The organism is Raoultella sp., from assembly GCF_039594335.1.
Lineage (GTDB): Bacteria > Pseudomonadota > Gammaproteobacteria > Enterobacterales > Enterobacteriaceae > Klebsiella.
Genome location: NZ_JBCNNS010000029.1, coordinates 1 through 42345 on the forward strand (window position 1 = coordinate 1; position 42345 = coordinate 42345).

The 42345-nt window shown below is 55.2% G+C and carries 35 protein-coding genes and 2 pseudogenes; 19 read left to right on the plus strand and 18 right to left on the minus strand.

Annotated features, from left to right (window positions below):
• Positions 1-103: 103 nt before the first annotated feature.
• The 4 genes from map (at position 104) to ACZAHD_RS07340 (ending at position 5120) form a co-directional block, all read left to right on the plus strand.
• Positions 104-898 (plus strand): type I methionyl aminopeptidase, encoded by a 795-nt coding sequence (map, locus tag ACZAHD_RS07325; protein WP_100682500.1) that lies wholly within the window; start codon positions 104-106, stop codon positions 896-898.
• 204 nt (positions 899-1102) lie between these two features.
• Positions 1103-3766 carry a bifunctional uridylyltransferase/uridylyl-removing protein GlnD gene (glnD, locus tag ACZAHD_RS07330; RefSeq protein WP_462456191.1) on the plus strand — a complete coding sequence of 888 codons (2664 nt, stop codon included), beginning with the start codon at positions 1103-1105 and terminating at the stop codon, positions 3764-3766.
• A 35-nt stretch (positions 3767-3801) separates the two neighbouring features.
• Complete coding sequence (dapD, locus tag ACZAHD_RS07335) at positions 3802-4626, plus strand: 2,3,4,5-tetrahydropyridine-2,6-dicarboxylate N-succinyltransferase (protein WP_004858103.1); 825 nt, start codon at positions 3802-3804, stop codon at positions 4624-4626.
• 107 nt (positions 4627-4733) lie between these two features.
• Positions 4734-5120, plus strand: coding sequence for a DUF3461 family protein (locus ACZAHD_RS07340; RefSeq protein ID WP_100682502.1), 387 nt, complete (start codon positions 4734-4736; stop codon positions 5118-5120).
• Between the two features lie 70 nt (positions 5121-5190).
• Here the strand turns inward: ACZAHD_RS07340 and ACZAHD_RS07345 are convergent, their stop codons facing one another.
• From ACZAHD_RS07345 to dgt, 3 genes are all read right to left on the minus strand, one after another.
• Entirely contained in the window at positions 5191-6348 is a 1158-nt protein-coding gene (locus ACZAHD_RS07345) for a CdaR family transcriptional regulator (RefSeq protein ID WP_462456192.1), read from the minus strand.
• 190 nt (positions 6349-6538) lie between these two features.
• On the minus strand, positions 6539-7978 hold the full coding sequence (gene degP / locus ACZAHD_RS07350; RefSeq protein ID WP_462456217.1) for a serine endoprotease DegP: 1440 nt from the start codon (positions 7976-7978) through the stop codon (positions 6539-6541).
• Between the two features lie 135 nt (positions 7979-8113).
• A complete protein-coding gene (gene dgt / locus ACZAHD_RS07355) occupies positions 8114-9628 on the minus strand; it encodes a dGTPase (RefSeq protein WP_462456193.1) in 1515 nt (504 codons plus the stop codon).
• 84 nt (positions 9629-9712) lie between these two features.
• Here dgt and mtnN point away from each other — a divergent pair, with 84 nt between their 5' ends.
• The 3 genes from mtnN (at position 9713) to ACZAHD_RS07370 (ending at position 11975) form a co-directional block, all read left to right on the plus strand.
• A complete protein-coding gene (mtnN, locus tag ACZAHD_RS07360; RefSeq protein WP_462456194.1) occupies positions 9713-10411 on the plus strand; it encodes a 5'-methylthioadenosine/S-adenosylhomocysteine nucleosidase in 699 nt (232 codons plus the stop codon).
• Positions 10404-11204 (plus strand): vitamin B12 ABC transporter substrate-binding protein BtuF, encoded by an 801-nt coding sequence (btuF, locus tag ACZAHD_RS07365; RefSeq protein ID WP_462456195.1) that lies wholly within the window; start codon positions 10404-10406, stop codon positions 11202-11204. Before mtnN ends, btuF begins: the two co-directional genes overlap by 8 nt.
• Before the next feature lie 147 nt (positions 11205-11351).
• Positions 11352-11975 (plus strand): TRIC cation channel family protein, encoded by a 624-nt coding sequence (locus tag ACZAHD_RS07370; protein ID WP_462456196.1) that lies wholly within the window; start codon positions 11352-11354, stop codon positions 11973-11975.
• A gap of 57 nt (positions 11976-12032) precedes the next feature.
• On the opposite strand, the gene erpA is transcribed toward ACZAHD_RS07370, so the two are convergent.
• Positions 12033-12377 carry an iron-sulfur cluster insertion protein ErpA gene (gene erpA / locus ACZAHD_RS07375; RefSeq protein WP_004858085.1) on the minus strand — a complete coding sequence of 115 codons (345 nt, stop codon included), beginning with the start codon at positions 12375-12377 and terminating at the stop codon, positions 12033-12035.
• Between the two features lie 81 nt (positions 12378-12458).
• A complete protein-coding gene (gene clcA / locus ACZAHD_RS07380) occupies positions 12459-13877 on the minus strand; it encodes a H(+)/Cl(-) exchange transporter ClcA (protein ID WP_049267597.1) in 1419 nt (472 codons plus the stop codon).
• A 178-nt stretch (positions 13878-14055) separates the two neighbouring features.
• On the opposite strand from clcA, the gene hemL reads away from it, so the two are divergent.
• Positions 14056-15336, plus strand: a complete 1281-nt coding sequence (hemL, locus tag ACZAHD_RS07385) for a glutamate-1-semialdehyde 2,1-aminomutase (RefSeq protein ID WP_462456197.1) — start codon at positions 14056-14058, stop codon at positions 15334-15336.
• Positions 15337-15411: 75 nt separating this feature from the next.
• On the opposite strand, the gene fhuB is transcribed toward hemL, so the two are convergent.
• From fhuB to hrpB, 6 genes are all read right to left on the minus strand, one after another.
• A complete protein-coding gene (gene fhuB / locus ACZAHD_RS07390; protein WP_462456198.1) occupies positions 15412-17394 on the minus strand; it encodes a Fe(3+)-hydroxamate ABC transporter permease FhuB in 1983 nt (660 codons plus the stop codon).
• On the minus strand, positions 17391-18281 hold the full coding sequence (fhuD, locus tag ACZAHD_RS07395) for a Fe(3+)-hydroxamate ABC transporter substrate-binding protein FhuD (protein ID WP_462456199.1): 891 nt from the start codon (positions 18279-18281) through the stop codon (positions 17391-17393). The genes fhuB and fhuD overlap by 4 nt, the downstream gene beginning before the upstream one ends.
• Positions 18281-19078 carry a Fe3+-hydroxamate ABC transporter ATP-binding protein FhuC gene (gene fhuC, locus ACZAHD_RS07400; protein WP_462456200.1) on the minus strand — a complete coding sequence of 266 codons (798 nt, stop codon included), beginning with the start codon at positions 19076-19078 and terminating at the stop codon, positions 18281-18283. The genes fhuD and fhuC overlap by 1 nt, the downstream gene beginning before the upstream one ends.
• Positions 19079-19124: 46 nt before the next feature.
• Positions 19125-21338 carry a ferrichrome porin FhuA gene (fhuA, locus tag ACZAHD_RS07405; RefSeq protein WP_462456201.1) on the minus strand — a complete coding sequence of 738 codons (2214 nt, stop codon included), beginning with the start codon at positions 21336-21338 and terminating at the stop codon, positions 19125-19127.
• A 229-nt stretch (positions 21339-21567) separates the two neighbouring features.
• Entirely contained in the window at positions 21568-24120 is a 2553-nt protein-coding gene (gene mrcB, locus ACZAHD_RS07410; protein WP_462456202.1) for a bifunctional glycosyl transferase/transpeptidase, read from the minus strand.
• Between the two features lie 1201 nt (positions 24121-25321).
• Positions 25322-27751 (minus strand): ATP-dependent helicase HrpB, encoded by a 2430-nt coding sequence (gene hrpB, locus ACZAHD_RS07415; protein ID WP_462456203.1) that lies wholly within the window; start codon positions 27749-27751, stop codon positions 25322-25324.
• A 72-nt stretch (positions 27752-27823) separates the two neighbouring features.
• Here hrpB and thpR point away from each other — a divergent pair, with 72 nt between their 5' ends.
• The 9 genes from thpR to panD all read left to right on the plus strand — a co-directional run bounded on the left by thpR (position 27824) and on the right by panD (position 35052).
• Positions 27824-28360 carry an RNA 2',3'-cyclic phosphodiesterase gene (gene thpR, locus ACZAHD_RS07420; protein WP_462456204.1) on the plus strand — a complete coding sequence of 179 codons (537 nt, stop codon included), beginning with the start codon at positions 27824-27826 and terminating at the stop codon, positions 28358-28360.
• The gene (gene sfsA, locus ACZAHD_RS07425) at positions 28360-29076 is read left to right on the plus strand and encodes a DNA/RNA nuclease SfsA (RefSeq protein WP_462456205.1); all 717 of its coding nucleotides are present in this window, start codon (positions 28360-28362) and stop codon (positions 29074-29076) included. The genes thpR and sfsA overlap by 1 nt, the downstream gene beginning before the upstream one ends.
• A 164-nt stretch (positions 29077-29240) precedes the next feature.
• Positions 29241-29696 (plus strand): RNA polymerase-binding protein DksA, encoded by a 456-nt coding sequence (dksA, locus tag ACZAHD_RS07430; protein WP_462456206.1) that lies wholly within the window; start codon positions 29241-29243, stop codon positions 29694-29696.
• A 63-nt stretch (positions 29697-29759) separates the two neighbouring features.
• On the plus strand, positions 29760-30641 hold the full coding sequence (gene gluQRS, locus ACZAHD_RS07435; RefSeq protein ID WP_462456207.1) for a tRNA glutamyl-Q(34) synthetase GluQRS: 882 nt from the start codon (positions 29760-29762) through the stop codon (positions 30639-30641).
• A gap of 176 nt (positions 30642-30817) precedes the next feature.
• The gene (gene pcnB, locus ACZAHD_RS07440; protein WP_462456218.1) at positions 30818-32212 is read left to right on the plus strand and encodes a polynucleotide adenylyltransferase PcnB; all 1395 of its coding nucleotides are present in this window, start codon (positions 30818-30820) and stop codon (positions 32210-32212) included.
• A complete protein-coding gene (gene folK, locus ACZAHD_RS07445) occupies positions 32209-32688 on the plus strand; it encodes a 2-amino-4-hydroxy-6-hydroxymethyldihydropteridine diphosphokinase (RefSeq protein ID WP_462456208.1) in 480 nt (159 codons plus the stop codon). The genes pcnB and folK overlap by 4 nt, the downstream gene beginning before the upstream one ends.
• A 122-nt stretch (positions 32689-32810) precedes the next feature.
• Complete coding sequence (panB, locus tag ACZAHD_RS07450; RefSeq protein WP_462456209.1) at positions 32811-33602, plus strand: 3-methyl-2-oxobutanoate hydroxymethyltransferase; 792 nt, start codon at positions 32811-32813, stop codon at positions 33600-33602.
• Positions 33603-33613: 11 nt separating this feature from the next.
• The gene (gene panC / locus ACZAHD_RS07455) at positions 33614-34468 is read left to right on the plus strand and encodes a pantoate--beta-alanine ligase (protein WP_462456210.1); all 855 of its coding nucleotides are present in this window, start codon (positions 33614-33616) and stop codon (positions 34466-34468) included.
• Positions 34469-34671: 203 nt separating this feature from the next.
• Entirely contained in the window at positions 34672-35052 is a 381-nt protein-coding gene (panD, locus tag ACZAHD_RS07460; protein WP_004858002.1) for an aspartate 1-decarboxylase, read from the plus strand.
• Positions 35053-35660: 608 nt separating this feature from the next.
• Here panD and ACZAHD_RS07465 read toward each other — a convergent pair.
• The 6 genes and pseudogenes from ACZAHD_RS07465 to ACZAHD_RS07490 form a co-directional block, all read right to left on the minus strand.
• Positions 35661-36137, minus strand: a complete 477-nt coding sequence (locus ACZAHD_RS07465; protein ID WP_462456211.1) for a DUF2778 domain-containing protein — start codon at positions 36135-36137, stop codon at positions 35661-35663.
• Positions 36134-36616, minus strand: a pseudogene (locus ACZAHD_RS07470) (Hcp family type VI secretion system effector). Before ACZAHD_RS07470 ends, ACZAHD_RS07465 begins: the two are co-directional and overlap by 4 nt.
• 276 nt (positions 36617-36892) lie before the next feature.
• Positions 36893-38140 (minus strand): polysaccharide deacetylase family protein, encoded by a 1248-nt coding sequence (locus tag ACZAHD_RS07475; RefSeq protein ID WP_462456212.1) that lies wholly within the window; start codon positions 38138-38140, stop codon positions 36893-36895.
• 62 nt (positions 38141-38202) lie between these two features.
• Positions 38203-38643, minus strand: coding sequence for a PTS sugar transporter subunit IIA (locus ACZAHD_RS07480; protein ID WP_462456213.1), 441 nt, complete (start codon positions 38641-38643; stop codon positions 38203-38205).
• Between the two features lie 119 nt (positions 38644-38762).
• Positions 38763-39533, minus strand: a complete 771-nt coding sequence (locus tag ACZAHD_RS07485; RefSeq protein WP_462456214.1) for an ABC transporter permease — start codon at positions 39531-39533, stop codon at positions 38763-38765.
• Positions 39530-40456 (minus strand): ABC transporter ATP-binding protein, encoded by a 927-nt coding sequence (locus ACZAHD_RS07490; protein WP_462456215.1) that lies wholly within the window; start codon positions 40454-40456, stop codon positions 39530-39532. The genes ACZAHD_RS07485 and ACZAHD_RS07490 overlap by 4 nt, the downstream gene beginning before the upstream one ends.
• 106 nt (positions 40457-40562) lie before the next feature.
• On the opposite strand from ACZAHD_RS07490, the gene can reads away from it, so the two are divergent.
• Positions 40563-41225 (plus strand): carbonate dehydratase, encoded by a 663-nt coding sequence (gene can / locus ACZAHD_RS07495; protein ID WP_462456216.1) that lies wholly within the window; start codon positions 40563-40565, stop codon positions 41223-41225.
• A 67-nt stretch (positions 41226-41292) separates the two neighbouring features.
• Here the strand turns inward: can and hpt are convergent, their stop codons facing one another.
• Positions 41293-41829, minus strand: a complete 537-nt coding sequence (gene hpt / locus ACZAHD_RS07500; protein WP_015585135.1) for a hypoxanthine phosphoribosyltransferase — start codon at positions 41827-41829, stop codon at positions 41293-41295.
• A gap of 202 nt (positions 41830-42031) precedes the next feature.
• Between hpt and ACZAHD_RS07505 the strand changes: the two are divergent.
• A pseudogene (locus tag ACZAHD_RS07505) lies at positions 42032-42345 on the plus strand (membrane-bound PQQ-dependent dehydrogenase, glucose/quinate/shikimate family); the annotation flags it as partial.

The window sequence follows — 42345 nt, forward strand, 5'->3', positions numbered from 1 at the left end:
GCTGTTAATGATTCTCAATTTGGCACCAGGACATCCTGACTGTTAACATTGGCAGGAATAACTCTATTATTGTCGAGAAAACCGACACAGCTGGACACAATCCATGGCTATATCTATCAAAACATCTGAAGACATCGAAAAAATGCGCGTCGCCGGCCGCTTGGCCGCCGAAGTGCTGGAAATGATCGAACCCTACGTTAAACCGGGCGTCAGCACCGGCGAACTGGACCGTATCTGTAACGATTATATTGTAAACGAACAGAAAGCGATTTCCGCCTGCCTCGGCTACCACGGCTACCCAAAATCGGTGTGCATCTCTATTAACGAAGTCGTCTGTCACGGGATTCCTGACGACGAAAAACTGTTGAAAGACGGCGACATCGTCAACATTGATGTCACGGTAATTAAGGATGATTTCCACGGCGACACCTCTAAGATGTTCATCGTCGGCAAACCGACGATTCTCGGCGAGCGCCTGTGCCGCATCACCCAGGAAAGCCTGTATCTGGCTCTGAAGATGGTTAAGCCGGGAATTAACCTACGCGCCATCGGTGCGGCGATCCAGAAATTCGTCGAAGCGGAAGGTTTCTCGGTGGTGCGTGAATATTGCGGTCACGGTATCGGTCGCGGTTTCCATGAAGAGCCGCAGGTATTGCATTACGACTCGCCTGAGACCAATGTGGTGCTCAAGCCGGGCATGACCTTTACCATCGAACCGATGGTCAATGCCGGCAAGAAAGAGATCCGCAGTATGAAAGACGGCTGGACGGTGAAAACCAAAGACCGGAGCTTGTCTGCGCAGTACGAGCATACTATTGTGGTGACAGAGAACGGCTGTGAGATTCTGACGTTACGCAAGGATGACACCATCCCGGCGATAATCTCACACAACGCATAACGAAAAGCCGGCGCCCGCCGGCTTTTTTATGACGGGCATCCTGCCCGTCCCCCTTTGAGCTGCCGCAAGCGACATTAAAAATCCGCTCCCGGCGATTTTTTATGACGGGCGTCCTGCCCGTCACCCTGCGGGCCGCCGCAAGCGACGTTAAAAATCGCTCCCGGCGATTTTTTATGGGTGATAGTTTTTTCTTATGGTGACGCGATGAGTAACTCTTTACCTGATACTGTCCTCCCTACCCTCTCCGCTCAGCCTGAGAATCCGGGTAGCTGGCCACAAGGTGATTTGAACTGTGCCACTATCAAGGCACATCTTGATATTTTCCAGCGCTGGCTGGGTGAAGCGTTTGATAGTGGTATCCCCGCCGGGCAGCTAATCGAAGCGCGAACCGAATTTATCGACCAACTGCTCCAGCGCCTGTGGGTTGATTACGGCTTTGGTCCGGTCAGCGATCTGGCACTGGTCGCAGTCGGCGGATACGGTCGTGGCGAGCTGCACCCGCTCTCCGATGTTGACCTGCTGATTCTCAGCCGTAAAAAACTCTCCGATGAGCAGGCGCAGAAAGTGGGCGAACTGCTGACGCTGCTGTGGGATATCAAGCTCGAAGTCGGCCACAGCGTGCGCACGCTCGAAGAGTGCCTGCTGGAAGGACTGTCCGATCTTAGCGTCGCGACCAACCTGATTGAATCTCGCCTGCTGATTGGTGATGTAGCCCTGTTTCTTGAACTGCAGAAACATATCTTCAGCGATGGTTTCTGGCCCTCAGAGAAGTTTTTTGCCGCCAAGGTCGAAGAGCAGAACATCCGCCACCAGCGCTACCACGGCACCAGTTATAACCTCGAACCGGACGTGAAAAGCAGTCCTGGCGGCCTGCGAGATATTCACACCCTCCAATGGGTCGCCCGTCGCCACTTCGGCGCCACCTCGCTGGATGAAATGGTCGGCTTCGGCTTTCTTACCGAAGCCGAACGTAACGAGCTTAACGAATGTCTGCACCAGTTGTGGCGTATTCGCTTTGCGCTGCACCTCGAGTTAAACCGCTACGACAACCGCCTGTTATTCGATCGCCAGTTCAGCGTCGCCCGCCGACTGCGCTACGAAGGCGAAGGCAATCAGCCTATCGAATACATGATGAAGGATTTCTTCCGCGTCACCCGGCGGGTCAGCGAACTGAATCAGATGCTGCTCCAGCTGTTTGATGAAGCAATCCTCGCCCTCACCGAAGATGAAAAGCCTCGGTCCATCGATGATGATTTTCAGTTGCGCGGCACGCTGATTGACCTGCGCGACGACACGCTGTTTATCCGCGAACCGCAGGCGATCCTGCGCATGTTCTATATTATGGTGCGTAACAGCAACATCACCGGCATTTACTCGACGACGCTTCGCCACCTGCGCCACGCGCGGCGCCACCTGACGCAGCCGCTGTGCTATATCCCGGAAGCCCGAACTATTTTCCTCAGCATGTTGCGCCATCAGGGCGCGGTCAGCCGGGGGCTGTTGCCGATGCATCGCCACAGTGTACTGTGGGCCTATATGCCGCAGTGGTCGCATATCGTGGGCCAGATGCAGTTTGACCTGTTTCATTCCTATACGGTCGATGAACATACTATCCGCGTGCTGCTGAAGCTGGAAAGCTTCGCCAAAGAAGAGACCCGCAGGCGCCACCCGCTGTGCGTGGAACTGTGGCCTCGCCTGACGCACCCGGAGCTGATTCTGATTGCCGCCCTGTTCCATGACATTGCCAAAGGTCGCGGCGGCGATCATTCGGTCCTGGGCGCCCAGGATGTGCTGAAATTCGCCGAGCTGCACGGGCTTAACTCACGGGAAACCCAGTTGGTGGCATGGCTGGTACGCCATCATCTGTTGATGTCGGTCACCGCTCAGCGCCGAGATATTCAGGATCCGGAAGTCATCAAGCAGTTTGCCGAAGAGGTGCAAACCGAAAACCGCCTGCGCTACCTGGTGTGCCTGACCGTCGCCGATATCTGTGCGACCAACGAAACCTTGTGGAACAGCTGGAAACAGAGTCTGCTGCGCGAACTCTATTTTGCCACCGAAAAACAGCTGCGCCGCGGCATGCAAAGCACGCCGGATATGCGCGAACGGGTACGCCATCATCAGTTGCAGGCGCTGGCGCTCCTGCGGATGGAAAATATTAATGAAGAGGCGCTGCATCAAATCTGGAATCGCTGCCGCGCCAACTACTTCGTGCGCCATACGCCCAACCAGCTCGCCTGGCACGCCCGCAATTTGCTCAAACACGACCTGAGCAAACCGATGATCCTGCTCAGCTCGCAGGCCACGCGCGGCGGGACCGAAATTTTTATCTGGAGCCCGGACCGCCCGTATCTGTTTGCCGCCGTCTGCGGCGAGCTGGATCGCCGCAACCTCAGCGTTCACGATGCTCAGATTTTTACCACCCGCGATGGCATGGCGATGGATACCTTTATTGTGCTGGAGCCGGACGGCAGTCCGCTTTCCGCCGATCGCCACGAGATGATCCGCAACGGTCTGGAACAGACCATCACCCAGCGCAGCTGGCAGCCGCCAGCCCCGCGCCGTCAGGCGGCAAAACTTCGCCATTTCTCCGTCGTTACCGAAGTTAATTTCCTGCCGACACACACCGACAGAAAATCGTTTCTTGAACTGATTGCGCTCGATCAGCCGGGCCTGCTGGCTCGCGTGGGTCAGGTATTCGCCGACCTCAATATTTCGCTTCACGGAGCGAGAATTACGACAATCGGTGAGCGAGTAGAAGATTTATTTATAATCGCGACGGCGGACCGGCGTGCGCTTAATAATGCGCTGCAGCAAGAAGTACAACAACGGTTGACAGAGGCCCTCAATCCAAACGATAAAGGGTGACGAACTTTTAATGTGTAAAGAGAAAGAGTAAAACAATGCAGCAATTACAGAATGTTATTGAGTCCGCTTTTGAGCGTCGCGCCGACATCACGCCGGCAAATGTGGATACCGTAACCCGCGAAGCGGTTAACCAGGTGATTTCTCTGCTTGATTCCGGCGCGCTGCGTGTCGCTGAAAAGATCGATGGCCAGTGGGTCACCCATCAATGGCTGAAGAAGGCGGTTCTGCTCTCTTTCCGTATTAACGATAACCAGGTTATCGACGGTGCTGAAAGCCGCTACTTCGATAAAGTACCGATGAAATTCGCTGACTATGATGAAGCGCGTTTCCAGAAAGAAGGCTTCCGCGTGGTTCCGCCGGCAGCGGTTCGCCAGGGTGCATTTATTGCCCGCAACACCGTGCTGATGCCGTCCTACGTCAACATTGGCGCCTACGTGGATGAAGGCTCCATGGTGGACACCTGGGCCACCGTGGGCTCCTGCGCGCAGATCGGTAAAAACGTGCACCTGTCCGGCGGCGTCGGTATCGGTGGCGTACTGGAGCCGCTGCAGGCTAACCCGACAATCATTGAAGACAACTGCTTCATCGGCGCACGCTCTGAAGTGGTCGAAGGCGTGATCGTTGAAGAAGGTTCCGTGATCTCCATGGGCGTGTACCTAGGTCAGAGCACCAAAATTTACGATCGCGAAACCGGCGAAGTCCATTACGGCCGCGTTCCGGCGGGCTCAGTGGTGGTTTCCGGCAACCTGCCGTCGAAAGATGGCAAGTACAGCCTGTACTGCGCCGTTATCGTGAAGAAGGTGGATGCGAAAACTCGCGGCAAGGTCGGTATTAACGAACTGCTGCGTACCATCGACTAAGCAGAATAAAAAGCGGGAGATATCCCGCTTTTTTTATATTTAAAGCTGGCGAAGATGGATCTTTTCGTTAATTATTCAAAGGTTATGATGATATCAAAGGTACCGTTATGTACGATAATCTGAAAAGTCTTGGCATTACCAATCCTGATGAGATCGATCGCTATAGCCTGCGGCAGGAAGCCAACAACGACATTCTGAAAATTTATTTTCAGAAAGACAAAGGCGAGTTTTTCGCTAAAAGCGTCAAGTTTAAATACCCGCGCCAGCGTAAGACCGTTGTCGCCGATGGTGTAGGCCAGGGGTATAAAGAGGTTCAGGAAATTAGCCCGAATCTGCGCTACGTTATCGATGAGCTGGATCAGATCTGCCAGCGCGATCGTACCGAAGTCGACCTTAAACGTAAGATCCTCGACGATCTGCGTCATCTGGAAAGCGTCGTCACCCATAAGATCAGTGAAATTGAAGCCGATCTGGAAAAACTGACGCGCAAATAGCCGTACGTGGATGGCGCTGTAAGCCGGGTCAGGCGAAGCTGCCACCCGGCGTTTTTTTGTCTGAGACAGACTATCTTTGCTCATCCAACTGCAGCGCGATATATAGCAACAGACGATCGTCAAAATTCCCCAGGTCCAGCCCCGTCAGTTCAGCAATACGATTCAGGCGATACTCCAGCGTATTACGATGAATAAACAGCGCCTTTGACGTCGCCAGCGGCTGCACATTATGGCGAAACCAGGCTTGTAGCGTTCGTCGCAACAGACCGTTATTATCCATCGCTTTCAGCCGGACCAGCGGACGGGCGAGTTCATTCGCCTGCCAGCCGCCGCGCAGACTATCGAGCAGCACCGGTAACATTAAATCCTGATAAAAATAGCTGCGGCTCTCGGGCATACGCTGCTTACCGACCATCATTGTGGTGCGAGCGGTACGCCAGGAACGGGCGATGCTGCCGGGACCGGTAAAGAAGTTACCCAGCGCCACGCGAAAACGCAGCTGGCCGTTTTCTTTCATTCGGGCGATCAGCTGATCGATCCTTTTGCGGTGTTCCTCTGCGTCCCAGCGGCCAAAGGCATTCAATGCCGGTTTGAGTACCACCATCTCGGTCAGGGAGACAATCGCCACCAGATTATTGCGATCGGGTGTGGTCAAGGCGGTTTGTAGTTGCTGCAGTTCGGCCATCGCGCTGTCTACGCCGAGCTGACCACTATCCACTTCAATCATCGCGACCACCCGGGGCTGGTTCAGATCGATACCCAGCCGCTGCGCCCACTCGGTTAACGCAGGCGTATGCTCTTCGGCCTGAATCAGATTCATGACCAGTTCTTCACGCAGGCGGCTATCCTGGGCCAGAAGATGCATCAGCCGGGATTGCTCCAGCATCATTTCGGCAGTCATGCACACCAACTCACCATATTTGCGCAGCGTTTCTGGTTCGCCGGTCAGACCAATCACACCGACGATCTCTCCCTCCAGCCGCAAAGGCAGGTTGATCCCCTGACGCACGCCGTGCAGATGGCGAGCTACCGCATCGTCAATATCCACGACCCGTCCCTGAGAAAGAACCAGCAGCGCGCCTTCGTGCAATTCCCCAATTCGTTCGCGATCGCCGCTGCCGATAATGCGCCCGCGGGCGTCCATTACGTTGATATTGGTATCAATGATGCGCATCGTACGTGCCACGATATCCTGCGCCATGTTGGTATCAAGATGCCAGCCAGCCATGTAATCCTCCCGTGAACAGGAGGCCAGCATAAAAGAGTCGGCTGGACGCCGCATTGTGCATATGCATAAAGCAGGGCACAGAAGTATGGAGTTGCGTGTGAAGTCACAGAAAGGAAAGTACACCGAATATCGGGGCAAAAAAAAGCCCCTTCCCTCAGCGAGGAGAAGGGGCTGATTTAGCCGTTTGCGATTACTGCATCAGTAGATAGATAGTGCTATCGCCACGCTGAATGTTCAGGGCCAGTACCGAAGGTTTGGCATCGAAGATTTTGCGCAGTTCGGCAATATTTTTCACCGGTTGCTGGTTAGCACCGACGATAACGTCACCTTTCTTGAGGCCAATTTGTGCTGCCGGAGTCCCCGCTTTCACATTATTGACCACCACACCTTTGTCCTGACCTTTGTTGCTCATTTCCGCACCTTCAATACCATTGAAGATGGTGCTGGAGTCAACCTGAGTCTGGCTACTCTGCTGCAGCTCGACGGTCACATTGACCGGTTTGCCATCGCGGACCAGGCCCAACTGAACTTTGCTACCGATAGGCATGGTACCGACTTGCGCACGCAGCGCGGCAAAGCTGCTGATAGGCTTACCGTTCAGCGAAGTAATCACGTCACCGGCTTTGATACCCGCTTTCGCGGCCGCAGAACCCGGCATCACCTGACTGACGAAGGCGCCGCGCTGCGCATCGACCTTCATGGCTTTCGCCAGCTCAGAGTTCAGCTCGGTCCCCATAATACCCAGCTCGCCGCGTTTCACCTGGCCATACTTAACCATCTGCTCGGTCAGGTTTTTGACCATGTTACTTGGGATGGCAAACCCGATACCGATATTGCCGCCGTCCGGCGCCAGGATCGCGGTGTTAATGCCGATCAGTTCACCGTTCAGATTCACCAGCGCACCGCCGGAGTTACCGCGGTTGATCGCCGCATCGGTCTGGATAAAGTTTTCGTAGTTTTCAACGTTCAGGCCGCTACGACCAAGCGCGGAGACAATCCCCGAAGTGACGGTTTCACCCAAACCAAACGGGTTACCGATCGCCACGGTGTAGTCGCCGACGCGCAGCGCATCGGAATCCGCCAGCTTAATCGCCGTCAAATTTTTCGGATCCTGAATCTGGATCAGCGCAATATCGGAACGCGGATCTTTGCCAACGACTTTGGCATCAAACTTACGTCCGTCGCTCAGTTGGACTTTGATCGTGGTCGCATTATCCACAACGTGGTTATTGGTCACGACGTAGCCTTTATCCGCATCGATGATGACCCCGGAGCCCAGCGCCATAAATTTCTGCTGCTGGCTGCCATCACCCGGTGCCCCACCGCCCGGTCCTCCGCCCTGACAGAACGGAGAACTCTGGAACGGCGAACCATCCTGGCAGAACGGTGAATTATCACCAAAGAACTGCTGGAAGTTACGCGGCATCCGTGGAGTGTTAACGGTCGTGCTGCCCTCAACATTAATGCTGACAACCGACGGCATCACTTTTTCCAGCATTGGCGCCAGACTTGGCATTTGCTGTGTACTTGAGGCCGAAGAGGACGTTTCTGCCGCGCTCGCAGAGAGCGGTGATAACGCCAGACCTAAACTCAGAGCCAGAGCACTCATTGCTAACGTGGTTTTTTTCATCATGTCTCAATCTCTATTTTAGATAACGCAAATTGCTATGTATGTGACTATCAGAGTCATTTTATCGCGCTAAGTTCCGGAATTAAGTATCTGGAAAAAGTAAAAATTTATTGTCCGTCTTTACAAAACCTGTACTTATTCTACCGCCATCAAGCGTCGATATTCATCCCATGCATACAAATCCGTCATCCCACTGATATAGTCCTGTATCAGACGGCAGCGATAATAATATTCCATCACAGGAAATTCTTCAGCATCCCGTGAAACCTTATTTACTGCTTCAACATAGGCCAACCGATGACGCGTCGAAAGTTTCTGGAACAAGCGCGAGGCGATAGGTAAGCTCCTCACGCGTTCTTTCTCCACTAATAAGCTGAACTCCTCCAGCGATAATTTTAACAGCGGCTCATAGATATCCAGAAGACCGCTAATCACCCGATAGCCTTGTAATTCCAGCTGTTCAACATCAGGATGACTAAACACATGTTTTATCGCGACATTTTTATATAGCTCAAGCAGTTGACTACAGTCGCTATCGTCCTCAAGCAGCGCATGATTAAAATCACCGGTAAAGATCTTCGGTAAATTATCGATAAACCGGCGAGCAGCATACGGTACCAGTTTATTCAGCGTATTGACTCGTAAATACATAAAGAACTGATCTTCCGTACTCCGACTCAAAGAATTAGCACGTGATTTATCCCAGGCATTTTCTACCACCTGCGAAAATAAAGAGCCTTTCTCATGCTGTCCCCACGCCTCGTGGAGAAGTTGATAAAGTTGTTCTACGCTGAAAATACGTTTTTCTACCGCATCCTCAAGATCGGCCACACAATATGAGATATCGTCTGCCGCCTCCATAATCCATGTCAAAGGAAAACGATTGTAAGGAGCCAGAGCAAGTTCTTTACGCAACCTCTCAACATAGCCCTCTTCGGCTAAATAATAACCAGGCTTTTTCATTAAATAGCTGTGGCTGGAAGGGAGTTCTCCCCGCCACCATGCCGGGCGGGTATATTTTAGAATGCAGCCAACCTGCGCCCAGGTCAGATTCATCCGCATGAGGGTATGCACTAAGCGAATACCCTGCGCGTTCCCTTCAAACCAGCACAGATCCTGACGAACTTTGCTCCGCTGCACGTTCAGTTCGGCAGCCCCCTCCTGCAAACGGAGCGCCCCCACCGAGCAACGATCTTGCGCTAACGGCGCGCCGGCCGCATCGTCAGGCACCAGCCGCTGACGGAACCAGTCATTTATCGCCGCCTCGCCAAAATGGCCGAACGGCGGATTGCCGATGTCATGCATCAGACAGGCCATTTCCACCACGCTCTCAAACGGCCCGGTGAGCTCATCCAGCCCATAGGCTCCCAACAGACGCTGCTCTTTCAGGCGGCTGAGGATCTCTTTAGCGATATAGCGTCCCACCTGCTGAACTTCAAGAGAGTGGGTTAGCCTGGTACGCACCGCGGCATTACGCTCTAACGGGAAGACCTGGGTTTTTTGCTGTAAACGGCGGATTGCTGGCGAGTTGATAATTCGCCCGCGATCGCTTTCAAAAATACGTAGGATCTCACGTTCCGTTTCGACCCCTTGCGGCGAGCGGTAGCGCCGACGCCAGTTAATCTTGTTGCGAAAATCAATCTTTGCCATGGCCTCTCCCGCGCGAGCAATAACGTTTCCCTCTGAGTGCATGATAGACTATGCAACTAAACCTGAAACATCGCGAGTAAATCTATGAAAATTGGCATTATTGGCGCTATGGAAGAAGAAGTTACCCTTCTGCGCGACAAAATCGAAAACCGTCAGACTCTGACTCATGGCGGGAGCGAAATTTACACCGGCCAGTTGAACGGCACCGATGTTGTCCTGCTCAAATCAGGCATTGGTAAAGTGGCGGCGGCCATGGGCGCAGCCCTGCTGCTGGAGATTTGCAAACCGGACGTGATTATCAACACCGGTTCCGCAGGCGGACTGGCGTCGACGCTGAAGGTCGGCGACATCGTCATTTCCGACGAGACACGCTACCACGATGCTGACGTCACCGCCTTTGGTTATGAGTATGGCCAGTTGCCAGGCTGCCCGGCAGGCTTCAAAGCCGACGATAAGCTGATTGCCGCCGCGCAAAGCTGCATCGAGGCGCTGAATCTGAACGCGGTGCGCGGTCTGATCGTCAGCGGTGACGCGTTCATCAACGGATCGGTCGGGCTGGCGAAAATCCGCCACAACTTCCCGCAGGCCGTAGCGGTTGAAATGGAAGCAACGGCGATTGCCCATGTTTGCCACAACTTCGGCGTGCCGTTCGTGGTCGTACGCGCGATTTCCGACGTTGCGGATCAGCAGTCTCATCTGAGCTTTGATGAGTTCCTCACCGTTGCCGCCAGACAATCTACGCTGATGGTGGAGAAGCTGGTACAGACGCTGGCGCGTGGCTAGGTCGCTAAAACGGGCGCTTGCCGCTCTGCTACTGCTCACCCCGGCGTGGCTCTTCGCCGCGCCGCGGGTCATCACGCTGTCACCGTCCAATACCGAACTGGCCTTTGCCGCCGGTATTACGCCGGTTGGCGTCAGCAGCTTTTCCGATTATCCACCGGAAGCTGCCGGTATCGAACAGGTTGCCAGCTGGCAAGGGATGAACCTGGAGCGCATCGTTGCGCTGAAGCCAGATCTGATTCTGGCATGGCGCGGCGGCAATGCCGAACGGCAGGTTAATCAACTGAGTGCGCTGGGGATCAAGGTACTCTGGGTCAATACTGCCACGGTTGAAGAGATCATTTCGACACTGCGACAGCTGGCGCAGTGGAGTCCGCAGCCGGAAAAGGCCCGCGCATCCGTACAGCAAATGCAGGACGACTATGATGCCCTCAGAGCCCGCTACGCACATACGCCAAAAAAACGCGTCTTTCTGCAGTTTGGCGCCAATCCCCTTTTTACCAGCAGTAGGGGATCGATTCAGGACCAGGTACTGACGCTGTGCGGCGGTGACAATATATTTGCCTCCAGCCCGGTTCCCTGGCCCCAGGTGAGCCGTGAGCAGGTGCTGGCAAGACAACCTCAGGCTATCGTTATCGCTGGCGATACCAACCAACTCCCTGAAGTTGAACGCTACTGGCATAATCAGTTAAAAATCCCCCTAATTGCAGTAGATGGCGACTGGTTTGAACGCGCAAGCCCGCGTATTATTCTCGCCGCAAAACAGCTCTGCGAGGCGCTCGGGCAGGTTAAATAAGCACCGTTTGCGTAGGGCAATAACGACATCCGGCACAGAGAACGCCAGCGCGCGACTATTATATGTACGCCTGACGGACGCTGTGCCGGTTCAATTTGATGAGTAAAAATAGCCCTGGGGAACCCGGGCGCTTAACGAGAACTGACGATGCTAGTCTATTGGCTGGATATTATTGGCACCGCCGTATTTGCTATCTCGGGCGTCTTGTTGGCCGGTAAACTCCGGATGGACCCCTTTGGCGTGCTGGTGCTCGGCGTGGTCACCGCCGTGGGCGGTGGAACCATTCGCGATATGGCGCTCGCCAATGGCCCGGTGTTTTGGGTAAAAGACCCGACTGACCTGGTGGTGGCGATGGTCACCAGCATGATGACTATTCTGCTGGTGCGTCAACCGCGCCGGCTACCGAAATGGATATTGCCGGTGCTTGATGCTGTTGGTCTGGCGGTATTTGTCGGCATCGGGGTGAATAAAGCGTTTATGGCCCATAGCGGCCCGCTGGTCGCTATCTGTATGGGTGTCGTCACCGGCGTGGGTGGCGGGATCATTCGCGATGTACTGGCCCGCGAAATTCCGATGATTTTACGCACGGAAATCTATGCCACGGCCTGTATTGTCGGCGGTATCGTGCACGCCACGGCCTATGACACTTTTCATATTTCGCTCCAAAATTCAGCGATGATGGGAATGGCCGTCACGCTGGTGATTCGCCTTGCGGCCATCCGTTGGCATCTGAAGCTGCCGACTTTTGCTCTCGACGATAACGGGCGTTAAAACGGGGAAATTGCCCCGGCGGAGAAGATCTGCCGGGGCGAGAATCCAGTGCGAAGATCAGACGCTGAATGAAGACCCGCAGCCGCAGGTGCTTTTCGCATTCGGGTTGGTCACGATAAAGCGCGAGCCTTCCAGGCCTTCAGTGTAGTCGACGGCACCGCCGACCAGATACTGCAGGCTCATCGGATCGACCACCAGGCCTACGCCCTGTTTTTCGATGGTCATATCGCCTTCGTTAACCTGATCGTCGAAGGTGAAGCCGTACTGAAAACCACTGCAACCACCACCGGTGATATACACACGCAGTTTCAGGTTTGGATTGTCTTCATCTGCAATCAGGAATTTTACTTTTTTGGCTGCAGCTTCAGTAAACTCCAGCGGCAACGCTACGTCATCACTCATTTTATGCTCCCATTGATACTTCTGACCGGTTAAAGAATAACCCGACCTTATGAGCCATTATCTAATACGGGGTCAAATCGTTCAAGTATTCTCCCCGGCAACCTGCTGCGCTTTTGCCGCTTGTTCTGCGGCCTGTTTCGCCAGTGTGCGCTCCAGGATCGTGGAATACAAAGGCTTACCTCCAAGAAATTGCGCCAGTAGTGTTGCGCCAAGACAGGTAATAATCATTGGCAAAATGAGCTGATAGTTATCGGTCATCTCCAGCACCAGCACAATCCCGGTCAGCGGAGCGCGGATTGACGCCGCCAGCAGGGCCCCCATTCCGGCAATCGCAAAAGTCCCGGCATCCAGATGATAGGCCGGCAGCATCGGTGTTACCGCCATCCCGAAGGCGGTTCCCAGCAAGGTTCCCAGCGCCAGCATCGGCGCAAAAATGCCGCCGGGCGCCCCGGATGAGAAACAGAGTAACGTGGTAATCACGCGGGCGATAAAGATAAACAGCAGCAGCCCAACGGAAAAGTTGCCCGCCGCAGCAATCGGAATCAGGTTAAAGCCGCCTCCCGCCGCCGCCGGTTGAATCAGCCCGAGAACGCCGCACATCCCGCCGATTAACCCGCCAATCAGCACCCACTTCTTAGTATTGCCGCCATGAATACGCTGGAACATGTCCTGGGTACGCAGTACCAGGCTATTAAACAGCGGGCCGACACAGCCAAAAATCATCCCCAGGATCAGGTACAGCCATAGCGTGTTCACCGGCGCATCGCTCAGCTTGCCGACTTCAATAATCGCCGATTCGCCATTAAAAATACGGAACACGATACTCGACATAATCACACCGGTAAAGACGGCTTTAATCGAAATCAAATTGTAGCGAAACTGCGGGCGCATCTCTTCGATAATGAATAAGATCCCTGCCAGCGGCGCGTTAAATGCCGCAGAGAGCCCCGCTGCTGCCCCAGTGGCCAGCAACGTATGCCGCGCTTCGGGACTGCGCATGCGGAAGATATCCAGCACCATTCGCCCGACGTTGCCGCCCAGTTGCACCGTCGGACCTTCGCGACCGAGCACCATGCCGGCGCCCAGCGTCCCCATCCCGCCGATAAACTTTACCGGCAGCACTCGCCACCAGCGAACCGGACGCAACTCTTCCAGCGCCCCTTCAATCTCCGGTATGCCGGATCCCCCCGCCTCCGGTGCGAAACGGCGCACCAGGAAATAGCCCACCATCGCCAGCAACGCAGATAAAATAAAGGCCAGCGGCCAAATCAGGAACCCGTGATCTGCCACCTGCACCAGCGAACCGATGCGCATGTTCTGCACCCAGTTGACGCTCTTTTCAAAGGCGACCCCGACCAGCCCGGCCAGCGTGCCGACCACGGCGGCCATCAGCAGCACCGCCAGCGGCGTTTTGTCACGCTGAACCAAGCGACGAACCACATCGCCACGACGCAAGCGCACGATCTGTTTTGCTTCAAAAGTAGAGGCTTCTGTTTTCATACTCTTATCGTCAATAGTCATACAAATACGAAGGAGACATTTTAGCCTTCTGAACGTCCTACGTCGCGGGAAAAATGCACCTGCTGCGCTTTGTTTCAATTGGGCAAAACTTTCATAACTATCCTGGAATAACTTAGAATAACCAGCAAAACATTTATCACGAACCAGGATCATGGCAATGAGCAAATCTGAAACACTCTATAGCGCCGCACGTGAACTCATCCCCGGCGGCGTGAACTCGCCGGTCCGCGCCTTTAGTGGTGTGGGCGGTACGCCGCTGTTTATCGAACGTGCCGACGGCGCCAGACTGTACGATGTCGACGGTAAAGCGTATATCGATTATGTCGGTTCCTGGGGACCCATGGTGCTGGGCCATAACCATCCGGCCATTCGCAACGCGGTGATTGAAGCCGCAGAGCGCGGGCTGAGCTTTGGCGCACCGACGGAAATGGAAGTCAAAATGGCGGAACTGGTGACCGAACTGGTTCCAACAATGGATATGGTGCGGATGGTGAACTCCGGTACCGAAGCGACAATGAGCGCTATTCGTCTGGCCCGTGGCTTTACCGGCCGCGACAAAATCATCAAGTTTGAAGGCTGCTATCACGGCCACGCTGACTGTCTGCTGGTAAAAGCGGGATCCGGCGCGCTGACGCTGGGCCAACCGAACTCACCGGGCGTACCGGCTGATTTTGCTAAACATACCCTGACCTGCACCTATAACGATCTGTCTTCCGTTCGCGCCGCGTTCGAGCAGTATCCGCAAGAGATTGCCTGCATCATCGTGGAGCCGGTCGCCGGCAACATGAACTGCATCCCACCGCTACCGGCGTTCCTGCCTGGCCTTCGCGCGCTGTGCGACGAATTTGGCGCGCTGCTGATTATCGATGAAGTGATGACCGGCTTCCGCGTGGCGCTGGCGGGCGCGCAGTCATACTACAACGTGGTGCCGGATCTGACCTGTCTGGGCAAAATCATCGGGGGCGGTATGCCGGTCGGCGCATTTGGCGGTCGTCGCGATGTAATGGATGCCCTGGCCCCGACCGGCCCGGTGTATCAGGCCGGGACCTTGTCTGGCAACCCGATCGCCATGGCGGCCGGTTTTGCCTGCCTGACCGAAGTCGCACAGCCGGGCGTCCACGAAACGCTAACGGGTTTAACCAATCAGCTCTCTCAAGGGCTGCTGGATGCGGCACGCGAAGCGGGCATTCCGCTGGTGGTGAATAATGTGGGCGGTATGTTCGGCCTCTTCTTTACCGATGCCGAAACGGTCACCTGCTATCAGGATGTGCTGAAGTGCGACGTTGAACGCTTTAAGCGTTTCTTCCATCTGATGCTGGAAGAAGGCGTCTATCTGGCGCCATCGGCATTTGAGGCCGGCTTTATGTCGATTGCCCACACTCCTGATGATATCAACGATACCATCGCCGCCGCCCGTAAGGCGTTTGCGAAGCTGTAATTCAAGGTCGGGCGGCGCCAGCTTGCCCGGCCTGTGTTTTTGTCGCCCCGGTAAGCGCAGCGCTACCGGGGAACATTACCGGCTCTGTTTTCTCAGCAGATAAATAAAGTACGGCGCGCCGATAAAGGTCGACAGCAGACCTGCGGGGATCTGATACGGAAACATCATCATTCGCCCGCACCCATCAGCAAAGACCAGCAGCAAGCCACCGATCAGTCCGGCCATCACCATCTGCGGCATCGTACGACGGAATCCCATCATGCGCGCAATATGCGGCGCCATCAGGCCAACAAAACTCAGCGGGCCGATAGTCAGCGTGGCGGCCGCCGTCAGGCCGGCTGCCAGCAGCAACAGAGCGACCCGCGACGGTGTCAGCGCCATACCTACCGCGCGCGCGGCTTCACCACCGAGCGGCAGAATCGTCAGCCAGCGCCGACACAGTGGCACCAGAATGAGGAGCAGTACCATCACGATCCCGCTCCGGACGACCATCTCCGGCGTGGCGCTATATGTCGACCCGGAAATCCACGTCAGAATCTGCGCCATACGCGGATCGCCGCTGGCCTGCAGCATCATCAACAGCATGGTGAAGGCGGTGCTGAGTGCCATCCCCGCCAGCAGCATCCGGTGCGGAGAGAAACCGCCGCGCCCGGCAGCAACCAGGATCACCAGCAGCGTCGTCGCCGCCCCCAGGCTACCGGCAGGCAGCAGCCAGCCGAAAGCATTGCCGGGAACGAAAAACAGCATCAGGACAATACCAAAGGCCGCGCCGGAGCTGATGCCCAGGACTTCCGGGCTGGCCATCGGGTTACCGGTCAGGCGCTGGATAATACAGCCTGCAACCGCCAGCATCACCCCGGCGAACAGCGCGGCGAACACCCGCGGCCAGCGCCACGGCATCAACTGATCCAACAGTGTACCGCTCGCCCAGTGCCAGCCCTGAGCATCCCGGCCAAAGGCCAGCGCAATGAGGAGCGCCAGCAGCAGAATCAGCAAACCGCCAAACGCAAATCCTCGTACGTTTTGCCGCTCCACCAGCACTTTGTCACCGGCATTCATCACCGGCGCACTGATGCTGCGCAAGCGCGGCAACAGCCACAACAGCAACGGTGCGCCGATCAGCGCGGTCACGGAACCGGTGGACACTTCCCGCCACACCGGGGTCAGCCACAGAATAATTTGGTCCGACAGCCAGAGAATGAGCGCGCCAATCAGCGCCGCCAGCAGCAGGCGCGACAGCAGACGACGCGCGCCGAGCATTTTCGCCAGCAGCGGCGAAAACAGGCCGATAAAACCGATAATCCCCACCGCGTTCACCAGCATCGCGCTGATAACGATCGCCAGCGTCAGCGTAGCCAGGCGTGCCAGAGAAAGCGCCAGTCCGAGATTACGCGCCACGCCATCATCCAGTCCCATCAGTGTGAGGGGGCGCAGCAACAGCAGCGTTAAGATGAGGCCGCCGATCAGCTGCGGCCACAGCCGTTGCACCACGCTCCAGTCGGTTTGCGTCAGCGTACCGGTGCTCCACAGAAACATACTTTGCAGTTGATCGTGATGGAAAATGACCATCAGTTGGTTCAGCGCCCCGCAGTACAGGCTGACCACCAGACCGGCAAGTATCAGGGTCACCGGCGACAGCCGTTTCCCCCACGAGACGCCGAAAACCAGCGCCCCCACAAGACAGGCTCCCGCCAGCGCGGCGAACTGCGAAGCCAGTAGGCCGGGAATCGCCCACAGCGTCGTCACCGTCATCCCCAGTTGGGCGCCGGTCGCCACCCCGAGGGTGGTCGGTTCTGCCAGCGGGTTACGCAACACCTGCTGGAACAGCACCCCCACCAGTCCGAGTCCTGCGCCAACCAGTAGCGACACCGTCAGTCTTGGCAACAGGCTGTAGTGGAACAACATCTGAGCAATATTGTCGATATCCGGCTGCCACAGCGCCTGGCGCCACTCATGCTGCGGCAACGCCGCCTGGAGATTCAAGAAGCTGAGTGCAAACGCGGCGATCGCCAGCACCGTCAGCAGCAAAGCCGCCAGAGGGGACAGTCGCGATCTCATGCCGCACCTCCCAGGGCATTGGCCAGCACGCGGGCAAAATGCATCGCCGACAGCGTCGCGCCGTAGAACCAGACAGCCGGCACACGCTGGAAGCGTCCTTCACGGACAAACGGCATCGCCTGCCAGAGCGGCGTACTCATCAGTTGGCTCATTTCGGCATGATTACCATGGTCAAAACAGATGACATCGGTCTCTTTGTAGGCGGCCAGCCGATCGATTCCCACGCTGACGCTGCCCCAGAAGGCGGTTTCACCGCGCCATGCATTTTTAATCTCAAAGCGATCGAGCACCTCCTGGAACAGGCTATTATTGCCGAAAACAAGGACATGGCGAGGATCGAGCAAGGTGATCATCAGCAGCGGACGATCGCCGCGACGGGCGAAACGCGGGCGTAGATTTTCCATCAGTGCATCAAATTCCGCCAGATGGCGCTTCGCCGCCTGCTCCCGGCCAATCAGCCCGGCCATCTCGGTGAGAGATTGTTGCGCCATCCTCAGCGGTCGTTTACCGTCGCTGAAGGTGAATCCCCGCCCAGGGGCAATGCGCGCCAGCTTCTCTGGCGACGGTCCATATCCGGCTGACCAGACAATAAACGACGGTTTCATCTGCGTCAGTAGTTCCAGATTCGGCTCCGTACGCAGCCCTACATCAATCACCGAGGAGGGCAGCGCTGGCTCATTCACCCACAGGTTATAGTTCGGGATATCAGCCACGCCGTAAGGTGTCACGCCAAGCGCCAGCAAGAGTTCTGCCGGCAGCCACTCCAGCGCCACAATATGCTGCGGATCGAGGGTTGCAGCCTGGGCGCCGCGCATCTGCCACAACAGAGGCGACAGGACCATCGCCGCCAGCAAACGGCGACGGGTGATTAAAGAGATCTTTTCCATCAATAGACAAAGCTTACCGGCGCACGACCCACCGGATGCGGCAGAATCCCCATCGGAATACCGTAAATTTGCTCCAGCGTTTCGCTGCGCATCAGTTGCGCGGGTATGCCCTGAGCAATCATCTCACCACCGCGTAACGCGACCAGATAATCACAGTAACGGGCAGCCATGTTGATATCGTGCAGGACGGCGATCACCGTTAACCCGCGCTGTTGACTCAAACGGTGTACCAACGCCAGGACATCAACCTGATGGGCAATATCCAGCGCCGAGGTGGGTTCATCCAGCAGTAAACAGCGGCTGTCCTGCGCCACCAGCATGGCAATCCACGCCCGCTGGCGTTCGCCACCGGACAAGCTGTCAACCAGCCGGTGCGCCAGCGGTTTAAGGCCGACCAGCGCAATCGCCTCTTCAACTTTCTCCCGGTCGGCAACACCAAAACGCCCCAGCGCACCGTGCCACGGATAGCGGCCAATGGCCACCAACTCGCGCACCGTCATCCCTTCCGCTGGCGGCAGTTGCTGCGGCAGATAGGCGACTTTACGGGCAAAAGCTTTACTGCTCCAGCTATCCAGCGGCTGCCCGTCCAGCAGCACATCGCCTTCCGACGGGGGCTGATGACGGCCGAGCATTTTCAGCAGTGTGGATTTGCCGGAGCCATTATGGCCAATCAGCCCCGTCACTTTTCCCGCCGGGAAAGTTAAGGAGAGAGGATGCAGCAGCGTACGGCCAGGTACGCGAAAGGTAACGCGATTCAACGAAAACGTGGTATCAGCGTGTGGAGAGTTTTCCTGCATAGCGGCGACCCGGTGAACGGCGCAGCGAACCGCGCCTGGTAAGTGATTAGAAACGGAAGGTTGCAGTTGCAACAACCTGGCGCTCCGCGCCCCAGTAGCACGCGTATTCGCTGTAGCAACTGGATACGTACTCACGATCGAACAGGTTGTTCACGTTGATCCCCACTGACGATCCTGGCAGACCAAAACGCGCCAAATCGTATTTCACCATGGCATCCATCAATGCATAGCCAGCCACGTTGAAGGCGTCGTTTTTCTTCCCGGAGTCCGTATCATTTTTGTAGTAGCTCACCGTCGAGCCGATATAACGCGCGCCGGCCCCGACCGTCAGACCGCTCAGCGCGTTCTCGTGGAAGGTATAATCCGCCCACAGCGATGCCATGTTGCGCGGAACTTCCGCCGGACGCTTGTCTTTAAATACGGTATCTTCGGTGTACTGCGCATCGGTATAGCTATAGGCCGCAGTCAGGTTGATATTGGCATTGACGGCCGCTTTTGCTTCCAGCTCAAAACCGCGCGAGCGAATTTCACCTGTTTGAACGCTATGAACTCCATACGGATCATTGGGATCCGCCGTCAGGTTTTTGTCTTTGGTCAGTTGATAGACCGCTGCGGTCACCACCACCGGCATATCTTTCGGAACGTATTTCACGCCCGCTTCATACTGCTCGCCGCGGGAAGGATCGAACGGCTTGTTTTCGCGGGAAGTGCCGGAAACCGGTTCGAAGGACTGGCTATAGCTGAAGTACGGAGAGATGCCGTTGTCGAACAGATAGTTAATACCGCCACGCCAGGTAAACTGCTGATCGTGGTTTTCCACGAGAGCGTCAGAAGAGCGCGTCAGGGTGGAAGCCATGGCGTAATCATAGCGACCACCCAGCGTCATCACCCATTTTTCCCACTCCATCTGATCCTGAGCATACAAGCCGGTCTGCTCCATGCGGTTCAGCACCGCGTAGGGGAAGTTCACATTGACGTTAGCATCGCCGTATTGCGGGTTGTTCATGCTGATACCATCGGCAGAACCGTAATCGGCATTCACATCGTTACGCATGCGCGAGTAATCAACGCCGGTCAGCAAGGTATGGTTGACCGCGCCGGTGGCAAAGTCAGACTGCAGTTGAGTATCAACGGTGAACGTATTGAGATGTTCATCAGAGCGCACATAGGCGCGGTTGATTTGGCCCGGAGCCGAGTAGCCATTACCGTATACGGAGCGATAAAGCGTCTTCACGTCGGTATAGCGCAGGTTCTGGCGCACGGTGAAGGTGTCATCGAACTGATGCGAGAAGCTGTAGCCAACCATCTGCTGACGGCGGGACATCTTGTTATCCGGCTCGCCTTCGTTGTAATCAGTTGGCAGTTTATGGGCGTTGCCGTTGGCGTCATAATACGGTACCACGGTCCCTTCACGAGGCAGCCAGCCGTAGTAACCCGCATATGGATCGTTCTGGAAGTTGCTCAGGAAAGTGAAGTCGGTTTTATCGTCCGGACGCCAGCTGAAGGAAGGCGCGACCGCATAGCGAGTCGATTTCGCCATCTGCTGCTGCGCATCCTGGCTGCGGCCTAAACCGGTCAGTCGATACGACCATACGCCGCTATCATCAATGGCATCGCTGAAGTCAAAACCGGTCTGCCACAGATTATCGGTGCCCATCTTGAATTGAATTTCTTTCAACGGTTCGGCCATCGGACGCTTGCTCACCATGCTGACGATACCGCCAGGGTTGCTGTTGCCGTACAGCACCGATGTTGGCCCCCGCATCACTTCCACTCGCTCAAGGAAGTAAGGGTCCATCGACACTTCGGAATAGTTGTTCCCCTGCAGCTTCATGCCGTCCAGATACTGGTTGGTATTGACCGTTGTGGAGGTTGTGAAGCCGCGAATGGTCACCACGTCATAGGTGGTAGAGCTGCCACGGGTGGAGAACACGCTCGGCGTATAGGACAGCGCCTCTTTCACCGTAGTCGGCTGCTTCATGTCCATCTCGGCACGGGTGACAATGGAGACAGACTGTGGTGTTTTTTCAATCAGGGTATCGGTTTTGGTCGCCGTCGCCGAATGTTTCGCGGCGATAGTGGGTGCCGGACCCCATGCACTCTCTTGCGGGGCAGGTGCCGCGATAACGGTGATGGTTTCTTCTTGCTTCGGTTCGACTGCTGCCTGCGCATAGACAGACATGCCGCTAACCGCCGTGGCTACTACGACTGCGATTTTACGCAGCGAGTGATTTGGCTGAGCAGTTTTGGGACGCGCCATGGGTATATCTCTGATGGAAGTGAATGATAACGTAAACGAGAATTATTATTATGACTGTTGGCATAATAGGCGAAACGCAGAATGCAAGGCAAGTGATATGCCCCGCGCTGAAGACTGAAGGATGAAATAATAACCAGGCAGTTGTTGTGGGGTTAAGTGACTGTTAAGTCATGTGCAGAAATAAAAAAGCCCCCTGATACCTTTGTATCAGGGGGCCTGGCGACGACGATCAGTTACTGCCGAACATATCCTTAATCCAGCCTGCTACGCCATCGCTCTTTTCCTGCTTCGCTGGCTGTTGCTGCTGTGGCTGCTGTTGCACCGGTTGCTGCTGCCCGGACTGATTGAACGGATTGTTCTGCTGCTGCTGCTCCAGTTGCTGCTGTTGCATCTGTTCACCCTGGCGACACAGCACATCCGGCGTGGTTGTCCAGACCGGAAGCGAACGCATCCCCCCGCTACATACGAAGTTGCCATTGCTGTCCACGCCCATGTCCACCACGTCTTCCGGCGCCGTCAACACCAGCGGCGTTGGCGTCTGGTTAGCCAGATAGCGCTGGTAAATAGACATCGCACCGCTGGCACCGTAGAGTTTCGTCGGCTGGTTGTTATCGCGCCCCACCCAGGTAATGGTCACCTGGCTCCCGTCGATCCCGGCAAACCAGGTATCGACGTTATTGTTGGTGGTCCCGGTTTTCCCTGCCAGGTGCAGACCCGGATACTTCGCGCCAAGCTGACGACCGGTACCGCGCTGCACAACCTGCTGCATGGTCCACAGCGTCATGTACGCCGCCTGCGCCGGCACCACCCGCTCTGCCTGTGGATAGCTCTGATACAGCACGGTACCATCTTCGGCGATGACCGAACGCAGCGCCGAAAGCGTCGCGCGGTTACCGCCGCTGGCGATGGTCTGGAACGCCTGCGCGACTTCGATCGGCGTCAGGTTCAACGCCCCGAGAATCATCGCCGGTACCGGATGCAGTTGATCTTTTGGCGCGCCCAGTTTGACCCAGGTGTCGGTTATCGCCGGCAGACCCAGCGCCATTCCGAGGTTAACAGTCGGCACGTTCATCGAGCGCGTCAACGCATCCACCAGCATCACCTGACCGCTAAAGCGGCGATCGTCGTTCTGCGGGGACCAGGTTTGACCGTTTGACAGACGGAGGGTGATCGGTGCATCGGCAATCGAGGTGTTCAGGCGATACTGGTTAGGTAAACTCAGCGCCGTCAGATAGGTCGCCGGCTTCGCCAGAGAACCGATTGAGCGGCGGGCCTGCATCGCGCGGTTATAACCGGCAAACTGCGGTTCGGCACCGCCGACCATCGCCCGCACTTCACCCGTAAAGCGGTCAACCACCACCATCGCGGTTTCCAGATCCGGCAGCTTGCGCTGTTTTTTCAAGGCCGGAATGCCGTCGGTCGCTGCTTTTTCGGCCGCATCCTGCGCGACAGAGTCAAAGGTAGTAAAGATCTTCACGCCGGAGAGATCTTTCACCTTATCACCCAGTTTCGCCTGCAGTTCCTGACGAACCATCTGCATAAACGCCGGCTGTGGAGAGATCACGCCACCGCGCGGCTGCACACCCAGCGGACGCGCGCTCAGCATGTCATACAGCTCCTGATCAATCACATTCTGCTGCTGCAGCAGACGCAGCACCAGGTTGCGTCGTTCCAGCGCCAGCTTCGGATTACGCCACGGGTTGTAAATCGATGCGCCTTTCACCATCCCGACCAGCAGCGCCTGCTGATCGAGACTGAGCTCTTCGACCGGCCGACCAAAGTAATAGAGGCTCGCCAGCGGAAAGCCACGAATTTCGTTGTCACCGCTCTGACCGAGGTACACCTCGTTCATATACAGCTCAAGGATACGATCCTTGCTATAACGCGCATCAACGATCAGCGCCATATAGGCTTCGTTCGCTTTACGCCAGTAAGAACGCTCGCTGGAAAGGAACAGGTTTTTCACCAGCTGCTGGGTCAGCGTACTGGCCCCTTGCACCGTGCGCCCGGCCGTCAGGTTCGCCAGCACCGCACGACCAATCGAGTACAAGCTAATCCCATCGTGTTCATAGAAGTGACGGTCTTCGGTCGCCAGCAGCGTATCCACCAGCAGATCCGGGAAGCCACTGCGCTTCACAAACAGACGCTGTTCGCCATTTGCCGACTGCAGCATGGTAATCAGCCGTGGATCGAGACGGAAGAAACCGAACTGGCGGTTGTTCTCCATATTCTCAATCGTCTCCAGATGATCGCCGTCAAAGGTCAGACGTGCGCGCACCTGGCCTTCTTTACTATCAGGGAAATCAAACGGACGACGGATCATCTCAATGCTGTTGGCCTGCACGGTGTACTCGCCGGGGCGCGTCATCGCGCTGACCTGACGGTACTGCGTGGCATTCAGCAGACGAATCATTTCGTTTTTGCTGATCTGCATATCCGGTTCGAGGTTAACCATGCGGCCATAGACCGCCGCCGGAAGCTCCCAAACCTTGCCGTCGATACGGCTACGGATTTTCTGATCGAGGTAGACACCGTAAGCGGCAACCACCACCGCCATCACGATCCCTAGTTTGAACAGCAGCCATAGCCAGGTCCGTTTACGGCGAGGCTTGTTACCTTTGCCTTTTGCTTTCTTCGGCATCGGCTCTTCATCCTCATAATCATCGTCGTCGTAATCGTCGTCATAGTCCTCATCCCGAACCCGACGACGAGTCACTTTTTGTTTTGCCGGACGCGAGGGCTTTCCCTTACGTCCGATACGCTCGCGGTCATCTCCCGCCATGCTTTTTCTCCGCAACTTTCAGGCGTAAAAGCCCGATTCTCAATACTTCCTCTTGAAAGAGGAAGAAGATATCTCTCAAATTCAAGCCCGGAGGTCTCAACCCGCAGGCAACGACCTCGGTATCACAGCGCTTCGCGTCTCAGGGCACGCTCATGATGTACGTTTATGCACTCTTTGAGTATTCATAATATAAATCATAATGTTACACACATCGCCTGACGAGAATTTTGGGACATAGCACAAATAGTCCAGGTGACACAGGATAGCACTAAACCGGGACAGGCTTAACCAGCATTTTACGCCCTCACGACGTAACAAAAGCGAAAATATCCTCGCCGTTCATCGCCTCAACGGTCTGCCTGAAAGCCTCTTCAGCGATAAAAAGCAAAAGTCTCAGCGCTGGATGAATATTATATTCTGCGTGTAACAAGCAATATTCTGGCAAAGAAGTCAGAGAGACATTAAACCGTTTGGCGATAAAAACCGAAGCACATTAACAAATAGCGATAATAATATGTCCTGATGACAGTATGGAAATATTTTTTAAACTGTCCTTCAGTTAACCCCATCTGTTTAAGATATTATGCGAACTTCCGTTATATTTCCGCTGCTGATGAACGCCGTTCTCGCGGGTTGCCAGCAGAAGCGTTCGTCTATGCTCAGCCCCGCCGTCAGCAACGCAGCGTAGCTGGAACAACTCTCTTCCGTGGCCGCCGGCGAACGTTATGTGAAAAAATGCGGCAGGACCGGACGCCGGAAGCCACAAAATGCGGCCAGTTTAATTACCAGCTGGTGCCATTTATTAATAGCTTACGCAGTCAATAAAATGACGATATAGCCTTCCTGGTATTTATTTCACACCGTTTTACTCCCCTTGAGGGATATTTTTAATAATGTCTCCCGGCCAGTCATCGAGGGCGGGAAGGGGAAATGTCTTACTATTAAAACAGAACAGCGTGACGACCTGCCGAATTGGCTCAATCACCAGATTCGGCAACGGCGATGCCCCCGCTCTCCAGGGCTGACCATTTAAAACGATGCTGCGTTTCTCCACCGACAGCGCCTAAACATGCGCGCTATCTCGCGGCGCAGGCGGCCCAGCGGATCTGCTTACGCCAGGGCGCCCTTTGCACTACAGCGCCACTGGCAGTGAGCTGCTGCTGTGGACTCAGACGCTATAACCGGAGCTCGACAAGCGCGGCTACGAATACTTTTTGGTACGCCGCGTCGGAGCGCTATTGGCCGGGTCGTCCGGCCAGACATGTTTGGGGTAACGCCCCTTCATCTCTTTTTGCACCTCGCGATAGGTCCCCTGCCAGAAAGCGCTGAGGTCACGGGTAATCTGCAGCGGACGCTGGGCAGGCGACAGCAGTTCCAGCACCAGCGCGATCCGGCCCTGAGCTATCGTCGGCGTGGCGGCTTCGCCAAACATCTCCTGCATACGCACCGCCAGCGCGGGCGGATTGTCGGCATGGTAGCGGATCGCAATCCGGCTCCCGGTCGGCACCGTGTAGTGGGTTGGCAGTTCGCTGTCCAGCGTCTGTCGCAACGGCCACGGCAGCCAGTTTTGTAGCGCCTGACGCACATCCAATGCTTTCAGCGCCCGCAGCGAGTGTACTCCGCTCATCTGTGGTAGCAGCCAGGCTTCAAGTGAATCCAGCAGCGAGGCGTCGTCGGCGGCTGGCCACGCCTCTTCTGGCAACCATTGTGCCGCGCAGTGCAGGCGCAGGAGCAGCTGTTCGGCTTCCGGTGTCCAGTTAAGCACGCCGAGGCCCTTATCGCGGATCCCGTTGAGCATCGCCTGATGCAGCTCCTGTTCCGAGGGCTTCGCCAGCGGCTGAGTTTTTAACACCAGTTGACCAATGCAGGTGCGTCGCCAGGCCTTCAGCGTTCCCTGCGCCTCATCCCATTCGACGGTGTCGGAACACTGCGCCAGCCCGGGACATTGCGCCAGCAGCGCATTGACATCCAACGGCAGCGCCAGGAGAATCCGCGCATCCGGCGAGGCGCTGCCCTGCAGGAGCAGAGGCGCAATCAGCCATTCGTGGCGCCCGAGCGCATCGTCGGCGTCCAGCATCGCCCCCATCCCATTGGCGAGCTGATAGCGCCCTTCCTGACCACGGCGACGGGCGATCCGATCGACAAATGCCGGCGCCAGCAGCGGCGCCAGGCGTTGTGCATCGGGCTGACCATCGCGGCTGCCCAGCCGCTTCAGAAGCTGCTGCGCCCGCTGCTGCCAGTTCGGTTGCTGGCGGGCAAACGCCGCGCCGAGATCGCTGTTTCCGCCGCGCGGGGGCTCTTCGAGGATCGCTGCCAGTTGCGCCGCGGTCGCCGCATCATCCGAATCGACTGCCGCTGTCAACATGGCCGCGAGACGTGGGTCGTTACCCAGCGAGGCCATTTTGCGCCCGCGTGCCGATAACCTGTCGCCCTCCAGCGCCGATAGCGCCGTAAGCAAGCGTCGGGCCGCGGCCAGGTTTGCCTCAGGCGGTAAATCGAGCCAGTTCAGTTGCGCCGGATCGTGGCATCCCCACTGTAAAAGCTCCAGCAGCAGCGCCGACAGATCGCTGTGCAGTATCTCAGGATCGCTCTGGACCGCCGCGCGTTCCGCCTGCTCTTTGCCGATTAAATGCAGACAAATCCCTGGTTCCAGACGGCCAGCGCGACCGGCGCGTTGGGTCATTGAGGCCTGACTGATGCGTTGCGTAATCAGTCGGGTTAAGCCGGTACGGGCGTCAAAGCGGGCGACGCGCTCCTGGGCGCTATCAACCACCAGCCGGATGCCTTCGATGGTTAAACTGGTCTCGGCAATATTGGTCGCCAGTACCACTTTGCGTTTGCCTTCCGCTGCGGGGAGAATCGCTTTACGCTGCTCGCTCAGCGGCAGCGCCCCGTACAGCGGGCAAAGCACCACATCGTCGGCCACCCGCTCGGCCAACTGTGCCTGTACCCGCTGAATTTCCCCTACGCCTGGGAGGAACAGCAGCAGCGAGCCGCGTTCCTGGCGCAGCAGTTCTGCAGCGGCGATGGCGACCGCTTCATCGAAACGCTGATGCGCGGCAAGCGCCTGAAAACGTTTTTCCACCGGGAACGCACGTCCCTCAGAGGAGATGGTCGGCGCTGAGGGCAGCAGCCGCTGCAGGCGATCGTTATCCAGCGTCGCGGACATAATCAGCAGTTTAAGATCATCACGTAGCCCCTGCTGGACATCGAGCAACAGCGCCAGCGCCAGATCCGCCTGCAGGCTACGCTCGTGGAACTCATCAAGGATCACCAGCCCGACGCCGCTCAGTTCGGGATCGTGCTGAATCATCCGCGTCAGGATGCCCTCAGTCACCACCTCCAGCCGCGTATGCGGTCCGACGCAGGTTTCGGCGCGCATCCGGTAGCCGACGGTCGCCCCCGGTTTCTCACCCAGCAGTTCGGCCAGACGTTGTGCCACGTTACGGGCGGCTAAGCGCCGCGGCTCCAGCAGGATAATGCGCCCGTCGATATGGCCATCGGCGAGTATTTGCAGCGGCAGCCAGGTTGATTTCCCGGCGCCGGTTGGCGCATTGAGTAATACCTGCGGCGCCTGCTGCAGTGCGGAAAGAAGTTCAGAGAGGACGGCGGCAACCGGCAATTGGGACACGAATGGATCCGGAGGTTAACATTTGCGGGCAAGCATTGTAGCATCCTGATAATTCATTACCGAGTCTCTATCATGTCCGAGCCGAAAAGGCTGTTTTTCGCCCTTGAGCTGCCTGCTGAAACCCAGCGGCAAATCGTTCACTGGCGCGCGGCGAACTTCCTGGAAGATGCCGGACGGCCGGTGGCCGCGGATAACCTGCACCTGACGCTGGCCTTTCTCGGCGAAGTCAGCGCGGATAAGCAGCGTGCGCTGGCGGCGCTGGCCGGGCGCATCCGCCAACCCGGTTTTACGCTCACGCTCGACGATGCCGGCCAGTGGCTGCGTTCCCGCGTAGTCTGGCTCGGTACCCGCCAGCCTCCGCGTGGCCTGCTGCAACTGGCCAGCATGCTGCGCGCCCAGGCGGCACGCAGCGGCTGCTATCAAAGCCCGCAGCCGTTTCATCCGCATATAACCCTGTTGCGCGAGGCCCGCCACGCGGTACCCATTCCGCCGCCGGGCTTCAACTGGACCTTTACCGTCAGTGAATTTGTGCTTTATGAATCCCGTTTTTCCCGCGGACGCACCCGCTACACCGCGCTGGAACGTTATCCCTTTAACAAGGAAAGCTGATGCAGTTCAATCCACCTTTACAATCCGCCACCCTGATTAAACGTTACAAACGATTTTTGGCGGATGTGGTCACCCCTGACGGTCGGGAGCTGACGCTGCACTGCCCGAATACCGGCGCAATGACCGGCTGCGCGACCCCCGGCGATACCGTCTGGTACTCCACCTCCGATAATCCGAAACGCAAATACGCCCATACCTGGGAATTAACGCAAACCCAGCGCGGCGCGATAATTTGTGTTAATACTTTACGCGCAAATGTACTGGCAAAAGAGGCGATACTGGCGGGGAACATTGTCGAACTTTCTGGCTATAACCGTTTGAAAAGTGAAATAAAATACGGCGAGGAAAAGAGTCGTATTGACATTATGTTACAGGCAGAAGAACGACAAAACTGCTATATTGAAGTGAAATCGGTTACGTTGGCGGAAAATGAAAGCGGTTATTTCCCCGATGCCGTTACCGCGCGCGGTCAAAAGCACCTTCGGGAGCTGATGAGCGTGGCAGCAGCAGGCGACCGGGCGGTAATTTTGTTCGCTGTGCTCCATTCAGCGATTGACCGTTTCTCACCCGCGCATCATATTGATGCCAGATACGCACAGCTGTTGATTGAGGCGCAAACCAAGGGGGTGGAAATTCTCGTTTATAAAGCGGAACTTTCTACCAAGATGATGGCTCTGAATAAGCCGATTACTGCGGTGTTAACTCCCAGTAAATAAACGGCTAAATTGTGTCCGGGTCGCGAGCGCAAATACGCTTTTCTTCACAGGGTTGTCAAGTGTAACGTTTAGATAATTGCTATCCGGAAAAGCATCTGCTATTTATAGCGGCCTGATTTTTCCCCCAACATGGGGATCGATAGTGCGTGTTAAGGAGAAGCAACATGCAAGAAGGGCAAAACCGTAAAACATCGTCCCTGAGTATTCTCGCCATCGCTGGGGTGGAGCCGTATCAAGAGAAGCCGGGCGAAGAGTATATGAACGAAGCCCAGCTGGCGCACTTCAAGCGTATTCTTGAAGCATGGCGTAATCAACTCAGGGATGAAGTGAATCGCACCGTATCGCACATGCAGGATGAAGCAGCTAACTTCCCGGATCCGGTAGACCGTGCCGCCCAGGAAGAAGAATTCAGCCTGGAACTGCGTAACCGCGACCGCGAACGTAAACTGATCAAAAAGATCGAGAAAACGCTGAAGAAAGTCGAAGATGAGGATTTCGGCTTCTGCGAATCCTGTGGCGTTGAGATTGGCATTCGCCGTCTGGAAGCGCGTCCGACCGCTGACCTGTGCATCGACTGCAAAACGCTGGCGGAAATTCGCGAAAAGCAGATGGCTGGCTAATCCGCTTCGCTATCGTATCTCCGGCGGGAGTCTCTCCCGCCTACATGTTTTATTAGTCGCCCCATGAATGACGCACACTATATTGGCCGCTTTGCCCCCTCACCTTCCGGCGAACTTCATTTCGGATCTTTGATTGCCGCTCTCGGTAGCTATCTTCAGGCCCGTGCGCACAACGGTATCTGGCGCGTACGCATTGAAGATATCGATCCGCCGCGTGAAGTCCCCGGCGCCGCCAGTACGATTCTGCGCCAGCTAGAGCACTACGGCCTGCACTGGGACGGCGAAGTGCTGTGGCAGTCGCAGCGTCACGAAGCCTACCGCGAACGGCTGGCCTGGTTACACGAACAGGGGCTTTGCTATTACTGCACCTGCACCCGAGCCCGTATTCACGCCGTCGGTGGCGTGTATGACGGTCACTGCCGCGATTTACGACTCGGCGCACACGGCGCCGCCCTGCGCTTACGTCAGACGCGACCGGTGCTCGCGTTTTATGACCGTCTGCGCGGCACTCTCGTCGCCGATGAGGCGCTGGCGCGGGAAGATTTCATTATCCACCGCCGTGACGGCCTGTTCGCCTATAATCTGGCGGTGGTCGTGGATGATCATTTCCAGGGGGTCAGCGAAATCGTCCGCGGTGCGGACCTTATCGAGCCGACGGTACGCCAGATTTCGCTGTATCAGCATTTTGGCTGGCAGGCGCCGGACTATGTCCATCTGCCGCTGGCAGTGAATGCCCAGGGGAATAAACTCTCCAAACAAAACCACGCCCCGGCGCTGCCGGAGGGCGATCCGCGTCCCGAAATTATGCGGGCGTTAATGTTTCTTAATCAGGATATTGAGCAGGAATGGCGAGCATTAAGTATTGAGGATCTACTGAAGAATGCGGTAACCAACTGGGGCCCGCAAAAAATCCAGCATTCTCAAATGACTCTTGCTGAGCTATGATTAGCCGCTATTTTTACTCGTCGCCTTTCAAGTTGCTCCTGCGTTGGCTGCACTTGTTCCCCCCAGTCACATAGTTTTCTATGCTCCGGGACTCACAAGTTTGCCGCCTTGCTGCAACCTGAAATTCATAGAGTAATTTTTTGTTCTGAAGTCCGTCTGACACTACGAGGTGCAACATTTTTACCCGAGTCGCTAATTTTTGCCGTAAGGTGCTAAGCCGTGAAGAGCGCGACGCAGAAGCCGCCGTTGAACAAACGCATATGACGGTTATCCCGCGTGAACAGCATGCAATTTCCCGCAAAGATATCAGTGATAATGCCCTCAAGGTGCTCTATCGACTGAACAAGGCGGGCTATGAAGCCTATCTCGTCGGCGGTGGCGTACGTGACCTTCTGCTTGATAAAAAACCTAAAGATTTTGACGTGACGACCAGCGCGACGCCGGATCAGGTTCGTAAACTGTTCCGCAATTGTCGTCTGGTGGGTCGTCGTTTCCGCCTGGCACACGTGATGTTCGGGCCGGAAATCATCGAAGTCGCCACCTTTCGCGGCCACCATGAAGGGCACACCACCGATCGTGTGACTTCACAGCGCGGCCAGAACGGGATGCTGCTGCGCGACAACATCTTCGGCTCGATCGAAGAAGATGCCCAGCGTCGCGACTTCACCATTAACAGCCTGTATTACAGCGTGGCCGATTTTACCGTGCGCGACTACGTCGGCGGCATGAAAGATCTGCAGGAGGGGATGATTCGCCTGATTGGCGATCCGGAAACCCGCTACCGTGAAGATCCGGTCCGCATGCTGCGCGCTGTACGCTTTGCCGCCAAGCTCAATATGAACATCAGCGCGGAAACCGCCGAGCCGATTCCGCGTCTTGCCGCACTGCTCCACGATGTCCCTCCGGCGCGTCTGTTCGAAGAAGTGCTGAAGCTGCTGCAGGCAGGCTATGGGTATGATACCTACATGCTGCTGCGCGAATATAACCTGTTCCAGCCGCTGTTCCCGACCATCACCCGCTACTTTACCGAGCGCGGCGATAGCCCGATGGAACACATCATTACCCAGGTGCTGAAGAATACCGATAACCGCATCCACAACGATATGCGTGTTAACCCGGCGTTCCTGTTCGCGGTCATGTTCTGGTATCCGTTGCTGGAAATGGCGCAGAAAATTGCCCAGGAAAGCGGTCTGGCCTACAACGACGCTTTCGCGCTGGCGATGAACGATGTGCTGGATGAAGCCTGCCGTACGCTGGCCATTCCGAAGCGTATTACCACTCTGGTTCGCGATATCTGGCAGCTACAGCTTCGCATGTCCCGCCGCCAGGGTAAACGCGCCTGGAAGCTAATGGAACATCCGAAATTCCGTGCCGCCTACGATCTGCTGGAGCTGCGGGCCGGCGCCGAGAAAAATGGCGAACTGCAGCGTCTGACCAAATGGTGGGGCGAGTTCCAGGTTGCGGCGCCGCCAGATCAAAAAGAGATGCTTAACGAGCTCGATGACGAACCCGCGCCACGCCGCCGCCATCGTCGCCCGCGTAAACGCGCCCCGCGTCAGGGTGGCGCATGACCCGCGTCTACATCGCGATCGGCAGCAATCTGGCTTCTCCTCTGGCGCAGGTCAATGCTGCCGTGACGGCGCTGGCTGCCATCCCGGACAGCCGGATCGTTGCCGTCTCCTCTTTTTACCGCACGCCGCCGCTGGGACCGCAGGATCAGCCTGACTACCTCAACGCCGCCGTCGCCCTGGAGACGGCACTGCAGGCGGAATCCTTGCTGGATCATACCCAACGCATTGAGCAGCAGCAGGGCCGTCAACGCAAAGCCGAACGCTGGGGGCCCCGAACGCTAGACCTCGATATTATGCTGTTTGGCGATGCCGTGATTCACAGCGAGCGCCTGACGGTACCGCACTACGATATGAAAAACCGTGGTTTTATGCTGTGGCCGCTGTATGAGATTGCCCCGGCACTCCATTTCCCGGACGGCACCACTCTGCACCACGTGCTGGAAAACCTTGGCGCCGAAAAGCTGGCGATCTGGTAGTTTCCCTTTCCCCATGTTTAGCCATTATGGCAATCGTCGGTATCGGTTGCCTAAAACCATTGCCCCTCTGAATGCTGCTGTTAGAATGCCGGTTAATGTGACTTTCATCATCAGGAAACGTTATGAAACCGACCACTATCGCCCTGCTGCAGAAATGCAAACAGGAAAAGCAGCGCTTCGCCACCATCACCGCCTATGACTACAGCTTTGCGAAGCTGTTTGCCGATGAAGGGATCAACGTGATGCTGGTAGGTGACTCACTGGGTATGACGGTGCAAGGGCACGACTCGACCTTGCCGGTAACCGTCGAGGATATCGCCTATCACACCCAGGCGGTACGCCGCGGCGCCCCCCATTGTCTGCTGCTCGCTGACCTGCCGTTTATGGCCTATGCCACCCCGGAACAGGCCTTCGCTAACGCCGCCATCGTGATGCGCACGGGCGCCAATATGGTCAAGCTTGAAGGCGGCGCCTGGCTTACGGAAACGGTAAAAATGCTGACGGAACGCGCAGTGCCGGTTTGCGGTCACCTCGGTCTGACCCCGCAGTCGGTCAATATTTTTGGCGGCTATAAAGTGCAGGGCCGCGGCGATGCGGCGCAGGCGCTGTTCGACGACGCGCTGGCACTGGAAGCCGCTGGCGCACAGCTGCTGGTCCTTGAGTGCGTCCCGGTCGAGCTGGCTCAACGTATCACCGAGGCGTTAACCATTCCGGTTATCGGCATTGGCGCGGGTAACGTCACCGACGGGCAGATCCTCGTGATGCATGACGCTTTCGGGATCACCGGCGGCCATATTCCTAAATTTGCTAAAAATTTCCTCGCTGAAGCGGGCGACATACGCGCCGCAGTGCGGCAGTATATTGCCGACGTGGAGTCCGGCGTTTATCCGGGCGAAGAACACAGTTTCCATTAAGGAGTCTTGTTGTGCTGATTATTGAATCCCTGCCGCTGCTGCGCCAGCATATTCGCCGTTTGCGCCAGGAAGGTAAGCGTATCGCGCTGGTTCCCACCATGGGCAACCTGCACGACGGTCATATGCAACTGGTGGATACCGCAAAAGCCAGCGCCGATGTCGTGGTGGTCAGTATCTTCGTCAACCCGATGCAGTTCGATCGTCCTGACGATCTGTCGCGCTATCCGCGTACGCTGCAGGATGATTGCGAAAAGCTGAACAAACGTAAGGTGGATTTTGTTTTCGCCCCCGCGTCGGCAGAGATCTATCCGCACGGTACCGAAAATCAGACCAGTGTGGATGTACCGGGGCTGTCAACCATGCTTGAAGGAGCCAGTCGTCCAGGTCACTTCCGCGGCGTATCGACCATTGTCAGCAAGCTGTTTAACCTGGTCCAGCCGGATGTCGCCTGCTTTGGCGAGAAAGACTTCCAGCAGCTGGCGCTGATTCGTAAAATGGTTTCTGATATGGGTTACGATATTGAGATAATCGGCGTGCCGATTATTCGTGCTAAAGATGGTTTAGCGCTGAGCTCGCGCAACGGCTACCTCACCGCAGAGCAGCGTAAAATTGCGCCGGGCCTCTACAAAGTGCTGAGCGCCGTTGCCGACAAGCTTGCCACCGGTGAACGTAACCTGGATGAAATCATTACCCTTGCCGGACAGGAGTTGAACGAGAAAGGCTTCCGCGCCGACGATATCCAGATCCGGGATGCGGATACGCTGCTGGAGCTAACGGCAACCAGTCAACGTGCGGTGATCCTGATGGCCGCATGGCTGGGGCAGGCGCGGTTGATCGATAACCACATCGTCGAGCTGGGCCAGTAGACAAGGGTTAAAAATCTGGCAATATTGCCGGACATTTACTCAAAGCGGATGTCATGTCCGCTTCGTATCATTAAGGTATAGACCCTGACTCATCCGCTTGCAGAGCGGTGGCAGGCAAGAGCATTACGGTCCCCCAGCAGGGAAAGTCGCTCGCCCGCCACGCCCCTGCACGCTGAAGCAGGACGGGAAGAAAGGTAGACATCATGATTCGTAATATGCTGCAGGGTAAACTCCACCGCGTAAAAGTCACGCAGGCCGACCTGCACTATGAAGGTTCCTGCGCCATTGACCAGGATTTTCTGGATGCGTCCGGTATTCTTGAAAACGAAGCGATCCACATCTGGAACGTGACCAACGGCAACCGTTTCTCCACCTATGCCATTGCCGCCGAACGTGGCTCCCGAATCATTTCGGTGAACGGCGCTGCCGCGCACTGCGCCAGCGTGGGTGACATTCTGATTATTGCCAGCTTCGTCACTATGCCTGACGAAGAAGCCCGCCGCTGGCAGCCGAAAGTGGCCTATTTTGAAGGCGACAACGAAATGAAGCGCCAGGCAAAAGCCATTCCGGTACAGGTTGCCTGATAGCCGATAGCTGACGGTGCGCCGCCCAGGCGGGGCACCGTTTATTTATAATAGAATACTCAGGATAAGCGTCTTTGAATTGCAGCCGTTATATAAACCACTATTGCCACGATGAGCAGTGAAGCAATACAAAGCGACAGAAAGTAATACTTATCCCATATATCACCAGATATAACTTCTGTATAGCGCCTGATCAGATAGTAGATTTTGACTTCAGGTATAAATAAAAATAGCAGTACGAAAACTACTGTATATAGTAATGCTTCGCCAATCCATAATAGTGCGTATTGTATCCGTTTCATTAGTACACCTGGAGAGCTGACGGTGCGTCGCCCAGACGGGGCACCGTTTATTTATATAGAATACTCAGGATAAACGTTTTTGAATCGCAGCGGCTATATAAACCACTATTGCCACAATGAGCAGTGAAGCAACGCAAAGAGCCAAAAAATAATACTTATCCCATGTAAAATCGGACATAAATCCTGTTAATTCCGTAATCAGTCTGTACATCTTTATTTCTGGTATTAGCACGTATAACAGGACAAACACAACTGTAAACAGCAATGCTTGCCCAAACCATAATAGTACGTATTGTATTGGCTTCATTAGTACACCTGTACGGTACCGAAAGCAGTTAATGACGCTGTTACCTGTATTGTGGGCGTATTAAGCAACGCAGCACGTAACAACATGAAATCAGATAAACGGGGTAAAGTAATACAACCTTCACTTACACCTTGATAACCTGCAGGATGAAGCCTGAAGTTCCCTCTTCGAACATGACCAATAAATGTATAATCATCAATCTGTGAACCGTGTCGATACAGGGCAAACCATATCGAACGATCCGAACCAGAAATAAACGACGCTAAAGAATCACTGACCATCGTAACGACTCCTCCGGTACCACGCGTAATGAGATAGTACAGGCCAGTCGGTAATGGTCCAATAGAGGGTACAGCCACCGCATCAGGATCGTTACGTGATGTTCCGGTACCCGAATAGGCAGGGAAAAAACCGATTCCTGGGCAACTAAGGTTACTTAGCTGATTTCCATTCAGACAGAAAGTACATCGAATCATCGCTCATTCCATGCGTCAGAAAAGAGAATATTGCCATCACAATGTTTCCATGTGATTTTTTCATAACGTAATGAAACTGCTTCCAGATGATTATATTTTTCAGTTGCCGGATTTTTACAATCATGCATCATTGGACAAATAGAGATAACCTTAACGTTCTCAAGTAACATATTGAAGCATTCTTATTCCTGTCCACCGTCGTTAATTTTATACCATTTAACTTCTACGCTTTTCAGCGTTTGCCCCTTTGCTACGGCTTTATAAATATATGGACTTGATGAATCAAATTCTTTTTGAAATATTAATGGTGAATGTAGACGTGTCCCCGTAATCTTACCGGTGCTGTTATCGGTTGGAAGATGTAAACCATGACTAAACCCAAGAACTTCAATACTCCCTTCACGATCCTGAACATCAACCGCGCCTTTGATATCAGCACCGCCATCATCTTTCATCCATAAATAAGCCGGAATGGCCATTCTGTACATCCTTTTTCTATGATTAGAACAAATAACCATAAATAAAAAATGGAGTTTATGCTATCGAATAAATTCTAAAAATAAATAAGATGATTAATGGACTGATATAATAAAGAACCTGCTCAGAAACTCACCTATGGGGTATCTGATAGCACATCACAGGCAATGAGATCTTATTCGTAGCGCTATTTTTCCGCTCCGTGAGTACGTTTAGCCAAAACTTTGCGCCTGCATTTTCCGCCATCGTACGCGTTTTCAGCCCCGGACCGTCACCCTTTATCCTTGCGGCTGATTGCTGATCAACCGCGACATCGTCGCCAGCGAATCGGTCCGCAGAATATAGAGCCTTTTTAGTAAGAACGGGTTATCGCCCGGCTTCACCTTCCCTCTCACCGTGGTCACCGCCATATGAAAACCGGCGTCGTTCGCCGCCTCGATCGCCGTCGCGTTATAGCCGCCGAAGGGATAAGAAAGATAGAGCACATGCGGATTGAACTGCGAAAGCGCGCGCCGTGAATGCTCAAAATCAAACAGAATATTATGGTAGCTGCGACTCAACAAAATCGGATGGCGTAGCGCATCCACCCGGTGCAGGAAGTGCGTATGCGACTGTATATCAAAAACGTCCTGAATCTGCTTCAGCTCGGAAACACTCATAAATTGCAGCGATTTCGGATCCCACTTCTGCGGGTGGCGTTTGATACGCGATGAGATAATAAATGCCGTCGCGTGAAAACCATACTGCTTCAGAATCGGGTACGCGTAGCGGTTAACCGACTTCAGACCATCGTCGAAGGTAATCACCACCGAGCGGGCCGGCAGATTGATTTTATTACGCAGATAGCCTTCCAGCTGATACATCGTCAGCGTGGTGTAGCCCCGGTCGCGAAGCCAGGTCATCTGGTTGCTGAAGGCGCGCACAGAGGTCGTGGTAGAGGTGTGGCGAAAACGGGTATTCTCTTCATCACGCAAAATATGGTGGTAGGTCAGCATCGGGATACCGCGATCTTCCTGAGCATCCAGGCTGCTGATCCACGCCAGTCGGTTACCAAGGCGAATTTGAAACCAGGTCTGGTTGAGGCGATCTTTCAGCTTACTGATAATGGGATAGCGCAGATTATTTGCCAGAGTGCCAAACGGCGCGCTGCCGACGGCAGGCGCATTGTATACCGGCGTATCTTTCCAGGTGAGCAGATTCTGGTTACTTAGCGGTTTATGCAAATCGCCAAGACTGTCTTCAACTCGCTGCTTGCCCTGCACCGGTTCGAGGTGGCCTTTATCAATAAAGCCGGTGCCAAAACCGAAGCTGAATTCATAATAATCGGCGGACGTCGGCACCACGGCGATAATTTGCCCGGCCCGAATGTTCCCCACGCTCATCACGTCATTGCCGACCTGCGCCCAGATAACCGCATCTTCCGTCGTTTGCATGTAGCGAGCGGGCATGCCCTGCTGGCTAAGCAGGCTGGCTGAAGCGCTGAGTGATGTCAGCAAAAAGAACAGGGCAACAATTCGGACAAACATGCAGGACGGACCGGTAGAGAAATCAGCCGCCATTGTAACAAAAGCGGCATCAATACCAACGCTTAATTCCCGAACGCATCATGGCGCAGGCGGAAAGGCGGATTTTTTTGCTGCTGGTGCCAGAGGCTGCTGACGACCGAGCCTCCGCTGCTCACGATCGCATTGCGAAACGCTTCGCTGCTCAGGGTGTAGCGCAGAAGATACATGCTCTCCAGTAATGGATAGCTGATACCGGAGATCACTTCGCAGTGGGTATGTTTATGGCTCATCAGGGCCGCCACGCGATAGGGAGGTGCCCCGGTGTTGTCGGTCAAAAAAATCACGCCATCGCCGCTGTCCGTGGCGTGTAGCGCATCGCACATCATCCGGCTCAACATATTGCTGCTAAGATTACGCCAGTAATTTACCGCCCGGCATTGCGCCAGCGGACCAAACTTTTTTTCCAGACGATCCAGCAACTCCTCCGCCTTCTCATCATGACAGGTAATCACCCAACCCAACATAGACAGCCTCCTTAGCAGAGAAACACTGTAACAAAGGGGATGGCGCAGATGAGTGATGACAGTCAAGATTAGCGGATAGCGCCTCACCTGGAGGCCAGGCGCTAATTGCCGACGCGCGGTTAGCTACGCAGACCGCGTCCTCGCTGGATCAGATACCAGCACAGGGCGTAGAACAGAACAATAAAGACCACCAGTACGCCAAAAGTGGTCAGCAGCGGCACATCGTTGATACCGAGGAATCCATAGCGGAAGCCGCTGATCATGTAAACAATTGGGTTAAGGTGCGACAGCGCCTGCCAGAAGGGCGGCAGCAGAGTCAGGGAGTAAAATACCCCACCGAGGTAGGTCAGCGGCGTCAGCACAAAGGTGGGGATCAGGCTGATATCATCAAAGGTTTTGGCAAAAACCGCGTTCAGCAAACCCGCCAGAGAAAAGAGGATCGCGGTCAGAATCAGCGTCAGCCCAACGAACAGCCAGGAATGCACCTGGAACGGCACGAAGAACAACGAGATAGCAGTAACCAGAATCCCTACGCACAGCCCGCGAGCCACCCCGCCGCCAACATAACCGGCGATAACCACGTGCGTCGGCACCGGTGCCACCAGCAGCTCTTCGATATTACGTTGAAATTTCGCGCTGAAGAACGAGGAGGCCACGTTGGCGTAGGCGTTGGTGATCACCGCCATCATGATCAGACCCGGCACAATAAACTGCATATAGGTAAAGCCATGCATTTCGCCGATCCGCGAGCCGATCAAATTGCCAAAGATGACAAAATAGAGGGTCATCGTGATCACCGGCGGTACCAGCGTCTGGATCCAGATACGCATAAAACGGTGAATTTCCTTAGTCCAGATGCTTTTCAGCGCGATCCAATAAAGCTGCATCATGCTGATTCTCCTTTTCTGCCCTGCACCAGCGTGACAAACAGCTCTTCCAGCCGGTTGGCTTTGTTACGCATACTTAACACCTGAACCCCCTGAGCACTCAGTTGGGCAAATACACTGTTAATTCCCTGCTCACGCAGAACCTCGACTTCCAGCGTGGAGGTATCCACCAGACGATACTGGTAACCTTCCAGCGTCGGCAGCGGGCTTTTCGGTGCCAGATCGAGGATGAACGTTTCTGATTTCAACTTGGCAAGCAGCGCCTTCATCGAGGTGTTTTCCACCAGCTCTCCCCGTTGAATAATCCCGATGTTGCGGCACAGCATTTCCGCCTCTTCCAGGTAATGGGTGGTCAGGATGATGGTGGTGCCTTTATCGTTCAAATCCTTGAGAAAACCCCACATCGAGCGGCGAAGTTCAATATCCACCCCGGCGGTGGGCTCATCAAGGATCAGCAGTTTGGGTTCATGCATCAGCGCACGGGCAATCATCAGACGTCGCTTCATCCCGCCGGAGAGCATCCGCGCACGTTCATTGCGCTTCTCCCATAGATCGAGCTGTTTTAAGTACTTTTCGCTGCGCAGAAGCGCTTCTTTATGCTCCACGCCGTAATAACCGGCCTGGTGAACCACGATCTGCTGAACGGTTTCAAACGGGTTGAAGTTGAACTCCTGCGGTACCAGCCCGAGCTGACGCTTGGCATTCACCACGTCCTTTTGCAGGTCGTAGCCAAAGACATTGACCTCGCCGGAGGTTTTATTTACCAGGGAACTGATAATGCCAATCGTGGTGGATTTCCCCGCCCCGTTAGGGCCGAGCAGCGCATAAAAATCCCCGGCTTCCACCTGCAGATCGATTCCACGAAGCGCCTGAACCCCGCCGGGGTAGGTCTTGGTGAGCTTTTTTAATTCCAGAGCAATGGTCATTAAATATCTCTTCTCGTGTCATGACACGCGATGGGTTGTTTTAAATAAAGTGAGGTTAACCTATATTAGCCCAACGCACTTACTTGGTTACAGGTCGTAAACGTCCATGAATGATATAGATACACTCATCAGCAATAATGCACTATGGTCAAAAATGCTGGTGGAAGAAGACCCCGGTTTTTTCGCAAAATTGTCACAAACGCAGAAGCCGCGCTTTCTGTGGATTGGATGTTCTGATAGCCGTGTTCCTGCGGAACGGTTAACCGGCCTTGAGCCCGGTGAACTGTTTGTCCACCGTAACGTAGCCAATCTGGTGATTCATACCGACCTGAACTGTCTTTCCGTGGTGCAGTATGCCGTTGACGTACTGGAAGTCGAGCATATCATCATCTGCGGCCACTACGGCTGCGGCGGCGTGCAGGCGGCAATAGAAAACACCGAGCTGGGACTTATCGACAACTGGCTGCTGCATATTCGCGATATCTGGTTCAAACACAGCTCGCTGCTGGGCGAAATGCCCGAAGAGCGCCGACTGGATACGTTATGTGAACTGAACGTCATGGAGCAGGTTTATAACCTGGGCCACTCGACTATTATGCAGTCGGCGTGGAAGCGGGGGCAGAAGGTCACCCTCCACGGCTGGGCCTACGGTATTCATGACGGGCTGTTACGCGATCTTGATGTGACCGCCGTCAGCCGCGAAACTCTCGAACAGCGCTACCGTCACGGAATTTCCAACCTCAAGAGCAAACACGTCAACCACAAGTAAGCCGCCCGCTTCAGAAAACCCCGGCAGCACGGCGCGTCATCGCTCGGGGTCGGGGTCGCATGAAACCTTACTCGTCCAGCAGTACCACTTTGCCGACGTACGGTAGATGGCGATAGCGCTGAGCATAATCAATCCCGTAGCCGACCACGAACTCATCCGGGATAGCAAAGCCAACAAACTCTACCGGCACGTTCACTTCACGACGGCTCGGCTTATCCAGCAGCGTACAAATAGCCAGAGATTTCGGCTCACGCAGGCTGAGAATTTCACGCACTTTAGACAGCGTGTTGCCGGAATCGATAATGTCTTCCACAATCAGTACGTCTTTGCCGCGAATGTCTTCATCCAGATCTTTCAGGATCTTAACATCACGGGTCGTCGACATGCCGCTGCCGTAGCTGGAGGCGGTCATAAAATCGACTTCATGCGGCACCTGTACTTCACGGCACAGGTCGGCCATAAACATAAATGAGCCGCGCAACAGCCCCACCAGCACCATTTCACTGCCGCTGTCTTTGTAGCATTCGTTGATTTGACGACCCAGTTCGGCGATACGCGCTTTGATCTCGGCTTCCGGGATCATCACTTCTACAGTATGTTTCATTAAACTAACCATTTGATTCTTAATATAAATCATCAACACCGCTGCGAATGCACCGACATTGACCGGCAAGCTATGCAGTATACCAGTAAAAAGAAATATGCGATGCAGGGAATCATAAAGCCCATTTTGTGATTCCGATCACACTTGTTAAATCCTATAATTAATTGCAATTAAAAATTAACAAACAACCGAGTGTCTTTCTATGGCAGAAACAAAGTCTCAACAATCACGGCTTCTCGTGACGCTGACAGCTCTCTTTGCAGCGTTCTGCGGCCTGTATCTTCTTATTGGTGGCGTATGGCTGGCAGCCATTGGCGGCTCCTGGTATTACCCTATTGCTGGCCTGATCATGCTGGCCGTCACCGTGATGCTGTTACAGGGCAAACGCACAGCGCTCTGGCTCTATGCCGCGTTGCTTCTCGCCACCATGATCTGGGGCGTCTGGGAAGTCGGTTTTGACTTCTGGGCGCTGACGCCGCGTAGCGATATTCTGGTCTTCTTCGGCATCTGGCTTAT

What these genes read in the sequence shown, in the direction of transcription:
- map (WP_100682500.1), top strand. Translation starts at nt 104, where the DNA reads ATGGCTATATCTATCAAAACATCTGAAGACATCGAAAAAATGCGCGTC.
- glnD (WP_462456191.1), top strand. Translation starts at nt 1,103, where the DNA reads ATGAGTAACTCTTTACCTGATACTGTCCTCCCTACCCTCTCCGCTCAG.
- dapD (WP_004858103.1), top strand. Translation starts at nt 3,802, where the DNA reads ATGCAGCAATTACAGAATGTTATTGAGTCCGCTTTTGAGCGTCGCGCC.
- ACZAHD_RS07340 (WP_100682502.1), top strand. Translation starts at nt 4,734, where the DNA reads ATGTACGATAATCTGAAAAGTCTTGGCATTACCAATCCTGATGAGATC.
- ACZAHD_RS07345 (WP_462456192.1), bottom strand. Translation starts at nt 6,348, where the DNA reads ATGGCTGGCTGGCATCTTGATACCAACATGGCGCAGGATATCGTGGCA.
- degP (WP_462456217.1), bottom strand. Translation starts at nt 7,978, where the DNA reads ATGAAAAAAACCACGTTAGCAATGAGTGCTCTGGCTCTGAGTTTAGGT.
- dgt (WP_462456193.1), bottom strand. Translation starts at nt 9,628, where the DNA reads ATGGCAAAGATTGATTTTCGCAACAAGATTAACTGGCGTCGGCGCTAC.
- mtnN (WP_462456194.1), top strand. Translation starts at nt 9,713, where the DNA reads ATGAAAATTGGCATTATTGGCGCTATGGAAGAAGAAGTTACCCTTCTG.
- ACZAHD_RS07370 (WP_462456196.1), top strand. Translation starts at nt 11,352, where the DNA reads ATGCTAGTCTATTGGCTGGATATTATTGGCACCGCCGTATTTGCTATC.
- erpA (WP_004858085.1), bottom strand. Translation starts at nt 12,377, where the DNA reads ATGAGTGATGACGTAGCGTTGCCGCTGGAGTTTACTGAAGCTGCAGCC.
- clcA (WP_049267597.1), bottom strand. Translation starts at nt 13,877, where the DNA reads ATGAAAACAGAAGCCTCTACTTTTGAAGCAAAACAGATCGTGCGCTTG.
- hemL (WP_462456197.1), top strand. Translation starts at nt 14,056, where the DNA reads ATGAGCAAATCTGAAACACTCTATAGCGCCGCACGTGAACTCATCCCC.
- fhuB (WP_462456198.1), bottom strand. Translation starts at nt 17,394, where the DNA reads ATGAGATCGCGACTGTCCCCTCTGGCGGCTTTGCTGCTGACGGTGCTG.
- fhuD (WP_462456199.1), bottom strand. Translation starts at nt 18,281, where the DNA reads ATGGAAAAGATCTCTTTAATCACCCGTCGCCGTTTGCTGGCGGCGATG.
- fhuC (WP_462456200.1), bottom strand. Translation starts at nt 19,078, where the DNA reads ATGCAGGAAAACTCTCCACACGCTGATACCACGTTTTCGTTGAATCGC.
- fhuA (WP_462456201.1), bottom strand. Translation starts at nt 21,338, where the DNA reads ATGGCGCGTCCCAAAACTGCTCAGCCAAATCACTCGCTGCGTAAAATC.
- mrcB (WP_462456202.1), bottom strand. Translation starts at nt 24,120, where the DNA reads ATGGCGGGAGATGACCGCGAGCGTATCGGACGTAAGGGAAAGCCCTCG.
- thpR (WP_462456204.1), top strand. Translation starts at nt 27,824, where the DNA reads ATGTCCGAGCCGAAAAGGCTGTTTTTCGCCCTTGAGCTGCCTGCTGAA.
- sfsA (WP_462456205.1), top strand. Translation starts at nt 28,360, where the DNA reads ATGCAGTTCAATCCACCTTTACAATCCGCCACCCTGATTAAACGTTAC.
- dksA (WP_462456206.1), top strand. Translation starts at nt 29,241, where the DNA reads ATGCAAGAAGGGCAAAACCGTAAAACATCGTCCCTGAGTATTCTCGCC.
- gluQRS (WP_462456207.1), top strand. Translation starts at nt 29,760, where the DNA reads ATGAATGACGCACACTATATTGGCCGCTTTGCCCCCTCACCTTCCGGC.
- folK (WP_462456208.1), top strand. Translation starts at nt 32,209, where the DNA reads ATGACCCGCGTCTACATCGCGATCGGCAGCAATCTGGCTTCTCCTCTG.
- panB (WP_462456209.1), top strand. Translation starts at nt 32,811, where the DNA reads ATGAAACCGACCACTATCGCCCTGCTGCAGAAATGCAAACAGGAAAAG.
- panD (WP_004858002.1), top strand. Translation starts at nt 34,672, where the DNA reads ATGATTCGTAATATGCTGCAGGGTAAACTCCACCGCGTAAAAGTCACG.
- ACZAHD_RS07465 (WP_462456211.1), bottom strand. Translation starts at nt 36,137, where the DNA reads ATGATTCGATGTACTTTCTGTCTGAATGGAAATCAGCTAAGTAACCTT.
- ACZAHD_RS07475 (WP_462456212.1), bottom strand. Translation starts at nt 38,140, where the DNA reads ATGTTTGTCCGAATTGTTGCCCTGTTCTTTTTGCTGACATCACTCAGC.
- ACZAHD_RS07480 (WP_462456213.1), bottom strand. Translation starts at nt 38,643, where the DNA reads ATGTTGGGTTGGGTGATTACCTGTCATGATGAGAAGGCGGAGGAGTTG.
- ACZAHD_RS07485 (WP_462456214.1), bottom strand. Translation starts at nt 39,533, where the DNA reads ATGATGCAGCTTTATTGGATCGCGCTGAAAAGCATCTGGACTAAGGAA.
- ACZAHD_RS07490 (WP_462456215.1), bottom strand. Translation starts at nt 40,456, where the DNA reads ATGACCATTGCTCTGGAATTAAAAAAGCTCACCAAGACCTACCCCGGC.
- can (WP_462456216.1), top strand. Translation starts at nt 40,563, where the DNA reads ATGAATGATATAGATACACTCATCAGCAATAATGCACTATGGTCAAAA.
- hpt (WP_015585135.1), bottom strand. Translation starts at nt 41,829, where the DNA reads ATGAAACATACTGTAGAAGTGATGATCCCGGAAGCCGAGATCAAAGCG.